Source organism: Streptomyces sp. JN8, assembly GCF_055808075.1.
In genome coordinates this window covers 5,962,416-6,018,687 of sequence record NZ_CM147852.1, presented here as the reverse complement: position 1 = coordinate 6,018,687, position 56,272 = coordinate 5,962,416, and the positions used below count along the sequence as shown (strand labels likewise).

The 56,272-nt window shown below is 71.9% G+C and carries 50 protein-coding genes and 1 riboswitch (2 of these 51 only partly in view); of the genes, 16 read left to right on the top strand and 34 right to left on the bottom strand.

From position 1 onward, the window contains the following. Positions 1-809, bottom strand: the 5' portion of a protein-coding gene (locus ACY0MR_RS26505) for a class II 3-deoxy-7-phosphoheptulonate synthase (protein WP_473555774.1). Its footprint begins 544 nt before the window's first position; the window shows 809 of its 1,353 coding nt (coding positions 1-809); its start codon is at positions 807-809; its stop codon lies off the left edge, out of view. A gap of 165 nt (positions 810-974) precedes the next feature. Here ACY0MR_RS26505 and ACY0MR_RS26500 point away from each other — a divergent pair, with 165 nt between their 5' ends. From ACY0MR_RS26500 to ACY0MR_RS26490, 3 genes are all read left to right on the top strand, one after another. Beyond that, positions 975-3,761, top strand: coding sequence for an N-acetylmuramoyl-L-alanine amidase (locus ACY0MR_RS26500; protein WP_473555771.1), 2,787 nt, complete (start codon positions 975-977; stop codon positions 3,759-3,761). A 90-nt stretch (positions 3,762-3,851) separates the two neighbouring features. Next, positions 3,852-3,908 (top strand): trp operon leader peptide, encoded by a 57-nt coding sequence (locus ACY0MR_RS26495; protein ID WP_073917353.1) that lies wholly within the window; start codon positions 3,852-3,854, stop codon positions 3,906-3,908. A 100-nt stretch (positions 3,909-4,008) separates the two neighbouring features. Then, a complete protein-coding gene (locus ACY0MR_RS26490) occupies positions 4,009-5,898 on the top strand; it encodes an anthranilate synthase family protein (protein WP_473555769.1) in 1,890 nt (629 codons plus the stop codon). 19 nt (positions 5,899-5,917) lie between these two features. On the opposite strand, the gene ACY0MR_RS26485 is transcribed toward ACY0MR_RS26490, so the two are convergent. The 4 genes from ACY0MR_RS26485 to ACY0MR_RS26470 all read right to left on the bottom strand — a co-directional run bounded on the left by ACY0MR_RS26485 (position 5,918) and on the right by ACY0MR_RS26470 (position 9,693). Then, positions 5,918-6,916, bottom strand: a complete 999-nt coding sequence (locus tag ACY0MR_RS26485; protein ID WP_473555767.1) for a 2-hydroxyacid dehydrogenase — start codon at positions 6,914-6,916, stop codon at positions 5,918-5,920. A 114-nt stretch (positions 6,917-7,030) separates the two neighbouring features. Then, positions 7,031-7,705, bottom strand: coding sequence for a response regulator (locus ACY0MR_RS26480; protein WP_388802175.1), 675 nt, complete (start codon positions 7,703-7,705; stop codon positions 7,031-7,033). After that, positions 7,702-8,913 (bottom strand): MacS family sensor histidine kinase, encoded by a 1,212-nt coding sequence (macS, locus tag ACY0MR_RS26475; protein ID WP_392042389.1) that lies wholly within the window; start codon positions 8,911-8,913, stop codon positions 7,702-7,704. Before macS ends, ACY0MR_RS26480 begins: the two co-directional genes overlap by 4 nt. 48 nt (positions 8,914-8,961) lie before the next feature. Next, positions 8,962-9,693, bottom strand: coding sequence for a lysophospholipid acyltransferase family protein (locus ACY0MR_RS26470; RefSeq protein ID WP_148004468.1), 732 nt, complete (start codon positions 9,691-9,693; stop codon positions 8,962-8,964). Positions 9,694-9,895: 202 nt separating this feature from the next. Between ACY0MR_RS26470 and ACY0MR_RS26465 the strand changes: the two genes are divergently transcribed. Next, positions 9,896-10,678 carry an alpha/beta hydrolase gene (locus ACY0MR_RS26465; RefSeq protein ID WP_404079987.1) on the top strand — a complete coding sequence of 261 codons (783 nt, stop codon included), beginning with the start codon at positions 9,896-9,898 and terminating at the stop codon, positions 10,676-10,678. Then, positions 10,671-11,345, top strand: a complete 675-nt coding sequence (locus tag ACY0MR_RS26460) for a hypothetical protein (protein ID WP_388802166.1) — start codon at positions 10,671-10,673, stop codon at positions 11,343-11,345. The genes ACY0MR_RS26465 and ACY0MR_RS26460 overlap by 8 nt, the downstream gene beginning before the upstream one ends. Positions 11,346-11,411: 66 nt before the next feature. On the opposite strand, the gene ACY0MR_RS26455 is transcribed toward ACY0MR_RS26460, so the two are convergent. The 6 genes from ACY0MR_RS26455 to ACY0MR_RS26430 all read right to left on the bottom strand — a co-directional run bounded on the left by ACY0MR_RS26455 (position 11,412) and on the right by ACY0MR_RS26430 (position 16,413). Then, positions 11,412-12,158 carry an endonuclease/exonuclease/phosphatase family protein gene (locus tag ACY0MR_RS26455; RefSeq protein WP_473555762.1) on the bottom strand — a complete coding sequence of 249 codons (747 nt, stop codon included), beginning with the start codon at positions 12,156-12,158 and terminating at the stop codon, positions 11,412-11,414. A 72-nt stretch (positions 12,159-12,230) separates the two neighbouring features. Further along, complete coding sequence (locus ACY0MR_RS26450; protein ID WP_388802160.1) at positions 12,231-13,172, bottom strand: ROK family glucokinase; 942 nt, start codon at positions 13,170-13,172, stop codon at positions 12,231-12,233. A 66-nt stretch (positions 13,173-13,238) separates the two neighbouring features. Further along, positions 13,239-13,748: a DUF5304 domain-containing protein gene (locus ACY0MR_RS26445; RefSeq protein WP_361847877.1), complete on the bottom strand. Its 510-nt coding sequence runs from the start codon at positions 13,746-13,748 to the stop codon at positions 13,239-13,241. Between the two features lie 43 nt (positions 13,749-13,791). Beyond that, entirely contained in the window at positions 13,792-14,925 is a 1,134-nt protein-coding gene (locus ACY0MR_RS26440) for an ArsA family ATPase (protein ID WP_473555759.1), read from the bottom strand. Between the two features lie 186 nt (positions 14,926-15,111). Continuing rightward, positions 15,112-15,555, bottom strand: coding sequence for an SRPBCC family protein (locus tag ACY0MR_RS26435; RefSeq protein WP_473555757.1), 444 nt, complete (start codon positions 15,553-15,555; stop codon positions 15,112-15,114). Positions 15,556-15,645: 90 nt separating this feature from the next. Further along, on the bottom strand, positions 15,646-16,413 hold the full coding sequence (locus tag ACY0MR_RS26430) for a metallophosphoesterase family protein (RefSeq protein ID WP_473555755.1): 768 nt from the start codon (positions 16,411-16,413) through the stop codon (positions 15,646-15,648). Between the two features lie 255 nt (positions 16,414-16,668). Here ACY0MR_RS26430 and ACY0MR_RS26425 point away from each other — a divergent pair, with 255 nt between their 5' ends. Further along, positions 16,669-18,465: an AMP-dependent synthetase/ligase gene (locus ACY0MR_RS26425; RefSeq protein ID WP_361847889.1), complete on the top strand. Its 1,797-nt coding sequence runs from the start codon at positions 16,669-16,671 to the stop codon at positions 18,463-18,465. 236 nt (positions 18,466-18,701) lie between these two features. Here ACY0MR_RS26425 and ACY0MR_RS26420 read toward each other — a convergent pair whose 3' ends face one another. Beyond that, positions 18,702-19,844: a glycosyltransferase family 4 protein gene (locus tag ACY0MR_RS26420; RefSeq protein WP_404079995.1), complete on the bottom strand. Its 1,143-nt coding sequence runs from the start codon at positions 19,842-19,844 to the stop codon at positions 18,702-18,704. A gap of 89 nt (positions 19,845-19,933) precedes the next feature. Between ACY0MR_RS26420 and ACY0MR_RS26415 the strand changes: the two genes are divergently transcribed. Together ACY0MR_RS26415 and ACY0MR_RS26410 are read left to right on the top strand one after the other, a co-directional pair. Continuing rightward, positions 19,934-21,199: a glycosyltransferase 87 family protein gene (locus ACY0MR_RS26415; protein WP_388802145.1), complete on the top strand. Its 1,266-nt coding sequence runs from the start codon at positions 19,934-19,936 to the stop codon at positions 21,197-21,199. Between the two features lie 238 nt (positions 21,200-21,437). Continuing rightward, positions 21,438-22,745, top strand: a complete 1,308-nt coding sequence (locus tag ACY0MR_RS26410) for a DUF2079 domain-containing protein (RefSeq protein WP_473555751.1) — start codon at positions 21,438-21,440, stop codon at positions 22,743-22,745. Positions 22,746-22,772: 27 nt separating this feature from the next. On the opposite strand, the gene ACY0MR_RS26405 is transcribed toward ACY0MR_RS26410, so the two are convergent. The 5 genes from ACY0MR_RS26405 to ACY0MR_RS26385 all read right to left on the bottom strand — a co-directional run bounded on the left by ACY0MR_RS26405 (position 22,773) and on the right by ACY0MR_RS26385 (position 28,250). After that, positions 22,773-24,002, bottom strand: coding sequence for a hypothetical protein (locus ACY0MR_RS26405; RefSeq protein ID WP_473555749.1), 1,230 nt, complete (start codon positions 24,000-24,002; stop codon positions 22,773-22,775). Positions 24,003-24,081: 79 nt separating this feature from the next. After that, complete coding sequence (locus ACY0MR_RS26400; RefSeq protein WP_388802135.1) at positions 24,082-25,092, bottom strand: C40 family peptidase; 1,011 nt, start codon at positions 25,090-25,092, stop codon at positions 24,082-24,084. Between the two features lie 200 nt (positions 25,093-25,292). Beyond that, entirely contained in the window at positions 25,293-26,342 is a 1,050-nt protein-coding gene (locus ACY0MR_RS26395; RefSeq protein ID WP_361847906.1) for a C40 family peptidase, read from the bottom strand. A 267-nt stretch (positions 26,343-26,609) separates the two neighbouring features. After that, positions 26,610-27,974 carry an NYN domain-containing protein gene (locus ACY0MR_RS26390; RefSeq protein WP_361847909.1) on the bottom strand — a complete coding sequence of 455 codons (1,365 nt, stop codon included), beginning with the start codon at positions 27,972-27,974 and terminating at the stop codon, positions 26,610-26,612. A 33-nt stretch (positions 27,975-28,007) separates the two neighbouring features. After that, positions 28,008-28,250, bottom strand: coding sequence for a hypothetical protein (locus ACY0MR_RS26385; RefSeq protein WP_309049699.1), 243 nt, complete (start codon positions 28,248-28,250; stop codon positions 28,008-28,010). 158 nt (positions 28,251-28,408) lie between these two features. Between ACY0MR_RS26385 and ACY0MR_RS26380 the strand changes: the two genes are divergently transcribed. After that, positions 28,409-29,152, top strand: coding sequence for a rhomboid family intramembrane serine protease (locus tag ACY0MR_RS26380; protein ID WP_361847912.1), 744 nt, complete (start codon positions 28,409-28,411; stop codon positions 29,150-29,152). Beyond that, positions 29,149-29,430 carry an Lrp/AsnC family transcriptional regulator gene (locus ACY0MR_RS26375; RefSeq protein ID WP_148004451.1) on the top strand — a complete coding sequence of 94 codons (282 nt, stop codon included), beginning with the start codon at positions 29,149-29,151 and terminating at the stop codon, positions 29,428-29,430. The genes ACY0MR_RS26380 and ACY0MR_RS26375 overlap by 4 nt, the downstream gene beginning before the upstream one ends. Positions 29,431-29,500: 70 nt before the next feature. On the opposite strand, the gene ACY0MR_RS26370 is transcribed toward ACY0MR_RS26375, so the two are convergent. The 6 genes from ACY0MR_RS26370 to ctaE all read right to left on the bottom strand — a co-directional run bounded on the left by ACY0MR_RS26370 (position 29,501) and on the right by ctaE (position 36,723). Further along, positions 29,501-30,916: an aminotransferase class V-fold PLP-dependent enzyme gene (locus tag ACY0MR_RS26370; protein ID WP_473555743.1), complete on the bottom strand. Its 1,416-nt coding sequence runs from the start codon at positions 30,914-30,916 to the stop codon at positions 29,501-29,503. Positions 30,917-31,160: 244 nt separating this feature from the next. Then, positions 31,161-31,277: riboswitch (SAM riboswitch) on the bottom strand. A gap of 78 nt (positions 31,278-31,355) precedes the next feature. Next, the gene (gene trpD, locus ACY0MR_RS26365; protein ID WP_361847919.1) at positions 31,356-32,420 is read right to left on the bottom strand and encodes an anthranilate phosphoribosyltransferase; all 1,065 of its coding nucleotides are present in this window, start codon (positions 32,418-32,420) and stop codon (positions 31,356-31,358) included. Positions 32,421-32,550: 130 nt separating this feature from the next. Beyond that, a complete protein-coding gene (gene qcrB / locus ACY0MR_RS26360) occupies positions 32,551-34,173 on the bottom strand; it encodes a cytochrome bc1 complex cytochrome b subunit (RefSeq protein WP_361847922.1) in 1,623 nt (540 codons plus the stop codon). Then, the gene (qcrA, locus tag ACY0MR_RS26355) at positions 34,170-35,222 is read right to left on the bottom strand and encodes a cytochrome bc1 complex Rieske iron-sulfur subunit (protein WP_361847925.1); all 1,053 of its coding nucleotides are present in this window, start codon (positions 35,220-35,222) and stop codon (positions 34,170-34,172) included. The genes qcrB and qcrA overlap by 4 nt, the downstream gene beginning before the upstream one ends. Beyond that, positions 35,219-36,028, bottom strand: coding sequence for a cytochrome bc1 complex diheme cytochrome c subunit (gene qcrC, locus ACY0MR_RS26350; RefSeq protein ID WP_388802124.1), 810 nt, complete (start codon positions 36,026-36,028; stop codon positions 35,219-35,221). The genes qcrA and qcrC overlap by 4 nt, the downstream gene beginning before the upstream one ends. Before the next feature lie 74 nt (positions 36,029-36,102). Next, positions 36,103-36,723, bottom strand: a complete 621-nt coding sequence (gene ctaE / locus ACY0MR_RS26345; protein ID WP_030314378.1) for an aa3-type cytochrome oxidase subunit III — start codon at positions 36,721-36,723, stop codon at positions 36,103-36,105. Between the two features lie 202 nt (positions 36,724-36,925). Between ctaE and ACY0MR_RS26340 the strand changes: the two genes are divergently transcribed. Then, entirely contained in the window at positions 36,926-37,327 is a 402-nt protein-coding gene (locus ACY0MR_RS26340; RefSeq protein ID WP_392207136.1) for a DNA-binding transcriptional response regulator, read from the top strand. A 45-nt stretch (positions 37,328-37,372) separates the two neighbouring features. Here ACY0MR_RS26340 and ACY0MR_RS26335 read toward each other — a convergent pair whose 3' ends face one another. The 4 genes from ACY0MR_RS26335 to ctaC form a co-directional block, all read right to left on the bottom strand. Then, positions 37,373-38,629, bottom strand: a complete 1,257-nt coding sequence (locus tag ACY0MR_RS26335; RefSeq protein WP_388802120.1) for a L,D-transpeptidase — start codon at positions 38,627-38,629, stop codon at positions 37,373-37,375. 120 nt (positions 38,630-38,749) lie between these two features. Beyond that, entirely contained in the window at positions 38,750-39,148 is a 399-nt protein-coding gene (locus ACY0MR_RS26330; protein ID WP_017238857.1) for a cytochrome c oxidase subunit 4, read from the bottom strand. Then, complete coding sequence (gene ctaD / locus ACY0MR_RS26325; protein ID WP_148004443.1) at positions 39,145-40,881, bottom strand: aa3-type cytochrome oxidase subunit I; 1,737 nt, start codon at positions 40,879-40,881, stop codon at positions 39,145-39,147. The genes ACY0MR_RS26330 and ctaD overlap by 4 nt, the downstream gene beginning before the upstream one ends. Further along, positions 40,878-41,843, bottom strand: coding sequence for an aa3-type cytochrome oxidase subunit II (gene ctaC, locus ACY0MR_RS26320; protein WP_361847939.1), 966 nt, complete (start codon positions 41,841-41,843; stop codon positions 40,878-40,880). The genes ctaD and ctaC overlap by 4 nt, the downstream gene beginning before the upstream one ends. Positions 41,844-42,411: 568 nt before the next feature. On the opposite strand from ctaC, the gene ACY0MR_RS26315 reads away from it, so the two are divergent. Beyond that, a complete protein-coding gene (locus tag ACY0MR_RS26315; protein ID WP_392863122.1) occupies positions 42,412-43,815 on the top strand; it encodes a cysteine desulfurase/sulfurtransferase TusA family protein in 1,404 nt (467 codons plus the stop codon). A gap of 156 nt (positions 43,816-43,971) precedes the next feature. Here ACY0MR_RS26315 and ACY0MR_RS26310 read toward each other — a convergent pair whose 3' ends face one another. Beyond that, complete coding sequence (locus tag ACY0MR_RS26310) at positions 43,972-44,946, bottom strand: carbohydrate kinase family protein (RefSeq protein WP_361862404.1); 975 nt, start codon at positions 44,944-44,946, stop codon at positions 43,972-43,974. Between the two features lie 133 nt (positions 44,947-45,079). On the opposite strand from ACY0MR_RS26310, the gene ACY0MR_RS26305 reads away from it, so the two are divergent. Continuing rightward, positions 45,080-45,286 carry a hypothetical protein gene (locus tag ACY0MR_RS26305; RefSeq protein ID WP_361862401.1) on the top strand — a complete coding sequence of 69 codons (207 nt, stop codon included), beginning with the start codon at positions 45,080-45,082 and terminating at the stop codon, positions 45,284-45,286. 66 nt (positions 45,287-45,352) lie between these two features. Beyond that, positions 45,353-46,942: a hypothetical protein gene (locus ACY0MR_RS26300; protein WP_473555737.1), complete on the top strand. Its 1,590-nt coding sequence runs from the start codon at positions 45,353-45,355 to the stop codon at positions 46,940-46,942. 99 nt (positions 46,943-47,041) lie between these two features. Here the strand turns inward: ACY0MR_RS26300 and ACY0MR_RS26295 are convergent, their stop codons facing one another. Further along, complete coding sequence (locus ACY0MR_RS26295) at positions 47,042-47,398, bottom strand: HesB/IscA family protein (protein WP_015033024.1); 357 nt, start codon at positions 47,396-47,398, stop codon at positions 47,042-47,044. Positions 47,399-47,648: 250 nt separating this feature from the next. Between ACY0MR_RS26295 and nadA the strand changes: the two genes are divergently transcribed. Beyond that, entirely contained in the window at positions 47,649-48,845 is a 1,197-nt protein-coding gene (gene nadA, locus ACY0MR_RS26290; protein WP_361853805.1) for a quinolinate synthase NadA, read from the top strand. A gap of 102 nt (positions 48,846-48,947) precedes the next feature. Here nadA and ACY0MR_RS26285 read toward each other — a convergent pair whose 3' ends face one another. The 5 genes from ACY0MR_RS26285 to ACY0MR_RS26265 all read right to left on the bottom strand — a co-directional run bounded on the left by ACY0MR_RS26285 (position 48,948) and on the right by ACY0MR_RS26265 (position 55,689). Next, positions 48,948-52,094 carry an efflux RND transporter permease subunit gene (locus ACY0MR_RS26285; protein WP_473555733.1) on the bottom strand — a complete coding sequence of 1,049 codons (3,147 nt, stop codon included), beginning with the start codon at positions 52,092-52,094 and terminating at the stop codon, positions 48,948-48,950. 187 nt (positions 52,095-52,281) lie between these two features. Then, positions 52,282-52,971: a response regulator gene (locus ACY0MR_RS26280; protein ID WP_388799653.1), complete on the bottom strand. Its 690-nt coding sequence runs from the start codon at positions 52,969-52,971 to the stop codon at positions 52,282-52,284. After that, positions 52,968-54,209 carry a sensor histidine kinase gene (locus tag ACY0MR_RS26275; RefSeq protein ID WP_388799650.1) on the bottom strand — a complete coding sequence of 414 codons (1,242 nt, stop codon included), beginning with the start codon at positions 54,207-54,209 and terminating at the stop codon, positions 52,968-52,970. The genes ACY0MR_RS26280 and ACY0MR_RS26275 overlap by 4 nt, the downstream gene beginning before the upstream one ends. Positions 54,210-54,534: 325 nt before the next feature. Continuing rightward, entirely contained in the window at positions 54,535-54,813 is a 279-nt protein-coding gene (pspAA, locus tag ACY0MR_RS26270; protein ID WP_388799647.1) for a PspA-associated protein PspAA, read from the bottom strand. 75 nt (positions 54,814-54,888) lie between these two features. Further along, positions 54,889-55,689, bottom strand: a complete 801-nt coding sequence (locus tag ACY0MR_RS26265; RefSeq protein ID WP_361853818.1) for a PspA/IM30 family protein — start codon at positions 55,687-55,689, stop codon at positions 54,889-54,891. A 272-nt stretch (positions 55,690-55,961) separates the two neighbouring features. On the opposite strand from ACY0MR_RS26265, the gene ACY0MR_RS26260 reads away from it, so the two are divergent. Beyond that, positions 55,962-56,272 carry the 5' portion of a DUF3043 domain-containing protein gene (locus ACY0MR_RS26260; RefSeq protein WP_361853821.1) on the top strand. The gene runs 292 nt beyond the window's last position, so the window shows 311 of its 603 coding nt (coding positions 1-311); it begins with the start codon at positions 55,962-55,964; the stop codon falls past the right edge of the window.

Genomic DNA, 56,272 nt, shown 5'->3' with positions numbered 1-56,272 from the left:
TCACCGATCCAGACCATGTGGCCGGAGGTGTCGTACAGCTTGCCGGTGCGCGAGTCCGTACGGGTCAGCGCACCCTCGTAGTCGAGCAGCAGCGCCTCGTGCGAGGCGTAGAACTCGACGGCCTTGAACTCGGCCGGGTCGGTGCCGCAGGCCTTCATGAAGTTCAGCGCGTTGTCGATCTCCCGCGCCAGCTGCTCGTAGCGCTGGCCGGAGGGGGACGACTTCACGAAGTCCTGGTTCCAGGCGTGCACCTGGCGCAGGTCGGCGTAGCCGCCGGTGGTGAAGGCGCGCACCAGGTTGAGCGTGGAGGCGGAGGCGTTGTACATCCGCTTCAGGCGCTCGGGGTCCGGGACGCGGGACTTCTCGTCGAAGTCGAAGCCGTTGACCGAGTCGCCGCGGTAGGTCGGCAGGGTCACGCCGTCGCGGGTCTCGGTGCCCTTGGAGCGGGGCTTCGAGTACTGGCCGGCGATGCGGCCGACCTTCACGACGGGCACGGAGGCCGCGTAGGTGAGGACGGCGCTCATCTGGAGCAGCGTCTTGAGCTTGGCCCTGATGTGGTCGGCGGACACGGCGTCGAAGGCCTCGGCGCAGTCGCCGCCCTGGAGCAGGAACGCCTCGCCACGGGCGACGGCTCCCATCCGGGCACGCAGCTGGTCGCACTCGCCGGCGAAGACGAGCGGAGGATACGACTCGAGGTCCGCGATCACATCGCGCAGAGCCTCGGCATCGGGGTACTCGGGCTGCTGCGCCGCGGGCAGGTCTCGCCAGGTCGCCTCGGCGACGGCGTGGGAATCAGCGTTCACGGTCACGGGGACCACATTACGGGGTTCTTCGTCCGGTCCTGTCCCCCTGCCCAGTGACTGAGACACCTGCCCGAAATGTCACTCGCTGACATTCATGCCATCGAGTGGTGTTACCCTCTGGCCCGTTTCACTTTGAACATTCGTTTGAACAGTCGAACACCAGGGGTGGGTGTGACCCAGAGGCACCGCAGGGACCGTAAGAAGAAACGACTCTTGTACGGCGCGGCGGCGGCCGTCGTGGCGACCGCCACGCTCGGCACCCTCGCGGTCGCCTCTCCGGGCCTGCTCGGCGCGGCGGGCGACGGCACGGCTGCCGGTGAGGTTTCCCTCCAGTCGCAGTTCGCAAACGCGGCGCGCGAGTTCGACGTGCCGCAGAACGTGCTGATGGCGGTGTCGTACCAGCAGACGCGCTGGGAGTCGCACGACGGCGAGCCGAGCACGACCGGCGCCTACAACGTCATGGGTCTGACGAAGGTCGACCCGGGGGACGTGCCGCAGAAGGTCACCGACGAGCAGATCGACCACTTCAACGGCTCCGGCCGGCCGGAGATCGAGAAGACCTTCGACCGGGCGAAGGTCCGGCAGATCCTGGAGAAGGCGCTCGTCGACACCGACGACCCCCGGCTCCACACCCTGGACAAGGCCGCCGAGCTGATCGACAGCTCCACCGAGGCCGTCCAGAACGACACCGCCGCCTCCATCCGGGCCGGCGCGGCACTGCTGGCCGAGTACCAGAAGCAGGCCGGCGCGGACCTGTCCGACGAGGCGGGCGACTGGTACCCGGCCGTGGCCCGCTACAGCCAGTCCCCCGAGAAGAAGGGCGCCGACCTCTTCGCGAAGCGCGTCTTCGAGTCGATCCAGGAGGGCGAGCGGGCGGTCACCCTCGACGGCGAGCAGGTCGCCCTGCCGGCCGACCCCTCGGTCGAGCCGGTCAAGCCGTCGAACGTGCCGCTCGCGGCGACCTTCGCGAGCACCGCGGCGGCCGCCGCGGTCCCCGAGTGCCCCGCGGGCCTGACCTGCGACGTCAAGCTGACGGTCCCGTCCTCCACGGGCAAGAAGAACTACACCGCGGCCGACCGCCCCGACCAGGGCCTGGACATCCGCCAGATCGTCATCCACGACACCGAGGGCGGCTACGACGGCTCCCTCAAGGTGCTGACCGACCCGAACGGCGGCGGCAGCGCGCACTACCTGATCCGGGCCGCTGACGGCCTGGTCACCCAGATGCTCGAGAACAAGAACCTCGCGTGGCACGCGGGCAACTGGACCCACAACATGCACGCCATCGGCGTGGAGCACGAGGGCTACGCCATCAAGGAGGGGAGCTGGTACACCGAGCAGCAGTACCGCTCCTCCGCCGAACTGGTGAAGTTCCTGGCGAACAAGTACGGCGTGCCGATCGACCGCGAGCACATCATCGGCCACGACGAGGTGGCGCTCCAGACCGACGCCGGCCTGGCCAACCTCCACTGGGACGCCGGCCCGTACTGGGACTGGAACTACTACATGTCCCTGCTGGGCGCCCCGCAGGGCGACAGGGGCGCGGGCGGCCTGCTCCGGGCCGGCCAGGTGGTCCGCGTGGTGCCGCCGTTCACCACGGCCAACCAGCCGAAGCTGACCGTCGGCGGCACGGCCGTCTCGGCGCGCCCGGCCAACTTCGGCTACCTGTACCTGACGCCGTCGACCGCCGGGACGCCGCTCAAGGACCCGTACTTCACCTCGGGCGCCACCGAGGGCTCGAACTACGGCAACAAGGTCCGCGCCGGCGGCACGTACGTGGTGGCCGAGGTCAGGACCGACTGGACGGCGATCTGGTACGCCGGGCAGAAGGCCTGGTTCTACAACCCCGGCGGGCAGTACACCGCTCCGGTCAGCGGCGCGACGACCGTGAAGGTCGCCTCGGGCCTCACCGCGGCCAAGGTCTTCGGCCGCTCCTTCCCGGAGACCGCCGCCTACACCGCGGCCGGTCTGGCCGCCCCGGGTGACGAGAACGCCTCCCTGACGAAGTTCTCGTTCGCCGCGGGCCAGTCCTACGTGAAGGCCGGCCCGGCGGTGAAGGGCGACGACTGGTTCGGCTCCGCCCAGAAGAACGTCGTCGGCACCACGCTGTTCGTGCCGATCCGCTTCCACCACAAGATCGTCTGGGTGAAGCAGAGCGAGATCGCGGAGGCCCCCGGCGCCGCCCCCGTCTCCACGACCGACCGCTACAACCTCATCGCCCGCGACGCCTCGGGCGTCCTCTGGCAGTACCAGGGCACCGGCAGCGGCACCGCGCCGTTCCTCACGCGCTACCGGGTGGGCCCGGGGTGGCAGGAGTACGACGCCGTCACGCCCATGACCGCGCTCCGCGCGGACGGCACCGGGGACATGGTCGCCCGCGGCAAGGACGGGGTCCTCTGGTACTACAAGGGCACCGGCAAGCCCTCCGCCCCCTTCGCCGGACGGCTCCGGGTCGGCGCAGGCTGGAACGTCTACGACAAGCTCCTCGGCGCGCGCGACATGAACGCCGACGGGCGGCCCGACCTGATCGCCCGCGACAAGACCGGCGTCCTGTGGCTGTACACGAACACCGGCGCCAGCCCCAACCCCTTCGCCACCCGCGTCCGGGTCGGCGGCGGCTGGAACGTCTACAACGAGCTGATCAGCACCGGTGACATGACCGGTGACGGCAGGCCGGACCTGATCGCCCGCGACAAGACCGGCGTGCTGTGGCTGTACAAGAACACGGGCGGCTCGCCGAACCCGTACGCCACCCGCGCGAAGGTCGGCGGCGGCTGGAACGCCTACGACGTCATGGTCGGCCCGAGCGACCTCGACCGTGACGGCAGGCCGGACCTGATCGCCCGGGACACCACCGGCGTCCTGTGGTTCTACAAGAACACGAACGGCTACCCGAACCCGTACGCCCCGCGCGTCTCGGTCGGCGGCGGCTGGAAGACCTACAACCTGATCGTCTGATCGGAGGGTCTCGCCCACGGGGCCCGGTCCGCGCCGTCCACGGTGCGGACCGGGCCCCGTTCCCGTGTCCGGCTGGGTTACAGTGCTCGCATGTACGCCTCCCAGATCCAGAACTGGTGGTGGACCGCTCATCCGGCGGCCCACTGACTGCGCGTACACCGAAAGACACGCGAAGGCCGCCCGAGGGGCGGCCTTTCTCGTACCCGGGGCCGTTCCTCTCCGCACTCCCTCCGGAAGGAACCCGCCCATGGACCTCTCCCGTCTCCTCGACCCCGCCGGTCCGCCCTTCGCCCTGCTGCGCCGCCGCACCCCCGGCCGCGACCACGACACCGTCGAGGTGCTGACCGGCCGGGTCCACGAGGCCGAGCGCCTCGCGGAGCTGCCGGTCGGTCCGCTGCCCGCCCTCGCCCTGGTGCCGTTCCGGCAGATCCGCGAGCGCGGCTTCGACGTCCGCGACGACGGCACCCCGCTCTCCGTCCTGGTCGCCGACGAGGTGCACGAGCTGCCGCTCGCCGAGGCCCTGCACCTGCTGCCCGCGCACGACGTGGCCGTCGAGGGCGGCGCGTTCGACGTCTCCGACGAGGAGTACGCGGAGATCGTGCGGCGGGTGATCGACGACGAGATCGGCTCGGGCGAGGGCGCGAACTTCGTCATCAGGCGGACGTATACCGGGGAGATCCCGAGTTTCGGGCGGGCCGACGCGCTCGCCCTGTTCCGGCGGCTGCTGACGGGCGAGCGGGGCGCGTACTGGACCTTCGTCGTGCACACCGGCGACCGGACGCTGGTCGGCGCGAGCCCCGAGGTGCACGTGCGGATGTCGGGGGGCACGGTCGTCATGAACCCGATCAGCGGCACGTACCGCTACCCGGCGGGGGCCGCCCCCACCGCCGAGGGCCTGCTCGCCTTCCTCGCCGACCGCAAGGAGACCGAGGAGCTGTCGATGGTGGTCGACGAGGAGCTCAAGATGATGTGCACGGTCGGGGACATGGGCGGGGTGGTGATCGGACCCCGGCTGAAGGAGATGGCCCATCTCGCGCACACGGAGTACGAACTGCGGGGACGCTCCAGCCTGGACGTGCGGGAGGTGCTGCGGGAGACGATGTTCGCGGCGACCGTGACGGGCTCGCCGGTGCAGAACGCGTGCCGGGTGATCGAGCGGTACGAGCCCGCTGGGCGGGACGGGGTCGGCCGCGGCTACTACGCGGGCGCGCTCGCCCTGCTCGGTACGGACGCGAGCGGGGCGCAGACGCTGGACTCGCCCATCCTCATCCGCACCGCCGACATCGACGCGGACGGCGGGCTGCGGGTGCCCGTCGGGGCGACCCTGGTCCGGCACTCGGACCCGGCCGGCGAGGTGGCCGAGACGCACGCCAAGGCGGCCGGGGTGCTGACCGCGCTCGGTGTGCGGGAGGGCAGGCCCGGCGGCGGCGCGGCGGACCGGGCGCCCGCGCGGCTCGCCGACGACCCCCGGGTCCGGGCCGCCCTGGACGCGCGCCGGGCGGACCTCGCGCCGTTCTGGCTGAAGATGCAGGCGCGGTCCGCGGAGCTCTCGGGCCACGCGCTGGTGATCGACGCCGAGGACACGTTCACGGCGATGCTGGCGCACGTCCTGCGCTCCTCGGGCCTCGACGTGTCGGTGCTGCGCTACGACGAGCCGGGGCTGCGGGAGCTGGCGCTGGCCCACGAGGGTCCGGTGGTCCTCGGCCCCGGTCCCGGGAACCCCGCGGACGCCGCCGACCCCAAGATGCGGTTCCTCCGGGCGCTGACGGCCGAGCTGGTGCGGGAGCACCGGCACGGTCTGCTGGGCGTCTGCCTCGGGCACGAGCTGATCGCGGCCGAGCTGGGTCTGGAGATCGTCCGCAAGCGGACCCCGTTCCAGGGGGCGCAGCTGCGGATCGACCTGTTCGGGCAGCGGCGGACCGTCGGCTTCTACAACAGCTTCACCGCCCGCTGCGACGACCGGACGGCGACCGAGCTGGCCCTGCACCGGATCGAGGTGAGCCGGGACGCGGTGACGGGCGAGGTGCACGCGCTGCGCGGCCCGGGTTTCGCGGGGGTGCAGTTCCATCCGGAGTCGGTGCTGACGACGGAGGGCGCGGCGCTCACCGCCTCCCTGCTCGCCGGGGTACTGGTCTGAGGGGGCGGGTGGCGACCGCCTAGGCGGTCCTCGGGACCAGGACGTTCTCGCCGCGCTGGCCGGCGGTGTAGTCGAGGACGTTCTGGACCGTGGTGTCGATGATCTGCCCGACGGCGTCCTCGGTGTAGTAGGCCTGGTGCGAGGTGACCACCACGTTCGGGAAGGTGACCAGGCGGGCCAGGGTGTCGTCCTCGACGATCTCCAGGGACTTGTCGAGGAAGAAGAGCCCGGCCTCCGCCTCGTAGACGTCGAGGCCCACGCCCGCGAAGCGGCCGGCCCGCAGCTCGGTGACGAGCGCGTCGGTGTCGACGAGTCCGCCGCGGCTGGAGTTCACCAGGATCGCGTCGTCCTTCATGGTCCTGAGCGCGGCCGCGTCGATGATGCGGCGGGTGGTCGGCAGCAGTGGGACGTGCAGGCTGACCAGGTCGGCCTCGGCCAGGAGCCGGTCCTTCTCGACGTACTTCATGCCGAGGGCGACGCACGCGGGGTTCTCGGCGACGTCCCAGCCGAGCAGGTTCATGCCGAAGCCGTGGGCGATGCGGGTGAAGGCCTCGCCGATCTTGCCGGTGCCGAGGACGCCGACCGTGCGGCCCCGCAGGTCGCGGCCCATGAGTCCGTCGAGGCGGAAGTCGAAGTCGCGGGTCCGGTTGGAGGCGCGGACGATCCGGCGGTTGACGGCCATGGCGAGGGTCCAGGCGAACTCGGCGACGGAGTACGGCGAGTAGTACGAGACCCGGGCGACGGTGAGGCCGAGGCGTTCGGCTACCTCCAGGTCGATGTTGTTGAAGCCCGTGGAGCGCTGGGCGATCATCTGCGTGCCGCCGGCGGCGAGGGTCTGCAGGACGCGGTGGTCCAGGCTGGCGTTGACGCTGGTGGAGATGATCTCGTAGCCGGCCGCGATGGGGGCGGTGTCCTCGCTGAGGAAGACGCTCAGGCAGCGGACGTCGTGGTGGCCCTCGAAGGCCTTCTCGATGAGGGGCTTCTCGTCCGCCTGCACACCGAATGCCAGGATTTCCACGGTATTCCCCTCATCGACGGTGATGGGCCGGATACGCGCACTCCTCGCGAATATACGGCCCGCCCCGCCGCCCTGCCCGGCGTCCCCGGGACGCCGGGCGGGCCGTCCGCCGGCTCAGGCGTCGTCGAGGCCGCGCTCGATGGCGTACCGGACGAGTTCCACCCGGTTGTGCAGCTGGAGCTTGCCGAGGGTGTTCTGGACGTGGTTCTGCACCGTGCGGTGCGAGATCACCAGGCGCTCGGCGATCTGCTTGTAGCTGAGGCCCTTGGCGACGAGCCGGAGGACCTCCGTCTCGCGCTCCGTGAGCTGCGGGGCCTTCGGCTCGTCGGTTCCGGCGGTGGGGGCGGGCTCGGTGGCGAGCCTGCGGTACTCGCCGAGGACCAGTCCGGCGAGGCCGGGGGTGAAGACGGGGTCGCCGGCGGCCGTCCGCCGGACGGCGTCGATCAGCTCCTCGGTGCTCGCCGACTTGAGCAGGTAGCCGGTGGCGCCGGACTTCACCGCCTCCAGGACGTCCGCGTGCTCGCCGCTGGCCGAGAGGACCAGGACCCGCAGGCCGGGGCGGCCGCCGACGAGTTCCTTGCAGACCTGGACGCCCGGCTTCACCGGGAGGTTCAGGTCCAGGACGAGGACGTCGGGCGCGGCCGCGAGGGCGCGGCGCACCGCCTGCTCGCCGTCGCCGGCCGTGGCGACCACGTCGAGGCCGGCCTCGGCCAGGTCGCGGGCGACCGCGTCCCGCCACATCGGGTGGTCGTCGACGACCATCACCTTGATCCGCTGCTGCTCGCTCATCTTCCTTGTCCTGCCTTCCCCCGGGGAACCTTCAACTCGACTTCCGTGCCCTGTCCGGGGACCGAGATCAGCTCGGCCGTGCCGCCCAGATCCCGCAGTCTCCCCCGGATGGAGAGGGCGACGCCCATCCGGCCCTCCCCCTCCGCCTGGGCGAGGCGGCCCTCCGGGATGCCGGGGCCGTCGTCCCGGACGGTGACGATCACCTCGTCGGGCCAGTCCTCAACGAGGATCCAGGCCCGGGCCCCGCTCCCGGCGTGCACCCGCACATTGTCCAGGGCGGCGCCGACGGCGGCGGCCAGCTCGCGGGCGGCGGGCGGCGCCAGCAGCACGGGCGCCCCGGGCTCGGAGAGGGTGACCTTCGCCCCGGCGCGGGGGGCGAGCAGCAGCCGCAGGTCGACGGGACCGTCGTCGTGCTCCTCGTCCTCGTCGACGACCCGGACGACGGCTCCCTCGGACTCGTCCTCGGAGACCAGGCTGGGCCGGTTGAGGCCGCCGGCCACGAGGGTCCGCAGGGCCACCTCCTGCTCCCCGGCCATCCGGCCGAGGTCGGCGGCCTCCCCGCCGAGGGCGGTGCCGCGGCGCTGCACCATCGCGAGGACCTGGAGGACGCCGTCGTGGATGTCCCGGGCGAGCCGCTCCCGTTCGCGGGTGGCGGCCTCGATCTCCAGGGCGCGGGCGAGGGTCCGCTCGGAGGCGCGGGCGACCTCGACGACGTAGCCGATGGCGATGGAGGCCACCCAGACGAGGAGGACGTTGTGGAGGGTGTCCCGGCTGGGGTGGCCGCGCTCGACGAGGTTGGCGACGGCGACCAGCGACGAGGCGACTCCGGCCCACCGCCAGCCGCCCTTGATGGCGTACGCGAGGACCGATCCGGCGGTCCATATCGTCGGCAGCGTGGAGTGGTCGACGGACTGGGCCTGGGCGTCGGCGAGCGGGGTGAGGAGGATGCCGACGAGGGCGACGGTCAGGTCGGCGACGAGGAAGCGCTTGGTGCAGCTGGCCGCGTTCGCCACCTTGGGGAGGGTCGCGAGCGTCCAGACGCACAGGAACGCCAGATAGAGGAGGGCCACCCAGGGCCGCTCGTACCGCTCGCGCCCGAAGGCGAACAGCAGGACCGCGTAGACCATGGTCAGGACGCGGTAGCCGGTCAGCGCCCGCCACAGCGGCTGCTCGACCGACATGCGCACGACACGCTCGCGCTTGGCCATCTCCCCCACCCCCGGACGTCCCCGAGGGGACGCCTTCCCGCCGGACGCCTACGCGCCGGACTCTTCCCGAGCGGCGATCTCGGCCTTCACGGCCTCCTTGGCCGCCTTCTCCGCGTCCGCGATCTGCCGCTTGGCGGCGGTCGCGTAGATGTCGACGTACTCCTGGCCGGACAGCTTCATGATCTCGTACATGACCTCGTCGGTCACCGAGCGGAGGATGAAGCGGTCCCCCTCCATGCCCTGGTACCGGGTGAAGTCCAGCGGCTTGCCGATCCGGATGCCCGGGCGCATCAGCTTGGGGACGACCTTGCCGGGCGGCTGGATCTTCTCGGTGTCGATCATGGCGACCGGGATCACCGGCGCGCCGGTGGCCAGGGCCACGCGCGCGAGGCCGCCGGGCTTGCCCCGGTAGAGGCGGCCGTCGGGCGAGCGGGTGCCCTCCGGGTAGATCCCGAAGAGGCCGCCGTTCTCGATGACCTCGATGCCGGCCTTGATCGCCGCCTCGCCCGCGCCGCGCGCGCCCGAGCGGTCCACCGGGAGCTGGCCGACGCCCTTGAAGAAGGCGGCGGTGAGCTTGCCCTTCACGCCCGGCGAGGTGAAGTACTCCGCCTTGGCGATGAAGGTGACCTTCCGGTCGAGCACCGCGGGCAGGAAGAAGGAGTCGGAGAACGACAGGTGGTTGCTCGCCAGGATCGCGGGCCCGTCGGCGGGGATGTTCTCCAGACCCTCCACCCAGGGCCGGAAGGCGAGCTTCAGGGACCCTCCGAGGGAGAACTTCATTGCGCCGTAGATCAACTCGCCATGCCTTCCGTGTGCCGTGGCGACGACTTTATCCCGTACCGGCGTACGGCCCCCGCTACGGCCCTGGTCGGTGTCGGTCCGGTCGCGTACCGTGAAGGTCCTTCCCCATCTTTCCGTCGCCTCGGCGCACCCAGGGCGCACCCGAAGGCGGACGCGAAGCCGAGCGAACAGGAGACCCCCGGTGCCGGTCCTTCCCGGAGCCGAGCCGTACCGCCATGAAGGCGGAGAGGTCGGCGTCCTTCTCTGTCACGGATTCACCGGTTCCCCGCAGTCGCTGCGCCCGTGGGCCGAGTTCCTGGCCGCACGCGGTCTGACGGTGTCCCTTCCGCTGCTGCCCGGCCACGGCACCCGCTGGCAGGACATGCAGCTCACCACCTGGCACGACTGGTACGCCGAGGTCGACCGGGCGCTGGGCGAGCTCCTGGAGCGGTGCGCGACGGTCTTCGTGTTCGGCCTCTCCATGGGCGGGGCGCTGACCCTGCGGCTCGCCGCGCGGCACGGGGACGCCGTGAAGGGCATCGTCCTGGTGAACCCGGGCAACAAGGTGCACGGCCTGGCGGCGTACGCCCTGCCGGTCGCCCGCCATCTGGTCCCGTCGACCAGGGGCATCGCGAGCGACATCGCCAAGGAGGGCGTCACCGAGCTGGGCTACGACCGGGTGCCGCTGCACGCGGCGCACTCCCTGCGGCGCTTCTTCCAGACCGTGGACGCGGAGCTTCCGCAGGTCACGCAGCCGGTGCTGCTGCTCCACAGCCCGCAGGACCACGTCGTGCCGCCCGTCGACTCGGCCCGGATCCTGTCCCGGATCTCCTCGACGGACGTCCGGGAGGTCCTGCTGGAACAGAGCTACCACGTGGCGACGTTGGACCATGACGCGGAGCGCGTCTTCGACGAGAGCCTGGCCTTCGTCGAGCGGCTCGCGCCGGGTCTCGTGGACGAGAAGGGGAGCAGGAGCGGTGGCTGAGGAGCAGGACGGCGCCGGGCGGGAGCCGCAGCCCGTCGACGAGGAGGCGGCGTGGGCCGCGATCGTCGCGGGGTACGGCGAGGAGCCCGCCGACCCGCCCGGGGCGAAGCCGTTCCGGACCGTCGAGAACCTGTCGCTCCCCGAGCCGGAGGGCGACGGCGAGGGTGACGGCGAGGTCCGGCCGGTGCGTCCGGCGCCGGCGGCCGGGAAGGGCACGCCGTGGAAGCCGAGGCCGGCGCCCGGCGGCGCGGCGCCCGAGGGCTCCGAGGAGCCCGGGGCGGAGGAGGAGCCGGAGGCGGGGCCCGAGCGGCCCGCGCTCGGCAGCTCCGTGGTCTTCGCGCCCGGCGTGCGCCCCGCGGGCCCGCGCGACTACTCCCCCGCCGAGCCGGACGAGGCGTCCGGCGACTCCGACGAGGGCCACTTCGTGCCGCCGGAGCCGCCTCCGCTGCCCGAGACGGACGCGACGACCAGGTTCGCCTGGCTGGCCGTGGTCGGCGGCCCGGTGCTGATGCTGGTCGCGGTCCTGCTGGGCTGGGACATGACGTGGTGGCTGACCACGCTGTGCATCGGCGGCTTCCTCGGCGGCTTCGCGACGCTGGTGGGCCGGATGAAGCACGACGACGAGGACGACGGTTTCGACGACCCGGGCCGCGGCGCGGTCGTCTGACCGTCCCGGCACCGGACCCGTGCGCCGGCCGGTGGCCTGCGGCCCCGGCCGGAGTCGGTGCCGCCCTCAGGGGCCCGCGGGCACCCGCACCGCCGCCAGGACGGGCAGGTGGTCGGTGGCGGCCCGCAGGTCCGCGGGGTCGAGGTCGGTCGGCACCCCGCAGCCGAGGAACTCGACGCCGGGGGTGGCGAGGATCGCGTCGATCCGCTGGTGCGGATCGGCGGGGGTCGAGGTGTACGCGCCTCCCCAGGGACTGGTCTCCCAGCCGTCCCGGAGCTCGTTCGCCAGCCGCCGGAAGGCGGGGCCTTCGGGCCGTTCGTTCAGGTCGCCGCCGACCAGGGTGTGCGGGGTGCCCAGGGCGGCGACCCGGTCGAGGACCATGCCCGCCTGGGCGTACCGCTCGTCCTTGCGCAGGCTGAGATGGCAGCTGATGAGGCCGACCCGGGCCCGGGCGAAGCGGACGACGGCGGTCGCCAGGCCGCGCCGGTGCAGGCCCGGTGTGAGCGGCAGCAGGACGTCCTCGGTGCGTTCCACGGTGGCCCGCAGGGAGCAGAGCAGCATCGGCCCGGCCGCGGTGGCGCCGCCGCTCAGCATCACGAGCTCGCTCTTGGCGGCGAGCCGGGCCGCGTGTTTGCGCCAGCGGAAGAAGCGCGGCGCCTCCTGGACGAAGACGAGGTCGGGATCGCAGGCCCGGATGACCCGGGCGAGAGCGTCCTCGTCGTCGCGCATCGAGCGCACGTTGTAGCTGAGGACCCGGAGGACGGCCGAACCGTCCTCCTCGGTGCGGGAGTTGGGCAGCTCACTGATCGCCATGACAGGTAACGTACGACAACCGCCCGCCGTGTCCACGGGGACGCGACGGGCGGTTGTCGGACGAGTGACGGCTCAGCCCTGGCGGGCGAGGTCCGCCGCGCCGACCAGACCGGCCTTGTTGCCGAGCTGGGCCGCGAGGACCTGGGCGTGCGGACGCCACTGGCCGCCGATCAGCCAGCGCCGGAAGGACTTGCGGATCGGGTCGAGGACGAGGTCGCCCTCGTCCGAGACGCCGCCGCCGACGATGAACGCCGAGGGGTCGAACAGCGAGGCGAGGTCCGCGAGGCCGGCGCCGGCCCAGCGGGCCAGTTCGCGGAAGGAGTCGACGGCGACCGGGTCGCCGGCGCGGGCGGCCTGGCTGACGTGCCGGCCCTCGATGCCCTCGGGGGTGCCGTCGCCGAGGCCGAGGAGGACCTGGGCCCGCTCGGGGGTGGCGTTGGCGCGCTGCTTGGCGTAGCGGACGAGCGCGCGCCCGGAGGCGTACTGCTCCCAGCAGCCCTGGCTGCCGCAGCCGCACAGCAGGCCGTCCGGGACGACCCGGATGTGGCCGAACTCGGCGGCCACGCCGAAGCGTCCGCGGCGCAGCTTGTTGCCGATGATGATGCCGCCGCCGAGGCCGGTGCCGAGGGTGATGCAGATGACGTCCTCGTGGCCCTGGCCGGCGCCGAAGCGGTACTCGCCCCAGGCCGCCGCGTTGGCGTCGTTCTCGACGACGACGGGCAGGCCGACCCGCTGCTCGACCTTGTCCTTGAGCGGCTCGTGCCGCCAGTCGATGTTCGGCGCGAAGAGGACGGTGGCGCGCTTGTCGTCGACGTAGCCCGCGGCGCCGATGCCGACGGCGTCGATCGTGTGGCCCTTGCCGGCCTCGGACACCGCGGCGCAGATCGCGTCGACGATGCCTTCGGGGGTCGGCGGGGTGGGCACCTTGTGCGTGTCGAGGATGTTGCCCTCCTCGTCGACCACGCCGGCCGCGATCTTCGTGCCGCCGATGTCGACGCCGATGGTGAGTCCCATGTGTCCCTCAGTTTTCGGTCGAGCCCCGCTAAGGCCCACCGTACCCGAGGGGGACGGCCGTCCCGATCAGTCCAGGTCGATGTGCTGGCCGGTTCCCGGCCCCTCGTCGTCCTTGCGGTCGCCGTCGGGCGCCTCCCCGGCGGCGGCCCGGCCGGTGTCCGCGCCGCCGTCCTCGGCCGTCCCGTCGGCGTCCCGGCGCGGGTCGCGCGGGTCGTCGGGGGTCACCTTCCCGTCGCGGGTCCAGCGGGTCTCGTGGGACTCGACGGCGGAGCGGTAGGCGGCGAGCAGTTCGCTGCCCGCGGCGGCGAGGTGGTCGAAGACCTGCGGGTTGCGCTCGATCACGGGCTCGACGGCGGCCTTCGCCTGGTTGACGAGCTGCTGCACGGTCTGCGCGGCCTGGCCCGCGAGCAGCGGGTTCCCCAGTCCTCCGGAGACCTTCTCCGCGACGGCCTCGAAGAGCTTGCGGAACTCGTCGGCGGCGGAGCCGGTGTCCGCGCCGCGCTCCGCCCGGCGTCGGGCCTTCTCCGCCTCCAGGTCCTCGGCGCACGCCCTGGCCCAGGCATCCGAATCGCTCATGGCGCACTCCTCACTGGCTGGTACTTCGACGGTACACGCCCCCTCAGGGGGTACGGGGCCAGAGCCCGGGGTCCGGGGTGAAGCGGACCCGGAGGTCCCCGTCGACGAGTGCCGCGCCGGTGACGGTGCAGCGGCGCAGGGCGGCCGGCAGGGGCACGTTGCGGCGGAAGGCCCCCGCGGTCAGGAGCAGTTCGTCACCCCTGCGGACGAGGGACAGCTCCTGCTTGACCGCCTCGGGGAGGCCGATGTGCCACACCAGGACGCCGTCCTCCTCGCGCCGGTCCTCGACGGACCAGGCCGGTACGGGGTCGGGGAGGTCCGCCGGGCGGCGGGCGGGCGCCAGGAGCACGAGGTCCTCGGGGCCGCGGGGGTCCCGGCCGAGGTGCGGCAGCTCGTCGACCGCGCCGGCGCAGGCGCGCAGTTCCGCGAGGTGCCGGTGCTGCTCGGCGGTGAGTCCGGCGAGCCAGGGGTCCTCGGAGTCGGCGGGCAGCAGCCGGTTGGCGACGACGGAGTCGAGGGGGAGACGCTGCAGCGCGAGTCCGAGCCGGGCGGCGCGCAGGGCTCGGACGGCGGCGGGGCCGGGTTCGAGGACCAGCCGGACGCTGGTGCCGGGCGCCTCGACGACGGCCTGGACGGCGGCCAGCTCGGCCTCCCAGCGGGCGGTGGTCTCGTACAGCCACTGGGCGGGCATCGGGACCCCGGCGAGCTGGGCCAGCATGGGGCGCAGGGCGCGGGCGGCCTGGCGCTCGGCGGGCAGGAGGCGGCGCAGATAGCGGCGGAGCTGCTCGGGGAGGGCGAGCAGGGCGAGGGCCTCGGTGAGCGGCGGGAGGTCGACGACGGCGAGGTCGTGGCCGCCCTCGGCGGCGTCGCGCAGGGCGCGGAGCAGGGCGAAGGGGCGGCTGCCGGGGAGCTCGGTGAGTTCGGCGTCCTCGAAGGGCGCGGCGCCCAGCAGGTCGAGGGCGGCGGAGGAGCGGTCCTGGAGGGTGAGGAACTCGCGGCGGAAGTCGTCGGCCGACCGGGGCCGCAGGAGGCGGAGCCCGTCGTGGTCCGGCAGCGGAGCGGCGTCCTCGGAGACGAGCAGGACGCGGCGGCCGGCGCGCGCCTCGGCGAGGGCGGTGGCGGCGGCGACGGTGGTCCGGCCGGCGCCGCCGAGGCCGGTGACAAGGATGATCCGCATGCGGAGGACGTTACCGGCGCCCCGCGCCACCCCGGGCGCGGGCGTCCGTTCCGCCGGAACGGCTCCCGCCCGGGGCGGCGCGGGGCGCGGGGCGTCCTGCCGATCCGGCCTGACCGGCGCGTCCCGGGACGGCCTGGGCCGTCTCTTTCGGATCTTGCCGGTCAGGCAAGATCAGGAAGAGACGGCCTAGGCGCCCGACTCGACGCGCTTCTTCAGGCCCGCGAGCGCGCGGTCGATGATGACCTTCTCGGCCTTGCGCTTGATCATGCCGAGCATGGGGATCTTGACGTCGACGGTCAGCTGGTAGGTGACCTCGGTGCGGTCGCCGCCGCCGACCGGGGCGAGCTGGTAGGAGCCGTCGAGGGCGCGGAGCATCTGGGACTTGACCAGCGTCCAGCTGACCTCGTTGCCCCCGGTCCAGGTGTACGCCAGGGTGTGGTCGTCCTTGATGGCGCCGGCGTCGAGGAGCAGCCGCACCTTCTCGGCGCGGCCGGAGCCGTCGGTCTCCAGGACCTCGGCCTCCTTCACCTCGCCCGTCCACTCCGGGTAGCGGGCGAAGTCGGCGATCACACCCATGACGTCGGCCGGTGCCGCCTCGATGGTGATGCTCGAGCTGGTGTGTTCGGCCATCGCGGTGGCTCCTCCACTGTGCGGTCCGGCGGAAGTAAAAGGGGCACAGACGTGCCGACGGAAGGCTATCGCGCTGCGCGGCGGGGCCCGTCACCACTCCAGGGCGAAGGGCCTGCCCGTCGACGCGAAGTGTCCGACGTTCACGCACTCGGTGGAGCCGATCCGCATCCGCTGCGCCAGCGGCTGGTGAACGTGGCCGAAGAGGGCGTAGCGGGGCCGGGTGCGCCGGAGGGCGTCGAGCAGGGCCCGGCTGCCGCGCTCGAAACGGCGGGCGACGGTGTCGTACGTCAGCTCCGGCACCTCCGGCGGGATGTGGGAGCAGAGGACGTCGACCTCGCCGAGGGCCTCGACCTTCGCCGCGTACTCCTCGTCCGAGATCTCGTACGGGGTGCGCATCGGGGTGCGCAGTCCGCCGCCGACGAAGCCGAAGACGAGGCCGCCGAGCTCGACCCGCTCGCCGTCGAGGACGGTGGTCCCGGGCCGGGCGAACTCGGGCCAGAAGCGGGGGATGTCGACGTTGCCGTAGGTGGCGTAGGTGGGGGTGGGCAAGGCGGCGAAGAGTTCGGCGTACTGCCGGCGGACCGCGGCCTCGATCGCGGTCTCGCGGTCGACGTCGAGCTCGGCCCAGAGGCGGCGCCCCAGGTCGCGGGCCTCGTCGAAGCGGCGGGCGGTGCGCAGCTCGACCAGCCGGTCGGCGTTCTCGACGCCGAAGAGGTCGGGGAAGATCCCCCGGCTGTGGTCGGCGTAGTCGAGGAAGAGGACCAGGTCCCCGAGGCATATCAGGGCGTCGGCGCCGTCCCCCGCTCTGGCGAGGTCTCCGGCGTTGCCGTGCACATCACTGACCACATGGACTCGCATGGGCCCACCTTAGGGGGTGTCACCTGCGGTTACTTCCGAGTCCGGAAACCTGTGGATTACTGTGCGGAGAGCACCGCCACACAGGTGTGACGCACGGAACATCTGGCCGGAACCCCCTATCCGGAACCGTGTACTGATGGGTAACGTCCGGGCAGTCCAGTCGTGCTCTCCCCCACGGAGCACCCGCCAGTTCTTGGACTACACCGGTGCATCACACAGAGCCGTGGCGCCGGCGCCCGATGAGGAGCAGCAGTCTTGCGCGAGTTCAGCCTTCCGGCCCTGTACGAGGTCCCCGCGGACGGCAACCTGACGGATCTCATCCGCCGCAACGCCTCCCAGCACCCAGACGTCGCCGTCATGGGACGCAAGGTCGACGGCGTGTGGACGGACGTGACCGCGACGCAGTTCCTCGCGGAGGTCCGCGGGGCGGCCAAGGGTCTGATCGCCGCCGGCGTCGAGCCGGGCGACCGGGTCGCGCTGCTCTCCCGCACGCGCTACGAGTGGGTCCTCCTCGACTTCGCGATCTGGAGCGCGGGCGGTGTGACCGTACCGGTGTACGAGACCAGCTCGCCGGAGCAGATCCAGTGGATCCTCGGTGACTCGGGCGCGACCCTGGTGCTCGTCGAGAGCGCGGCCCACCAGGAGTCGGTGGTGTCGGTCCAGGAGAACCTGCCCGACCTCAAGGGCATCTGGCAGATCGAGGACGACGCGGTCGCGCAGCTGACCGCGACCGGCCTCGACGTGTCCGACGCGCTGCTCGACGCGCGCATGTCGGCGGCGAACGCGGACGACCCGGCGACGATCGTCTACACCTCGGGCACGACGGGCCGCCCCAAGGGCTGCGTCCTCACCCACCGGGCGTTCTTCGCGGAGTGCGGCAACGTGGTGGAGCGGCTGAAGCCGCTCTTCCGCACCGGCGAGTGCTCGGTGCTGCTGTTCCTGCCCGCCGCGCACGTCTTCGGGCGGCTCGTCGAGGTCGCGTCCGTGATGGCGCCGATCCGCCTCGGCTGCGTCCCCGACATCAAGAACCTCACGGACGAGCTGGCCTCGTTCCGGCCGACGCTGATCCTGGGCGTGCCCCGGGTCTTCGAGAAGGTGTACAACTCGGCGCGGGCCAAGGCGCAGGCCGACGGCAAGGGCAAGATCTTCGACAAGGCCGCGCACACGGCCATCGCGTACAGCCGGGCGCTGAGCACCCCGCAGGGCCCGTCCTTCGGCCTCCGGCTGAAGCACAAGGTCTTCGACAAGCTGGTCTTCAGCAAGCTGCGGGCGGTGCTCGGCGGCCGCGGCGAGTACGCGATCTCGGGCGGCGCGCCGCTGGGCGAGCGGCTCGGCCACTTCTTCCGGGGCATCGGCTTCACGGTCCTGGAGGGCTACGGCCTGACGGAGTCGTGCGCGGCGACGGCCTTCAACCCCTGGGACCGGCAGAAGATCGGCACGGTCGGTCAGCCGCTGCCGGGCTCGGTGGTGCGGATCGCCGACGACGGCGAGGTGCTGCTGCACGGCGAGCACGTCTTCTCGCGGTACTGGAACAACGAGTCGGCGACGGCCGAGGCGCTCGCGGACGGCTGGTTCCACACGGGCGACATCGGCACGCTCGACGAGGACGGCTACCTCGCGATCACCGGCCGGAAGAAGGAGATCCTGGTGACGGCGGGCGGCAAGAACGTCGCCCCGGCGGTCATCGAGGACCGGATCCGGGCGCACGCGCTGGTCGCGGAATGCATGGTGGTCGGCGACGGGCGTCCGTTCGTGGGCGCGCTGGTCACGATCGACGAGGAGTTCCTGGGGCGCTGGGCCTCGGAGAACGGCAAGCCGGCCGGCTCGACGGCGGCGACGCTCCGCGACGACGCGGACCTGGTGGCGGAGGTCCAGCGGGCGATCGACGACGGCAACGCGGCGGTCTCCAAGGCGGAGTCGGTCCGCCGGTTCCGCATCCTCCCGGCCCAGTTCACCGAGGAGGCGGGCCACATCACGCCGTCCCTGAAGCTCAAGCGGAACGTGGTGGCGAAGGACTTCGCGGACGAGATCGAGGCGATCTACCGGGCCTGACGGTCCGGTGCGGGGACGGGCGGGAGGCCCGGGGCGACCACCGCCCCGGGCCTCCCGCCCGTTTCCGCAGCCTCGCGGGGCTGGTGACGCCCAGGCGCGGGTCCGGGGGGCTCAGCCCTTGGTCCCAGCCCAGCGGCCGGCCTTCCGCGGGCCCGTGCGCCCGCGGGCCTCGCGACGCCCGTCGGCGGGCCGGAGCCCGCCCTGGGGCCCTGACAGCCCTCCGTGGGCGCCGGGCGCTACAGGAGTTCCTTGAGCCGTTCCGCGAGGAGGTCCCAGCGCCACTTCTCCTCGACCCAGGCCCGGCCCCGCTCGCCCATGCGGGCGCGGAGCTCGGGGTCGAGGAGGAGGGTGGTGACGCGGTCGGCGGTGTCCTCGGCGGAACCGCCCCGGACGACCCAGCCCGTCTCCCCGTCGAGGACCGCGTCGGGGGCGCCGCCCGAGTCGCCCGCGACGACCGGGAGTCCGGTCGCGGAGGCCTCCAGGTAGACGATGCCGAGGCCTTCGACGTCGAGGCCGCCGCGCCGGGTGCGGCAGGGCATGGCGAAGACGTCGCCGGCCCCGTAGTGGGCGGGCAGCTCCGACCACGGGACGGCGCCGGTGAAGCGTACGGATCCGGCCACGCCGGTCTCGGCGGCGAGCCGGTGCAGGTCCTTCTCGTACGGGCCGCCGCCGACGATCAGGAGGACCGCGTCCGGCACCCGGCGGAGGATCAGCGGCATGGCCCGGATCAGGGTGTCCTGGCCCTTGCGGGGCACGAGCCGGGAGACGCAGACGACGACGGGGCGGTCGCTCAGTCCGAGGCGGGCGCGGACCCCGGCGCCGCCCGAGTCGGGGTGGAAGGTCTTCTCGTCGACCCCCGGCGGCAGTTGCCTCATGCGGTCGGCGGCGGCGGGCGTGAGGGCCGTCGCGATCCGGGAGCGGGTGTACTCGCCGAGGTACGTGAGGGTGTCCGTGCCCTCGCCGATGCGCCGCAGCAACCGGCGGGAGGCGGGCAGCTGCGCCCAGCCGGCCTCGTGGCCGTGTGTGGTGGCGACCAGCCGCCGTGCGCCGGCCCGGCGCAGCGCGGGGGCCATCAGCCCGAGCGGCGCGGCCGCGCCGAACCACACGGACGTGCAGCCGTGCTCGCGCAGGAGCGCGGTGGCGCGGGCCGTGACCCGAGGTGTGGGCAACAGCATGGTGGTGCGATCCCGGACGACCGTGAAAGGCTGCTCGGCGTCGAACGCGGCCGTCGCCTCGATCCCTTCGCGGCTGCGCTTCCAGGTGGAGGCGTACACCACGATCTGCTCGGGATCCAGACGGAGGGCCATGTTGTGCAGGAAGGCCTGGATTCCGCCCGGTCGCGGCGGGAAGTCGTTGGTTACGATCAGGGTCTTGTGCATCGGGGCCGACAGTACCGCGAGCGCACCCACCGCCCAGCACCACCACTCCCCCGCGGCAGCGGGCCGACAGGACGAGGAACGGGACGGGTATGACGGGGGCAGTGGGAACGGGATCACGCGCGCGTCTCCGCCTCCCGCTCGGCCTCTGGGGCCTGACCCGGATCGTCCTCCTGCTGTGCGCGTTCAGGATCGTCGTGGTCCCCGGCCCGGACGCGACGCTGGAGGTCGAGCAGATCTACCAGGGCTGGTACGACGTCCTGCGGACCGGTGTGTACCCCCGGGACGACGTGACCTGGCAGTACCCGCCGGCCGCCGCGCTCGCGGTGCTCTCCCCCGCGCTGCTGCCCTTCCTCGGCTACAAGACGGCGTTCTTCGTGCTCGCGCTCCTCTGCGACGCCGTCGTCATGGGCCTCCTGCTGCACACCGGCCGCCGGGCGGGCCGGTCGATGCGGGGGGCGTGGCTCTGGCTGGCCGCGGTGCCCCTGCTCGGCCCGACCGCGTACGCCCGCTACGACATCATGGTGACGGCCGTCGCCATGGCCGCCCTGCTGGCCGTCCGCCGCGACCCGCGGGTCCTCGGGGTCCTCGCCGGCTTCGGCGCCGTCCTCAAGGTGTGGCCGGCGCTGCTGCTGGCCGGCACCCCGAAGGGCGGGGCGACCCGGCGCTCCTGGCCGGTGGCGGCGGGCACGGCGGCCGGGGTGCTGCTGCTGTGCGCGGCCTGGATGCCGGGGTCGCTGGCCTTCCTCTCGTACCAGAGCGAGCGGGGCACGGAGGTCGAGTCGCTGGGGGCGATGGTCTTCCACGTCGCCCGGCACGTCGGCTGGGAGGGCGAGGCCCGGATGAACTACGGGTCGATGGAGTTCCTCGGCCCCTACGTGTCCTGGGTGTCGACCGGGGCGATGGTGCTGACGGCGGCCGCGTTCGGCTGGCTCGCGCTGTGGCGGTACCGGGCGCGCCGGTTCGACTCGTCGACGACGGCGGACGCGGCGTTCGTCGCGGTCCTGCTCTTCACGGTGACGAGCCGGGTGATCTCACCGCAGTACATGATCTGGCTGTTCGGCCTCGCCGCGGTCTGCCTCGCCTACCGCTCGTCGCGGATGCGGCGCCCCGCCCATCTGGTGCTGTGGGCGACGGCCGTGACGCAGTTCGAGTTCCCCGTCTGGTTCTCGCACGTGACGCAGAGCGATCCCCTGGGCATCGCGGTGCTGTTCCTGCGCAACGGCCTCCTGGTGTGGGCCGCCCTCTCCGCCTGCCGCACCCTGTGGCGGCACACGGTGACCGACGCCGGTGTCGTGCGGATCCCCGGACAGGCACGGCAGCCCGAGCGCGAAAAGGTCCTGGCAGGTTCGGCCTGAACGGTAGCGGCCCGAACACCGATACGCACGGGTGCTACCCTGGTGCACCTTTGCCCGCCTGTGAGGTTCTCCTGCTGACATGAACAACCCGATTCTCTCGGTCGACACGCTTCAGCGGCACGGGAAAGGCGGCGAAGGGGCCGCCGCGGAGGCTGTACCGAAAGCCCCTGCGGGAATATCCTGGAAATCTCTGACCCTGGTTTCCGGCGCTTTCTTCCTGTTGTATCTCCTACTGTCCGTGCGCCGTCACGCGGCGAACCTGACGACGGGTTACGACCTGGGCATCTTCACCCAGATCGTACGGTCCTACGCCGAGCTGTCCGCCCCGTACTCGAATCTCAAGGGGCCCGACTACAACACGCTCGGGGACCATTTCCACCCGATTCTCGCCCTGCTCGCCCCGGTCTACCGGGTATTCCCGTCCAGCTATACGCTGCTGGTCTGCCAGGCCGCCCTCGTCGCATTCTCCGTCGTCCCCCTGATGAAATGGGCGAACGAGGTCCGGGGACGGAATTTCGCCTATTGGGCCGGCATCTCGTACGGCGTCTCCTGGGGAATAGCGGCACTCATCTTCTTCGACTTCCACGAAGTCGCCTTCGCGGTCCCGCTGCTGTCCCTCTCGCTCTGCGCGGCGGGCCGGGGGAACTGGCACGCCGCCGCCCTCTGGTCGCTGCCGCTGGTGCTGGTCAAGGAGGACCTGGGGCTCACCGTCGCGGCGATCGGCCTCTATGTGGCGTGGAAGGGGCCGCGGGTGGCGGGGCTCGCCGTCGCCGCCTTCGGGGCCGGTGCGACGGCGCTGGAGATGGCGGTGATCCTCCCGTACTTCAACCCGCTCGGGCAGTTCGCCTATCTGCCGCCCGAGACCGCGGAGGAGGTCGGGTTGCTGGCGGAGACCGCCGGAGCCCTCTGGCCCCCGATCAAGTGGCTGACCCTCCTCATGATCGTCGCCCCGACCGGCTTCCTGGCCCTGCGGTCGCCGATCCTGCTGGTGGCACTGCCGACGCTGGCCTGGCGCTTCACCGGCTCGAACCCGTTCTACTGGGGGATGGAGTTCCACTACAGCGCGGTCCTCATGCCCGTCGCCTTCGCCGCCGCCGTCCACGCGGTCGCCGGCGGCGTGACCGCGCGCCGGGTCGTGCCCGCCTGCGTCGTGGGCGCGGTGGCCACGGCCGTCACCTTCTTCACCCACCCCCTGCACGAGGTCGTCCTGCCGCGGACGTGGAGCGACTCCGCCTACGTCAGGGCCTCGGACGCGCTCCTGGAGCGGATCCCCGACGGCGCGACGGTGGCGGCGTCGAACCGGCTGGCCGCCCAGCTCGCCGACCGGGCGGCCGTGAGCGAGGTGTGCCTCTTCCCCCGCTCCTTCCCGCCGAGGGAGCGCCCCGAATGGCTGATCTACGACGCCGCCGACACCTCCGACCCGGAGTGCGCGACCGGCCGGGAGCTGGAGACGGCCGACCCGCACGTCCCCGGCTACCGGGTCGTGGAGACCCGGGACGGGATCACCCTGCTCCGGCTGGCCCCGGACGGGAAGCCCACCCGGTAGGCCGGTCGGGGCCGCCCGCGGCGGCCCTCAGCCCAGCCGCTCCGCGAGGTAACGCCGCCACTCCGCGGTGAACTCCTCGGGAGTGGTGTCCAGCACGTCCCGGAGGGCCTTCTCCACCGCGCCCTCCCGGCCGGGGCGCGCGCCCACGGCGCGGTAGAAGTCCCGCAGCTCCGCTGCGCCCCAGCGGTCGGCGATCAGCGCGCAGGCCAGCCAGCCGCCCTCGTACGCCCTGGCCAGCGCCTCCGCGTCCGCGCCGAAGGCGAAGTCGGGGTCCTCCGGGAGCCGGGCGGGCAGCTCGCCGGCCCGGACCGCGCGCAGCAGCTCGGGGGCGGCCTGCGCGGCCGTGCGGCCGGCGTCCCGGTAGGCGACCCAGTCGGCGAAGCCCTCGGAGAGCCAGACCGGGGTGGACGGGGTGGTGGCCGAGCGGGTGGCGACGTGGACGGTCTCGTGGGTGAGGACCAGCTGCCGGCCGAACTCCCCCAGCACCCCGTACGCCTCCGGGTTCACGATCACCCGGTCCGCGGGCGCGTCCGCGCCGCCCCGGGTCTCCCCCGTGGTGACGGCGGCGATGCCCCGGTAGGAGCTCCCCGGCGCCCCCAGGAGCTCCCCCATCCCGGTCAGCGACCCGGGGACCAGGACCACCACGTCGCGGGCCCACTCCGCGGGCCAGGCGGCGGAGACGGCGGGGACGGCCCGGTCCGCCGCGGCGGCGATCTCGCGGAGCCGCTCGGGCTTCTGGCCGACGCCGAGGACGAGCGAGCGGGCGCCCCGGACGGTCGTCACGTCGCCCTGCTCCCAGAGCTGCCGCGGGGCGCCGGGGGCCGGACGGTCGCCGGTCACGTACCAGCGTCCGGCCCGCTCGGTCAGGTCGAGGACCCGGGCGCCGGCCAGGGGCCGCCGGTCGTGGCCGGCCAGCCGGTGGCCGAGCTCGGCGCGCACGGTGGCACGGCCGGCCGCCGTGCGGTCGACCCCGGTGACCCGGTAGCTCCAGCCGTCGACGGGGACCGTCGCGAGCCGCCGGAAGACGGCGAGGGCCGTCGGGGCGTACGAGGCGTCGACGTCGGCCAGGTATCCGGGCTGGTCGCGGTCGAGGAGCGCCCTGGCGTGCCGGTCGAGGAGCGCCTGGAACTCGCGTTCGGCGGTGTCGGCGGGCCGGCCGGGGCTCGCGCCGCAGCCGACGAGCCCCGCGAGCAGGAGGAGCAGGACCGCCAGGCAGGCCGTCGCCGGCCTGCGCGCTCCACACCCCTGACCCGACACGCCTCCGATCGTACGGTCGGATCGGCGCGGATCGCTCCCGGTCCCGGCCGGACCGTGGCCCGGCCCGTCCCCGGCCGGCTCAGACCCGGGTCACCGTCACGTGGGACATCATGTTCACCGGGTCGTAGCGGACCGCGGCGCCCGGGTAGGGGGCGTGGATGACCTGGCCGTTCCCGGCGTAGATACCCACGTGGCTGGCGTCGCCGCGGTACGTGACGAGGTCGCCGGGCTGCGCCTGCGAGAGCGGCACCTGTCGGCCCGCGTACCGCTGCGCCGAGGAGGTCCGCGGCAGGCTGATCCCGGCCTTCCCGTACGACCAGACCATCAGACCGGAGCAGTCGAAGGCGGAGGGGCCGGTCGCACCCCACACGTACGGCTTGCCGACCGCGCTGCGGGCGGCGAGCACCGCCGCGGCGGCCCGCGAGGAGCCGGGCGCCGCCTCGGCCGTCGGGGGCAGCTCCTCCGCGCGCCCGCCGGAGCGGGAGGCCCGGTCGAAGTCGGCACGCTCCTCGGCGGTGAGGCTCGCGAGGACCCGGCGGGCCTCGGCGAGCTTCCCCTCGACGACGCGCTTGTGGCGGGCGACCTCGGCCCGGCTGCGCTCCAGCTCGGCCAGGGTCGTCCGGGCCTCGGACCGCTTCTGGTCGAGCCGGCGCTGCTCCCGCCGGAGCTCGCCGAGCGCGGCGCCCTGCCGGGCCGTGATCCGGTCGAGCGCGGAGGCCCGGTCGAGGTAGGTGTCCGGGTCGGAGGAGAGCAGCAGCGCGAGGGCGGGATCGATGCCGCCGGAGCGGTACTGGGCGCCGGCGACCGATCCGAGCGCGCCCCGCATGCGGTTGATGCGCTCCTGGCCCCGGGCGAGGCCGTCCTGGGCCTGGGAGACCGTGCGGCGCAGCGCGTCCGTCTTCTCGTCCGCCCGGTTGTAGCCCTCGGTGGCCTTCTCGGCCTCCTCGAAGAGGCGGTCCACCGTGGCACGGGTGGCCGCGGATCCGGCCCCCGGGTCGGCGCTCGCGGGGACGGCCCCGAGGGTCGCCGCCGCGGTGGCCGCGGCGGCGGTGAGGACGGTGACCCTGGCGGGTCGGCGGTGGGACACCACGACTCGCGCTCCGTTCGGCTCGACGCAGACTGGCGCGGCAGACAGTAGCCGTTGATCAGTCCCCGTCCAACGAAGGCGCCGGGCACACAAAATGACGCCCCGCCGGAGATCACAAGGTCACCGGCGGGGCGTCAGGTCAGCTCGCGTCGCGGCGAACCACCCGATTGGGCGGTACTGCTGCGCGGGTCGCGTCGGGCGGATCAGCCGCCGATGCGGACGCCGAACTGGAACGTGCCCATGTAGTTCATGGACTCGTAGCGGACGCTGGCACCCGGCTTGGGCGCGTGGAGGATCGTGTTGTTGCCCGCGTACAGACCCACGTGCGACAGGCCGTTGAAGAAGACCAGGTCGCCCGGCTTGAGCTGGCTGCGGCCGATCTTCACGCCGTCGTTCTGCTGGGTGTACGTGGTGCGGGTGAGACCGACGCCGGCCTTGCCGTAGGCCCACTGGGTCAGACCGGAGCAGTCGTAGGCGTTGGGGCCCTCGGCGCCGGAGACGTACGGCTTGCCGACCTGGGTGGCGGCGGCGCTGAGCGCTGCGGCGCCGAGACCGCTCGCGGGGACCTCGTTGCCGAGGTCGAGGCGCTCGCCGGCGGCGCGGCTGGCGCGCTGCTCCTTCTGCCGCTCCTCCTCGGCCAGCTTGGCCTTCTCGGCGGCGGTCAGGGTGTTGAGGAGCTTCTGCGCCTCGGCCAGCTTGCCCTGGTACTTCTTCTTCTTCTCGCCGAGCGTCTTGCGGACGTCGTCGAGGTCGGCCAGCTTCGTGGTGGCCTCGGCCCGCTGCTGGGCGAGCGTGCGCTGCTTGGCCTGGATCGAGGTGAGCACGTCGGCCTGCTGGGCGCTCAGCTGGTCGATCGCGGACGCCTTGTCGAGGTAGGTGTCCGGGTCGGCGGAGAGGAAGAGCTGGAGCGCCGGGTCGATGCCGCCGGAGCGGTACTGGGCGCTGGCGACCGAACCGATCTGGTCGCGCAGGGTGTTGAGCTCCTGCTGGCCGCGGGCCACCTTGTCCTGGAGGTTGCCGATCTCGTCCTGCAGCTTGCCGCGGCGCTCCTCGGCGAGGTTGTACTGCTCCGTGGCCTCCTCGGCCTCGTGGTGCAGCTTGTCGACCTTCGACTTGACCTCGTCGATCTTGGGCTTGGCGGGGGCCGCCTGGGCACCGGTCTGGGCGGTGAGCGCTACGGCGGCGGCCGCGGTCGCGGTGAGAACGGTCACGCGCATGCGGCTCGGCTGCTTGGGTCGACGGTGGGACGCCACGAAGGCGAGCTCCTTCTTCCTCAGAGCCGCCCAACCGGTAAGGGGCAGGCGGTTCCTCCGCCGCCACCCCGGATGGGTGATCAACCGCGCGAAGGTTCGAGCCCCGACCCTAGTGACCAACTTGTGATCAGTTCAAATCCCACCGGCAAAAATATCCCTCACCGGCCACTTAATTTACACAGACCGCACAGGCAGTGATGGGCACTTGACGGTGCGCCCTCCAGAATTCGGGCATAGCACCCAAGAGTTGCCAACTGTGGCGACGCGTCAGGAGAGCCGCGAAAGCCGCTTCAGCAACAAGGCGGACGCCACGGGCCGGGCACCGGCCTTCGCCACCCCGTCGGCCACCTCACGGTCGGTGGAGACCACCACGACCGGCCGGCCCGGCGGTTCCGCACGCACCAGCTGACGGATCAACTCGTCGGCGGTCACACCGGGCTTGGAGAAGAGCACCCGCACCCCGCGCGGCGGCGCGAGGAGCACCGGGGCCGCCAGTTCCGCCCCGTCGAAGACGCAGGTGACCTCGGCGCCCGAACGGGCCGCGAGGGCCGACAGGCTGCCGAGCAGCCGCAGCCGCTGCTTCTCCAACGGCATGGTGGGATAACCGGTCTTGGTGACGTTGTAGCCGTCGACGACCAGATGCGCCTGCGGCAGCGCGAGGAGCTGGTCGAGCAGCGCCGGGTCGGTCTCGGAGAGCGCACGGGCCGCGATGTCCTTCGGCGACATCCGGCCCGGCTCCACCGCGTCCACGGTGTCCGCCGGGTGCACCGAGACGGGAGGCAGGGCGAGTTCGCGGCGCAGCCCCTGGGCTGCGTCGAGCACGGTGTCGAGCAGCAGCCGCAGCCGCATGTCCTCGACCGAGCGCCCCTCGCGGGCCGACCTGCGGCTGGCCTCCAGGGCGGCCTCGACCTCGCCCAGCCGGGCCTTGAGCCGCCGGGTCTCGCTCTCCGCGGCGGACACCTGGGCCGCCGACTCCGCCTTCGCCGCGTCGATCTCGCCCTGGACGCGCCGCAGCGCCGCCTCACCGCGCTTCACGTCGCTCTGGGCGCTGCGCAGCTTGCGGTGAAGCGATTCCGCTTCCTTCCGGGCCGCCTCCAGGTCGTGGCGCAGCTGCTCGGTCTCGCCGCGCGCCCGGTCCCGGGCGGCGTCGAGCTCCTCGCGGAGCCGCTCCAGTTCCCGGCGGCCCGCCTCGTCGGCACGCTCGGCGTCGACGCGCTGGGCCTCCTCGCCCGCGGCCGCCACCAGCTTGACCCAACCGGGCGGACGCAGGACGTAGGCCGCGGCCGCCACGTCGACGGGGTCGGCGGCGGCGGGCGGGGTGCCGGTCTCGACCGCTCCGGCCAGTTCGGGCTGACCCTGCCGGAAGCGCTCGCCGATCCGCTGCCGGAACAGCGGATCGCTCTCCAGGGCGGCCGCCATGGCGTTCCCGGCGAACTTGGCGCGCCGGCTCGCGGTGAACCGGGCGTACTGCCTCAGGGGGGCGGGCAGCTCGGCGACGGTCAGGCCGCCGAAGGCGTCGGCGACCAGCGCGACGACCCGCCGCCGTACGCCTTCCGGCAGTGGGTGGTCGAGCGTCTCGGCAGCGTCACCTGCCGCGCCGGCCGGCTCTCCACCGTGCGCGGGCTGCTCCACGATCCGTCACCCCTATGTCGTCCGCGCCGTCCCTCAGGAGGCGGCGCCCGGCCTGTCCACCAGTTCGATCTGGTCCACCGCGTTGCACCAGCGGCAGCGGACCGACTCGATGGTCTCACTGACCACCTGCCGCTCCTCGACCGTCGGCTCTCCCGCGAGGTCCAGATGGACGTACTCGACGACCTTGGAGGATCGCGTCACGTCGAAGCGGGTCAGGTTGCCGCAGAGAGTGCAGCGCCAGCGGGTCTCGTCGGTCGGCAGGGGAACCGTCGTCATCGTGCCGTCCTTCTTCCTGTTGCGGGGTACCAGGTGCGGGAGCCGCGGTGCGCCGTCGAACTGCGGTCGTACTGCCCGTTACCCTACGGCCTCGCCGGTACGCGGGGGCACGGCGAGGCACTCTGTCCAGTTCGGCCCCGGTACGCCATGATCTGTCCATGATCGACTGGCGAGGTGCGGTCCGCGGTGTCCAGGGGTCCTGGCGGGGCCTCCGCAGCGGGCCCACGGTGACGTACGGACTGATCGCCGCCTGCTGCCTGCTCTTCGTGATCGGCCCGGTCTCCGGGCTCGATCCGGTGTACGGCACGGGGGACGAGCTCCTCGCGGCGCAGGGCGAGTACTTCCGGCGCTGGGGCGTCGTCCCCGCCGAGCTGATGAGCGGCGAGCCCCGCGCCCTGCTCACCCCGCTCACCGCGCTGTTCGTCCACGGCAGCTGGCTCCACCTGCTGGGAAACATGCTGTTCCTGTACGTCTTCGGGGCGATGGCCGAGGAGCGCATGGGTCCCGTCGAGTTCGCCCTGTTCTACCTGGGCACGGGCTACCTCGCCCTCGTCGGGTACGCGGTGGCGCACGCGAGCAGCGAGCAGACCCTGGTCGGGGCCTCCGGGGCGATCTCCGGGGTGCTCGGGGCCTTTCTCTTCCTCTTCCCGCGCTCCCGGGTCACCAGTCTCTTCCCCTTCCTCTTCTTCCTGCCGCTGCGCTTCCCCGCCTGGATCGTGCTGATCTTCTGGTTCGTGCTCCAGTGGCTGGCCGCGCGGGCCGCCGGATCCGGTCCCGGCGTCGCCTATCTGGCCCATGTGGTGGGCTTCTCCGTCGGCTTCCTGTACGCCTGGGGGCGCTACCGGGGTGGGGATAGAGTGAAAGCCCCAACCGCGGCGACCGAGGGAGAAAGCCAGCCGTGATCACCGCGATCGTGCTCATCAAGACCAGCGTGGACCGCATCCCCGAGATCGCCGAGTCGATCGCCGCGCTCGACAGCGTCAGCGAGGTCTTCTCGGTGACCGGCACCTACGACCTGATCGCCATGGTCCGCGTCCCGCGCCACGACGACCTCGCCGACGTGATCCCCGGCAACATCAGCAAGATCCCGGGCGTCGAGGCCACCGACACGCACGTCGCCTTCCGCACCTACTCCCAGCACGACCTGGAGGCGGCCTTCGCCATCGGTCTGGAGTCCTGAGACAGGTCCGGGGCACGGGTGAAGGGGGCCTCCCGCCGGGGAGGCCCCCTTCACCCGTACGAGTGAGTGCTCAGCCGCGGTCCGGGACGCAGCGGCCGTCCTCGGTGCGGTACTTCCACTGCGCGCCGTCGCGGACGAGCTCCTTCACGGCGCCGACGAACCGCTCCACGTGCTCGTCCGGGGTGCCGGCTCCGAAGCTCACCCGGATGGCGTTGAGGGACCTCTCCCCCGGTGCGGCCTCGGGGGCGCCGCACTCGCCCGGGTCCTGCGGGTCGCTGCCGAGCAGCGTGCGGACCAGCGGGTGGGCGCAGAAGAGGCCGTCGCGGACGCCGATGCCGTACTCGGCGGAGAGCGCGGCGGCGAAGTGCGAGCTGTTCCAGCCCTCCACGACGAAGGAGATGACGCCGACGCGCGGGGCGTCGTCGCCGAACAGCGAGAGCACCCTGACCTCGGGCACCTCGGCCAGGCCCGCCCGGACCTTCGCGATCAGGTGGCGCTCGCGGGCGACGAGCTGGTCGAAGCCGGCCTCGGTGAGGGCCTTGCAGGCGGAGGCGATGGAGTAGACGCCGATGACGTTCGGGGAGCCCGCCTCGTGCCGGGCCGCGGTGGTGTGCCACTCCACGTCCACACCGCCGTCGGCCCGGCGGGCCACCTTGCGGGAGGCGCCGCCGCCCGCGAGGTAGGGCTCGGAGTCCTGGAGCCAGTCGGCGCGGCCCGCGAGGACGCCGGAGCCGAAGGGCGCGTACAGCTTGTGCCCGGAGAAGGCGATCCAGTCCACGTCGAGGTCCTGGACGGAGACCGGGTGGTGCGGGGCCAGCTGGGCGGCGTCGAGCACGATCCGGGCGCCGTGGGCGTGCGCGGCGGCGGCGAGCTCCTTCACCGGCCACAGCTCGCCGGTGACGTTGGAGGCGCCGGTCACGCAGACCAGGGCGGGGCCGTAGGGGTCGCGGTCGGCGAGCGCCCGCTCCAGGGTGGCGACGGCCTGCCCGGGGGTGCGCGGCGCGTTGAGGTAGGTGACGCGGGCGTCCCTCCAGGGCAGCAGCGAGGCGTGGTGCTCGGTCTCGAAGACGAAGACCTGGCAGTCGGCCGGGAGGGTGGCGGCCAGCAGGTTCAGCGAGTCGGTGGTGGAACGGGTGAAGACGACCTGGTCGCCGGGGCGGCAGTCGAGGAACTCGGCGACGGTGGCGCGGCTGTTCTCGAAGAGGTCGGTGGAGAGCTGGGAGAGGTAGCCCGCGCCGCGGTGGACGCTGCCGTAGTAGGGGGCGTAGGCCGCGACGTCGTCCCAGACCCGCTGGAGGGCGGGCGCGCTGGCCGCGTAGTCGAGCGCCGCGTAGGTCACCTCGCCGCCGGTGACGAGGGGGACGGTGACGTCCCGGCCGAGCACGGGCAGCGGGGCGGCGCAGCAGGGGTCGGCGGCCTCGGCGGCGGTCACGGCGGGCGCGGTCTCGACGAGGGTGGCGGCGGTGGCGTCAGGGCGTGCGGACATGGCGGTATCTCCCGGCGGGCGGTGCGGAATGGCTTCGGTGGACCCGTACGCGGCCGGACACGGCGGGGTACGGGGTGTTGCCTCGGAGGACACGGGTGCACGGGGGAAGCCCGCGGTGCACGGGGTACGGAGAAGTGACCCTGATCCGACGATCCGAGGGTGAAGAAGGGGCGTACTCGCCCTATCGCATTCGCTTGCTCACGGAAAAAGCTCCTCGAGAGACCAGGACCCCTGGTGTTCGAGGGGTCCGCGCTTGCCGTAGACCTCGCTGCCTACGGCCTGGTCATCACCCGGGGCACCCCGCCACGGACGGAGGGTTGCCGGACAGCAAGCCGGGGCCAAAACGCTGTCACTCGTGACCTGTAGAGCATCCTGCCACATGATCGCCGAAGCGCAAGACCCCGGTCCGCATGGTGGACCGGGGTCAGGGGGAACGCCGTCAGGCGTTGCTGGCGGCGACCCAGCGCTCCAGGGACCGGAGGGCCGCGCCGGAGTCGATGGACGCGGCCGCCCGCGCGATGCCCGCGGCCAGCCGCTCCGCCAGCGTTCCGGCGCCGGGCTCCAGGGCGGTGAGCGCCGCCGCCGCGTTGAGCAGCACGGCGTCCCGCACCGGACCGGTCTCGCCGGCGAGCAGGCGGCGGGCCACGTCGGCGTTGTACGAGGCGTCGGCGCCGCGCAGCGCCTCCAGGGGCACCAGGTCGATGCCGACGTCCCGCGGGTCGAAGCGCTCCTCGGCGACCGCGCCGTCGCGGACCACCCAGACCCGGGAGGTGGAGGTGGTGGTCAGCTCGTCGAGTCCGTCGTCGCCGCGGAAGACCAGGGCGGAGTTGCCGCGCTCGGCGAGGACCCCGGCCACGATGGGCGCCATCCGCGGGTCGGCGACCCCGACGGCCTGGGCCCGCACCCGGGCCGGGTTGGTCAGCGGGCCGAGGACGTTGAACGTGGTCCGGATGCCCAGCTGACCGCGCGCGGCGGCGACGTGCCGCAGCGACGGGTGGAACTTCACGGCGAAGCAGATGGTGATGCCGGCCTCCTCGGCGACCTCGGCGACCCGCTGCGGGGTCAGGTTGAGGTTGATGCCGAGCTTCTCCAGGACGTCGGAGGAGCCGGAGGCGGAGGACGCGGCGCGGTTGCCGTGCTTGACGACCTTCGTCCCCGTGCCGGCGACCACGATCGAGGCCATCGTGGAGATGTTCACCGTCTTGGCGCCGTCGCCGCCGGTGCCGACGATGTCGACGGCGGGCCCCGGCACCTCGATCACGTTGGCGTGCGCGTACATGGTCCGTACGAGACCGGCGATCTCCTGCACGGTCTCGCCCTTGGCGCGCAGCGCCACCATGAAGCCGGCGATCTGCGCGTCGGTGGCCTCGCCGCTCATGATCAGGTCCATCGCCCAGGCGGTGTCGTCGGCGGACAGGTCCCTGCCGTCGAGGAGTCCGTTCAGCAGGACGGGCCAGGAGCGGCCCGCCGACGTAGGTCCTCCAGCGGGGGTCGCAGCGCTCATGGCAGCTCCTGGTCAGTACGTGACGGCTAGGGCTCCACCCTATCGACCCGCGGGGACGGCGAAGAGCCCCGTCCATCGAATGGACGGGGCTCTCACCGTGGCGACTTGTCGGAAGTCGGGAGTTCCGGGATCAGTGGTGGCCGTGGCCGCTCTGGATCTCCTTGTACTCCTCGACCGTGGGCTTGGCGACCTGGCTGTCGCCGCCGTAGTAGCCCTTGTTGAGCTTGATCCGGAGCTTCTCCACGCGCCCGATCTTGCGCTCCACGCCGTTCTCGTCGACGCCCGCCGGAAGCTCCGCGGCGTCGTACTGCTCGTGCGCGGTGAGGCGGTGCAGCTCGCCCTGGCTGAGCGGCTCGTGGATCTCGACGAACTCACCGTGCGGCAGGCGCTTGATGATGCCGGACTCGCGTCCGTGCAGCACCTTGTCCTTGTCGCGGCGCTGGAGGCCGAGGCAGATCCGCTTGGTGGCGATGAACGCGATGACCGGGCCGACGAAGAAGAAGATCCGCACGAACCAGGTGATCGAGTTGATCGACAGGTGGAAGTGGGTCGCCCAGAGGTCGTTTCCACCACCCACGAGCATGATCATGTACGCGGTGATCCAGGCGACACCGAAGGCGGTGCGCGTCGGAGCGTTGCGCGGGCGCTGCGCGATGTGGTGCTCGCGCTTGTCGCCGGTGATCCACGACTCGATGAACGGGTAGACCGCGATGGCCGCGAGGACCGCCGGGAAGATCGCCAGCGGGATCATCACGCCCAGGACGAGCGTGTGGCCCCAGAGGTTGATCTCCCAGCCCGGCATGACACGGATCAGACCCTCGGCGAAGCCCATGTACCAGTCGGGCTGGGCGCCGGTGGACACCTGGTCCGGCCGGTACGGGCCGATGGCCCAGATCGGGTTGATCGAGGCGACCGCCGCGATGATCGCGATGACGCCGAAGACCAGGAAGAAGAAGCCTCCGGCCTTGGCCATGTAGACCGGCAGCAGCGGCATGCCCACGACGTTGTTGTTCGTGCGGCCGGGGCCGGCGAACTGCGTGTGCTTGTGGAAGAACACCAGGATGAGGTGGGCGACCACGAGGCCGAGCATGATGCCGGGCAGCAGCAGGACGTGGGCCGAGTAGAACCGGGCCACGAAGTCGCCGCCGGGGAACTCCCCGCCGAACAGGAACATCGACAGGTAGGTGCCGATGACCGGGACGGACAGGATCGCGCCCTGCATGAAGCGGACACCGGTGCCGGAGAGCAGGTCGTCCGGGAGCGAGTAACCGGTGAAGCCGGTGAACATGCCCAGGAAGAACAGCAGGAAGCCGAACAGCCAGTTGATCTCACGCGGCTTGCGGAACGCGCCCGTGAAGAACACGCGCATCATGTGCACGAACATGCCGGCGAGGAAGATCAGCGCCGCCCAGTGGTGGATCTGCCGGATGAGCAGACCACCGCGGACCTCGAACGAGATGTGCATCGTCGAGTTGAACGCCTCGGACATCAGCTGTCCCTGGAGCGGGACGTACGGTCCGACGTACTCCACCTCGTTCATCGACGGGTGGAAGAACATCGTCAGATAGACGCCCGTCAGGATGATGATGAGGAAGCTGTAGAGGCAGATCTCGCCGAGCATGAAGGACCAGTGGTCCGGGAAGATCTTCCGCATGTTGGCCTTGGCCAGCGTGTAGATCCCCAGGCGTCCGTCGGCCCAGTCGGCCACCCGCTCACCTGCGGGTGCTTTCTTCGTATCGGTCACGGTGCTCATCCGCGCTCCCAGAAGGCAGGGCCGACGGGCTCGTCGAAGTCGCCGAGCGCCTCCAGGAAGCCCTTGTCGTTCACGCCGATCCGCAGCTGCGGGAGGGCGTGACCGGCCGGGCCGAAGATGACGCGGGCGCCGTCGGAGAGGTCGAAGGTGGACTGGTGGCACGGGCAGAGGACGTGGTGCGTCTGCTGCTCGTACAGGGAGATCGGGCAGCCCACGTGGGTGCAGATCTTCGAGAACGCGACGATGCCCTCGTGCGACCACTCGAGCTCGCGCTTGTCCTTGATGTCCTCCGGCTGGATCCGGACGATCATCAGGGCGGCCTTGGCGATCTCGGTCTGGAAGTGGTGGTCGTGCTCCGAGAGGCCCTCGGGCATCGCGAAGGTCAGCGAACCGACCGCGACGTCCTCGGGACGCAGCGGCTCGTGCGTGTTCATGTTGATGAGCTGAAGCCCCTTGGCCCACATGGTGGACCGGAGCTTCTTCTCGGGCAGCGGGCCCATGTCACGCAGCAGGACGATGCCGGAGAGCGGAACGAGCGACAGCGCGCCGAACATCGTGTTGCGGATGAGCTTGCGGCGGCCCATGCCCGACTCGGCGGCACCGGCCGCGAAGTCCGACATGACCTTGGCCTTGGTCTCGGCGTCGGCCGCGATCGGGTGACGCTCGTCCGCGATCTCGACGTCGGACATCAGGGTGCGGGCCCAGTGGACCGCGCCCGCGCCGATGAAGAAGAGGGCGAGGCCCAGGGTCCAGCCCAGCGCGAAGTTGAGCGCGGACACCCGGCCGAAGGGCCAGATGTACACGATCTTGTCGACCGGGAAGATCACGTACGAGGCGATGAAGCCGATCGTGGCCAGCATCGACAGCGTGAACATGAACGCCACGGCACGCTCGGACCGGCGTGCGGCCCGCTCGTCGATGTCCTGGATGCGGGGCTTGTGGGGCGGGAGGCCCGGGTCGGCGAACGGGTCGTCGGCGACCTTCACCGCGCCGTGCGCGGTGTCCTGCCCTGCCGGCAGGTTCTCTTCTGGAATCTCTTGGCTACTCATGACTTCTTGGCCTTAGCGGTGTGGGCCGCGACCCAGATGGCAACTGCGATCAGCGCACCCAGGCCGAAGACCCAGGCGAACAGGCCCTCGGAGACGGGGCCGAGGCCACCGAGCGAGAGACCGCCCGGGCTGTCGGCCTTCTCGCCGTTGACGGCCTGGACGTACGCGATGATGTCCTTCTTCTCCTTCTCGGGCATCGTCGTGTCCGGGAAGGAAGGCATGTTCTGCGGGCCGGTCTGCATGGCCTCGTAGAGGTGCTTCGGGCTCACGCCTTCGAGGTTCGGGGCGTACTTGCCGTAGGTCAGCGCGCCACCCTCACCGGTGAAGTTGTGGCACTGGGCACAGTTGGTGCGGAACAGCTCGCCACCCTTGGCGACGTCCGCACCGTCAGGGCTGTACTGGCTCTCGGTCGGCGTGATCGGGCCGGCACCGAGAGAAGCGACGTACGCCGCGAGCTGGTCGATCTCAGCCTGCGAGTAGATGTTCTTCTTCTTCGGGACCTGGGCGCCCGGCTGCTGGGCCGGCATACGGCCCGTGCCGACCTGGAAGTCGACGGAGGCCGAGCCGACGCCGACGAGGGAGGGGCCGTCAGAGGTGCCCTGACCGCCGGTTCCGTGGCAGCTGGCGCAGCCGACGGTGTAGAGCTTCTTGCCCTCCTCGATGGCGAGGGACTGGGCGGTTTCATCGGCCTTCGCCGTGCCCGCGGGCGCGAACGCGGCGTACAGCCCCCCAGTGGCCGCCAGCGCGAGAAGTAGGACGACGACCGCCGCCAGCGGATGGCGTCGTCGTGCGGAGAGCTTTTTCACGGATTACCCCGGTGTCAGGATCTTCTGCGTCGATGCTTGCTGGATGTGTCGGTCCGCCGTGTCGGCGGCGCCGACTACTTGATCATGTAGATCGTGGCGAAGAGGCCGATCCAGACGACATCGACGAAGTGCCAGTAGTAGGACACGACGATGGCGGCGGTTGCCTGCTCGTGAGTGAACCTCTTGGCGGCGTACGTCCGGCCGAGGACCAGCAGGAAGGCGATGAGACCGCCCGTCACGTGCAGGCCGTGGAAGCCGGTGGTCAGGTAGAACACGGAACCGTACGGGTCCGACGAGAGCGAGAGGCCCTCGTGCTTCACCAGCTCCGTGTACTCGAAGACCTGTCCGCCGATGAAGATCGAACCCATCACGAACGTGATGATGAACCACGACCGGAGCTTCTTCACGTCGCCCCGCTCGGCGGCGAAGACGCCGAGCTGGCAGGTGAGCGAGGAGAGCACCAGGATCGTGGTGTTCGTCGCCGAGAACGGGAAGTTCAAGGCGTCTGCCTTTTCCGTCCAGTACTCGGCGCCCATCACGGATCGCAGGGTGAAGTACATCGCGAAGAGGGCCGCGAAGAACATCAGCTCGGAGCTCAACCAGATGATGGTTCCGACGCTGGTGAGGTTCGGTCGATTGACCGACGGGTGCGCGTGCCCTGTTTCTACTGTCGTTACTGTCGCCACGACCGACATTATGTCGGTCGCTTATCCCGCCCTCACTCCGGGGGGTGCCGTTCGGAGTGTCAGAGGGGTGTGTCCAGCCCGAACGGCCCAGTGCGAGGCCCCCCTGCCACCCTTCGAACAGGTGTTGAACGGGTGTTGACGGGGTGTGGACCGGAGTAGCATCCGCGCATCGGTCGACGACGACCCACCCGCCTTCCCAGCCGGAGGAACGATGCAGTCGAGTGCCACGGTCCTGGTCTACAGCGACGACGCGAACACCCGCGAGCAGGTACGGCTGGCGGCCGGGCGCAGGCCCGCGTCGGACGTCCCCCCGGTGGAGTTCGTGGAGTGCGCGACCCTGCCGGCGGTGCTGAAGCGCCTGGACGAGGGCGGCATCGACGTGTGCGTCCTGGACGGCGAGGCGGTGCCGGCGGGCGGCATGGGCGTCTGCCGGCAGATCAAGGACGAGGTCTTCCACTGCCCGCCCGTGCTGCTGCTCATCGGGCGCCCCCAGGACGCCTGGCTGGCCACCTGGAGCCGTGCGGACGCCGCGGTCACCCTTCCGGTGGACCCGGTCGAGTTCGCGGCGTCCCTGGCCGCCCTGCTGCGCTCGCGCCTGTCGATCGACGCGTAGGGCCCCGGGGGCGGGCGGCGGCCCCGCGGGGGCCCGGGCCCGGCCTCAGAGCGGCAGCGGCCGCAGGCGGGACTTCTCCGTGGCGGCCACCGGGCTCCCGGTGGCCTCCACCAGGGCGCTGCCCTCCCGCCACTTCTCCCACGGCAGGTTCCAGTCGCCGAAGCCGTTCCCGAAGGTGTCCATCGTGTCGCCGTAGCTGTTGACGACGCGGACGATGTCGCCGGCGCGGACGGTCTCGTAGAACCAGGCCGCGTTCCCGGTCGACATGCCGACGCAGCCGTGGCTGACGTTCGCCACGCCCTGCGAGCCGACCGACCAGGGCGCGGCGTGGACGTACTCGCCGCTCCAGGTCACCCGGGTCGCGTAGTAGACCGGCAGGTCGTACGACTCGGAGCTGCCCTCCGCGATGCCGATGCTGGTGCCCCGCATCCGGACGTAGTACTCCTTGCCGAGGATCACTTTGATGCCGTTTCGGGTGGAGAAGCCCGGCTTTCCGGTGGTCACCGGAATGGTATTGATCACTTCTCCGTTGCGCCGCACGGTCATGTAGTGCGACCCGGCGTCCGCGACGGCCTCGATCCGGTCGCCGATGGTGAGCTTCAGCGGCTTGGACTCGCCGCCGTAGAGCTTGTCGCCGACCTTGAGGCCGTCCAGGTTCCCGGTGACCGTGATGCGCGCCCCCGCCGGCCAGTACTCCTTCGGGCGGAAGTGCAGCTTCTTGTCGTCCACCCAGTACCAGGAGCCCTCGACGGACGGCGTGGAGCGGACCTTGAGCGCGCGTTCGACGACGGCACGGGCCTTGCGGTCCTTGACGGCGAGGCTGAGCTCGGCCGTGATGGGCTGCCCGACGCCGTACGTGCCCGTCTCCGGGCCGAAGGCCGCGGTCAGCGCCCGCTTGGCCGGGGCCGTCTCGAAGGTGAACGTGCGGGCGCCCGGAGCGCCGTCCTCGTCCTCGGTGGCGACGCGGACCGTGTAGCGGGCGCCTGCGGCCAGGGCGGCCGTGGAGCGCCAGCGCCGCCCGTCCGCGGTGAGTTCGCCCGCCAGGTGGCGCCCTGCGGCGTCGACGGCGGTGACGTCGGTGATCCGGCCGTCGTCGCCCTTGGCCGTGACCTCCAGCGGCTTCTCGGGGTCGGCCTTGGCGCCGTCCCCGGGAGCGCTGACCGCGAGCTGGTCCGCCGCGTCGTACGCCCTGGCCGACAGCGGGTGGTCGTCGGAGCCCGCACACGCCGTGGCGCCTGCGGTGACGGTGACGGCCAGAAGAGTGCAGCTCAAAACAGTCCGAATGCGCGGCGTGTCGTTCATGACTTCACGCTAAGGACAATCCTGCCGACCAGCGCGTCGAGTACTGCAAAAGAGGGGCCCGGACACTTCTGTGACGAAGTGTCCGGGCCCCTCTGGGGTGCTCCGGTGGAGCGGGTGCCGCTACTGGTTCTGGTTCTCGCCGCGGTAGAACTCGAAGACCCAGCCGAAGAGGCCGACCAGGATCAGCGGGGCGGAGAAGTACAGGATCCACCAGCCCATGGCGATGGCCAGGAAGGCCAGCGCGCCACCGACGGCCAGCGACAGCGGCTGCCAGCTGTGCGGGGCGAAGAAGCCGACCTCACCGGCCTCGTCCGCGACGTCCGCCTCCTTGTCGTCCTGCGCCATCGCGTCGACACGCTTGGCCGTGAAGGCCAGGTAGTAGCCGATCATGATGGACAGGCCGAAGGCCAGGAAGAGGGCCGTGGTGCCGACCGGCTCCTTCGACCAGACGCCGTACAGGACGGCCATGGCAAGGATGAAGACGCTCAGCCAGATGAACATCTTGCCCTGGATCTTCACTTGCCGGCCTCCTTGCCGCCCGTGAGGGCCTCGGCCGCGTGCCCCTTGTTCTCGAGCTGGTCGAGAGCCGCGATCTCGGGGTGGTGCAGATCGAACGCCGGGGATTCCGAACGGATCCGCGGCAGGGTGAGGAAGTTGTGCCGCGGCGGCGGGCAGGACGTCGCCCATTCGAGCGAACGGCCGTAGCCCCACGGGTCGTCGACCTCGATCTTCTTGCCGTACTTGGCGGTCTTCCAGACGTTGTAGAGGAACGGCAGGATCGACAGGCCGAGCAGGAAGGAGGAGATCGTCGAGATCGTGTTCAGGGCCGTGAAGCCGTCGGCGTCGAGGTAGTCCGCGTAACGACGCGGCATGCCCTCGGCACCGAGCCAGTGCTGCACGAGGAAGGTGCCGTGGAAGCCGATGAACAGCGTCCAGAAGGTCATCTTGCCGAGCCGCTCGTCCAGCATCTTGCCCGTGAACTTCGGCCACCAGAAGTGGAAGCCGGCGAACATCGCGAAGACCACGGTGCCGAAGACGACGTAGTGGAAGTGCGCGACGACGAAGTACGAGTCGGAGACGTGGAAGTCCATCGGCGGCGAGGCCAGGATGACACCGGTCAGACCACCGAAGGTGAAGGTGATCAGGAAGCCGATCGTCCAGAGCATCGGTGTCTCGAAGGACAGTGAGCCCTTCCACATCGTTCCGATCCAGTTGAAGAACTTCACACCTGTGGGTACGGCGATGAGGAACGTCATGAAGGAGAAGAACGGGAGGAGCACGCCTCCGGTGACGTACATGTGGTGGGCCCACACCGTCACGGAGAGACCGGCGATCGCGATGGTCGCGGCCACCAGGCCGATGTAGCCGAACATCGGCTTGCGGCTGAAGACCGGGATGACCTCGGAGATGATGCCGAAGAACGGCAGCGCGATGATGTACACCTCTGGGTGGCCGAAGAACCAGAAGAGGTGTTGCCAGAGCAACGCTCCGCCGTTGGCCGCGTCGAAGACGTGCGCACCGAACTTGCGGTCCGCCTCCAGGGCGAACAGCGCGGCCGCGAGGACCGGGAAGGCGAGCAGGACCAGGACACCGGTCAGCAGCACGTTCCAGGTGAAGATCGGCATGCGGAACATCGTCATGCCGGGAGCCCGCATGCAGATGATCGTGGTGATGAAGTTGACCGAGCCGAGGATCGTGCCGAAGCCGGAGAAGGCCAGACCCATGATCCACATGTCGGCGCCGACACCCGGCGAGCGGACGGCGTCCGACAGCGGGGAGTAGGCGAACCAGCCGAAGTCGGCCGCACCCTGCGGGGTGAGGAAGCCGGCCACCGCGATGATCGAGCCGAAGAGGTACAGCCAGTACGCGAACATGTTCAGCCGCGGGAACGCCACGTCGGGCGCGCCGATCTGCAGCGGCATGATCCAGTTCGCGAATCCGGCGAACAGCGGCGTCGCGAACATCAGCAGCATGATCGTGCCGTGCATCGTGAACGCCTGGTTGAACTGCTCGTTCGACATGATCTGCGTACCCGGACGGGCCAGCTCGGCGCGCATGAAGAGCGCCATGAGTCCGCCGATGCAGAAGAAGACGAACGACGTGACCAGGTAGAGCGTGCCGATCGTCTTGTGGTCGGTGGTGGTCAGCCACTTGATCACGACATTGCCGGGCTGCTTGCGCCGTACGGGCAGCTCGTTCTCGTACGAGTCCTCAGCTGCGGCGGCACCCTGGGTTTCGTTGTGGATGCTCACAGTTGGTTCTTCTCCGCATTCCTGGCCGGGTCCGTCTGCTCGATGCCAGACGGGATGTAGCCGGTCTGCCCCTTCTCGGCCAGCTCCTTCAGGTGCTGCTGGTAGCGCTCCGGGGAGACCACCTTGACGTTGAAGAGCATCCGGGAGTGGTCGACGCCGCAGAGCTCGGCGCACTTCCCGAGGAAGGTGCCTTCCTGCGTCGGGGTGACCTCGAAGGAGTTGGTGTGACCCGGGATGACGTCCTGCTTCATGAGGAAGGGGACCACCCAGAACGAGTGGATGACGTCACGGGAGGTCAGGATGAACCGGACCTTCTCGCCCTTCGGCAGCCACAGGGTCGGACCCGGGTTGCCGGTCTGCGGGTTGCGGTCACCGGGGATGCCGGCGTCGTAGACGCCGCCGGCGTTGTCCGGGAACTGGTCCTGGAACTTGTCCGGAATGGCCGCGAGGTTCTTGTCCGTCTTCGCGTCGCCCTTCACACCGGGCACGTCCTCGACGTAGTTGAAGGCCCAGCTCCACTGGTAGCCGACCACGTTGACCGTGTGGGCCGGCTTCGGGGAGAGCTCGAGGAGCTTCGACTCGTCGCGCGCGGTGAAGTAGAAGAGCACCGAGACGATGATGAGGGGGGTGACCGTGTACAGCGCCTCGATGGGCATGTTGTAACGGGTCTGCGGAGGTACCTCGACCTTGGTCCTGCTTCGCCGGTGGAAGATGACGGACCAGATGATCAGGCCCCACACCAGGATTCCGGTGATGAGCGCAGCCGCCCACGAGCCCTGCCACAGGGAGAGGATCCGGGGAGCCTCTTCCGTGACGGGGGTGGGCATACCAAGGCGGGGGAAGTCTTCCCAGTTGTACGAGCAGCCGGTGGCTGTCGCCAGGATCAGGCCCGCAGTCAGCACCTGCGGCAGCTTCCGCCGCATCGGGCGCCGCGACGAGCGGTCGGAGCCGTTGGGACTCACGTAGCGCCTTCCCGAGAGTCTCGGCCCGCAGTGGTCGGCCACGGCCGTCCGTCTCGCTGGTCGGTCGCCGCCCCGGCCGCGGGCAGGGGTTTGGATGTTTATGCGGACCAAACCCTACTGGACGCTATTTGGGGTCGCGCGGGGAGGGTGCCCAACGCGCCGTCCGAGTCCCCGAAGGGGTGGACTCCGGGGTTCCGGAGGGGGGTCGGACACGCCCGTTCGGCCGTCTGCCGGTCTACGGCGACGCGCTTCTGACGAGGGCTCACGGAGGGGCAGGAAGTCGGACGGGGCGGGGGGCGGGCGGGGAGCCGGGGGTGCCGGCGGCCGGGGTGCGGCGGTGGGCGGCGCCGGGCGCGCAGGCGGGGGCGGCGGACGGGTGGGGCAGCCACGGCTCGGGCGTGGCGAGGCTCCGGCCCGGGCGGGGCGGGGATCCGGCCCGGTGGGGCGGGGGCCGGGCTCCTGTAGGACGGGGGCGGGGCCCGGTGGGGCGGCACTCGGTCCGGGTGGGGGTGCGGGTCCCGCCCGGGTGGGGCCGGGCCCGTGTGCGGGCAGGCCCTACCGTGGGCGGATGCCGTACTTCGACGCCGCGTCCGCCGCCCCGCTGCATCCCGTCGCCCGCCAGGCGCTGCTCGCCTCCCTCGACGAGGGCTGGGCCGATCCCGCCCGGCTGTACCGGGAGGGGCGGCGCGCCAGGCTGCTGCTCGACGCCGCGCGGGAGGCCGCGGCGGAGGCCGTGGGCTGCCGTCCGGACGAGCTCGTATTCACTCCTTCGGGGACGCGCGCGGTTCACGCGGGAATCTCGGGATCCCTCGCGGGGCGTCGGCGTGTCGGAAACCGGCTCGTGGTCTCCGCGGTCGAGCACTCCTCCGTACTGCACGCCGCCGAGGCGCACGCGGCGGCCGGGGCCACGGTGACGGAGGTGCCGGTGGGGCGGACGGGAGCGGTGGCCGCCGGCGCCTTCGCGGCGGCGCTCGACCCGGGCGACGCGGGAGCGGTCGCCCTGGCGTGTCTCCAGTCGGCCAATCACGAGGTGGGCACCGAGCAGCCGGTGGCGGAGGTCGCCGAGGCCTGCCGGGCGGCGGGCGTGCCGCTGCTGGTGGACGCGGCCCAGTCACTGGGCTGGGGCCCGGTGGAGGGCGCCTGGTCGCTGCTCGCGGCGAGCGCGCACAAGTGGGGAGGGCCGGCGGGGGTGGGGCTGCTCGCGGTGCGCAAGGGTGTGCGGTTCAGCCCGCAAGGCCCGTCGGACGAGCGGGAGTCGGGCCGGGCGCCCGGCTTCGAGAACCTCCCGGCGATCGTGGCGGCGGCGGCCTCGCTGCGGGCGGTACGGGCGGAGGCGGCGGCCGAGGAGGCGCGGCTGCGGGCCCTGGTGGACCGGATCCGGGCGCGGGTCCCGGAGCTGGTCCCGGACGTGGAGGTGGTGGGCGACCCGGTGCGGCGCCTCCCGCATCTGGTCACCTTCTCCTGTCTGTACGTCGACGGGGAGACGTTGCTGCACGAGCTGGACCGGGAGGGTTTCTCCGTTTCGTCCGGTTCGTCGTGCACGAGTTCGACGCTGACCCCCAGCCATGTGCTGCGTGCGATGGGGGTGCTGAGCGAGGGGAACGTACGCGTGTCCCTGCCGGCCGGCACGGCGGAGGAGGACGTGGCCCGCTTCCTGGAGGTGCTGCCGGGGGTGGTCGCGGGGGTGCGGGAACGGCTGGGCGCGCCGGCCACGGCGCCGTCGGCGGTGGCCGCGCCGGGGGCGGGCTCCCTGGTGGTGGACGCGCTGGGCCGGCGCTGCCCGATCCCGGTGATCGAACTGGCGAAGGTCATCGGGGACGTGCCGGTGGGCGGGACGGTGACGGTCCTGGCGGACGACGCGGCGGCGCGGCTGGACATTCCGGCGTGGTGCGAGATGCGGGGGCAGGAGTATGTGGGCGAGTCGCCTGCGGCGGGGGGAGGGGTGGCGTACGTGATCCGACGCGCGACCTGACGCCCCGGGCCTGCGGCTTCCGCGCCGGAACCCGCACCCGTGGTGCGCCGCGCTGTGGGTGCGGGTTCGGGAACGAGGGGTGCGGGGGTCGGCGCGGGCCCGTGGGAGCTTCGGCTCGGCTCGGTCCGACCCCGCTCCCGACGGGGCCGCCTGGTGTCAGGACAGGTAGGACTGGACCTCCGACGCCGCCTCGTCGCCGTACGCCTTCGTGAAGCGCTCCATGAAGTTGGCCCGGCGCAGCGTGTACTCCTGCGTGCCCAGCGTCTCGATGACCAGCGTCGCCAGCATGCAGCCGACCTGCGCGGCCCGCTCCAGGCCCACGCCCCAGGACAGGCCCGTCAGGAAGCCCGCGCGGAACGCGTCGCCGACGCCCGTCGGGTCGACCTTCGCCGTCTCCTCCGCGCACCCGACCTCGATCGGCGTGTCGCCGACGCGCTCGATGCGGACGCCCCGCGAGCCCAGCGTGGTGACGCGGTGGCCGACGCGGGAGAGGATCTCGGCGTCGGTCCAGCCCGTCTTGGACTCGATGAGGCCCTTCTCGTACTCGTTGGAGAAGAGGTACGTGGCGCCGTCCAGGAGCGTGCGGATCTCGTCGCCGTCCATCCGCGCGATCTGCTGCGAGAAGTCGGCGGCGAACGGGATGCCCCGCGTCCGGCACTCCTCCGTGTGGCGGAGCATCGCCTCGGGGTCGTCGGCTCCGATGAGGACCAGGTCGAGCCCGCCCACCCGGTCGGCGACGGCCTTGAGCTCGATCAGCCGGGCCTCGCTCATCGCGCCGGTGTAGAAGGAGCCGATCTGGTTGTGGTCCTTGTCCGTGGTGCAGACGAAGCGGGCCGTGTGGAGGACCTCGGAGATCCGGACCGAACCGGTGTCGACGCCGTGGCGGTCGAGCCAGGCGCGGTACTCGTCGAAGTCGTAGCCCGCCGCGCCCACGAGGATCGGGGTGCCGCCGAGCTGGCCCATGCCGAAGCAGATGTTGGGGCCGACGCCGCCGCGCCGGACGTCGAGGTTGTCGACGAGGAAGGAGAGGGACACCGTGTGCAGCTGGTCGGCCACCAGCTGGTCGGCGAACCGGCCGGGGAAGGTCATGAGGTGGTCGGTGGCGATGGAGCCGGTGACTGCGATACGCACGGCGGGGTGCTCCTGCGGGAAGGCGGCAATGACGGACATTCACGCTACCGGCTGGAGGCCTCACTGCCGAACAGTGGAAACTACCCCAGAGTAGGCCTTTTCCCCGGGGGCGTGCGGTGCATACGGTGCGCCCATGACCATCTACCCCGCTTCACGTGAGCGATACGAGTCCGAGCCGAGCCTCGCCGACCTGCGGGGCGACGGCGCACGGATGGCTCCGCACTGGGTGACCCCGGCCGCCCCCGCGCCCGATCCGGTCTCCCCCGCGCTGATCCACGGGGTCGTCGTCCCGGCGGCCTCGGCGCGGCTGATCGACGCGACGGCCGAGTACGGGGGCTGACGGAGGGAACCGTCCGCCCGCCCGCTCCGTCCCATCGGCGTCCGTTCGAGACGAGGGAGCGTTGCGGTGAGCGGTACGGAGAACGTACGGAGGCGGCGGAGCACCATCGCGGCCTCGGTGGCGGCGGGTGTGCTGCTCGCCGGGGGCGGTGGCGTCTACCTGGCCACCTCGGCATCCGGTGACGGCACCGGCGTGGGCGCGGCCGCGAAGGCCGCGGACGCCGGCCCGCCGCCCACGCTGCGCCTGGAGGACGGCGGCAGCGGCGACGCCACCCCCGGTGGCGACTCGGGGGGCGGCCCGGGCATCGCGCCCGGCGAGCCCGACCCCGGGGGCGGCCCGAACGGGACCGTCTACACAGCCAAGGGCCCACTCCCCCAAGGGCCCTCCTCGGCCGCGGTCCACCGGCCCGAGGGCCTGGTCACCTCGGCGGAGGTGACCAGGCTGGCCGAAGCGCTGGGCATCTCCGGCAGTCCCTCGCTCGTGGGCGAGGTCTGGACGATCCGGCCGGAGAAGGACGGTTCGGGGGCCCGTCTCGACGTGGCGCGGAAGGCGCCGGGGAACTGGACCTACTCCTGGTACGACGGCGGCCCGGCGGGCGACGCCTGCCTGAAGGGCCGGGCCTGCCCGCCGCCGGGCGAGTCGAAGCCGGCGCCGGGCGGTACGCCGCTGAGCGAGGCGGCGGCGAAGGCGGCGGCCGCGCCGGTCCTCAAGGCGCTCGGCCAGGACGACGCCAAGGTCACCGCGACGGGTGTGGTGAACGGTTCGGTCCGCGTGGTCAACGCCGATCCGGTGGTGGGCGGGCTGCCGACGTACGGCTGGTCGACGGGTCTGCAGATCGCACGGGACGGCCGGGCGGTCGCGGGCAGCGGGATGCTCAAGGAGCCGGCCGAGGGGGCCGCGTACCCGGTGATCGGGGCGGCGAAGGCGCTCGCCGCGCTGAACGAGGACGCGAAGGGCACCGGCCCGATCGGGGTGGGGCGCTGCCCCACGGACCCGCCGGGCGCCGGCGCGGCCGGTACGGACGGGAAGCCGGCGCCCGGCGGCGTGGAGCCGGCCGCGCCCGGTGTGGACGGGAACGGGAGGCCGGAGGACGCCCGGACCGGCGGGACGCCGGCGCCCGGGCACGTCGAACCGGTCCCGCCCTGCCAGACGATCGTGCAGCGGGCCGCCCCCGACCGGGTGCCGGTGACGGCCGCGGTGTTCGGGCTGGCCGCGCGCGACGTGGACGGCGAGCGGCTGCTCGTACCGTCGTGGCTGTTCACCGCGGATCCGGCGGAGGGTGCGCCGTACACGGTGGCGCGGACGGCGGTGGCCCCGGAGTACCTGGCGCCGCCGGCCACGCCCTCGCCGGTGCCGACGCCCACGCGGCCCCCCGGGGACGACGGCGGGGTGCCCCGGGCCGTGGAGTCGGTCCGGGTCCAGGAGGACGGCAGGGAGCTCGCCGTCACGTTCTGGGGCGGGGTGTGCAGCACGTACACCGTGCGGGCGGACGAGCAGCCGGACCGGGTGACCGTGCGGATCGTCGAGAAGTCCGACCCGGAGCGGGTCTGCATCATGCTCGCCAAGGACTTCACGCAGACGGTGACGCTGCGGAGCCCGCTGGGCGACCGTCCGGTGGTGGACGAGGCGAGCGGGGAGGCGGTGCCGCGCCGCTGAGCGGCGCGCCCTGGCACACGACCGAGGGCGGTGGCCCGGGAGGATTCCTCCCGGGCCACCGCCCTCCGGCGTGCGAGGCCGCGCGCGGCCCGGCGGGGCCTAGCTGAACGAGTCGCCGCAGGCGCAGGAGCCCGTGGCGTTCGGGTTGTCGATGGTGAAGCCCTGCTTCTCGATGGTGTCGACGAAGTCGATCGAGGCGCCGCCCAGGTACGGGGCGCTCATGCGGTCGGTGACGACCTTGACGCCGTCGAAGTCCTTCACGACGTCGCCGTCGAGCGAGCGCTCGTCGAAGAACAGCTGGTAACGCAGGCCGGAGCAGCCGCCGGGCTGAACGGCGACGCGCAGGGCCAGGTCCTCGCGGCCTTCCTGGTCGAGGAGGGCCTTGACCTTGGCCGCGGCGGCGTCGGACAGGAGGATGCCGTCGCTGACAGTGGTCTTCTCGTCCGATACGGACATCTGCTTCTCTCCCGGTGTGTACGGAGACTGCTTGCCGACGGTTGCAACCGACGGTGCCCCGGATTCATTCCGGGCCGTGTGGGGTCTTTCTCTCTTCATGCTCGCACACCCTGTCCAGCGGCGGGGACGAGGAAGTCCCGCGGCGGCGGCAGCGAATTCGTCACATCGACACTATGGACATCGTCAACGTGACGTGAAGCGGTTATGATAGATAGCGTCATTTCGACGAAAAGGTTTCCCCGAAGAAAGGGTGCGTGACGTGACCACGGCCCAAGCCCGTCATGACCTCGACGTACAGCCGTCGCCGCTCGCCCTGCTCCTGCTCGGTCGCGAGGCCGACCCGAAGAGCGAGCGCGGCGTGGAGTGCCCCGGCGACCTCCCCTCGCCCTCCGACCCGGACCTGGTGGAGCGCGCCCGCGCCGCCAAGGAGAAGCTCGGGGACAAGGTCTTCGTCCTGGGACACCACTACCAGCGCGACGAGGTCATCCAGTTCGCCGACGTCACCGGCGACTCGTTCAAGCTCGCGCGCGACGCCGCGGCCCGGCCCGAGGCCGAGTACATCGTCTTCTGCGGCGTGCACTTCATGGCGGAGTCGGCCGACATCCTGACCGGCGACGAGCAGAAGGTCGTCCTGCCCGACCTCGCGGCCGGCTGCTCGATGGCCGACATGGCCACCGCCGAGCAGGTCGCCGAGTGCTGGGACGTGCTGACCGAGGCCGGCGTCGCCGACCAGGTCGTGCCCGTCTCGTACATGAACTCCTCGGCCGACATCAAGGCCTTCACCGGCAAGCACGGGGGCACGATCTGCACCTCGTCCAACGCCGAGCGCGCCCTGGACTGGGCGTTCGAGCAGGGAGAGAAGGTGCTGTTCCTGCCGGACCAGCACCTGGGCCGCAACACGGCCGTCCGCGACATGGGCATGTCGCTCGACGACTGCGTCCTGTACAACCCGCACAAGCCGAACGGCGGGCTGACCGTCGAGGAGCTGCGCGCCGCCAAGATGATCCTGTGGCGGGGCCACTGCTCGGTGCACGGCCGCTTCTCGCTGGACTCGGTGAACGACGTTCGCGAGCGCGTCCCCGGCGTGAACGTGCTCGTCCACCCCGAGTGCCGGCACGAGGTCGTCGCCGCCGCCGACTACGTGGGCTCCACCGAGTACATCATCAACACCCTGGAGGCGGCCCCGGCCGGTTCCAAGTGGGCGATCGGCACGGAGCTGAACCTGGTCCGCCGGCTCGCGAACCGGTTCGCCGACCAGGACAAGGAGATCGTCTTCCTCGACAAGACGGTCTGCTTCTGCTCGACGATGAACCGCATCGACCTGCCCCACCTGGTGTGGACCCTGGAGTCCCTCGCCGAGGGCAACCTCGTCAACCAGATCCGGGTCGACAAGGAGACGGAGAGCTTCGCGAAGCTCGCGCTGGAGCGGATGCTCGCTCTGCCGTAACGGTTCTCCCCCGATACGCCCGAAGGGCGCCCCGCGCGGTGCGGGGCGCCCTTCGGCGTTCTGCGCTTCTGCGGGACGTCCAGCGGCGTCCGGCGGCGTCTCCTAGGCGTCCAGCGCGTCGAGCAGCGACGTGTCCGTGTCGGTGTTCGCCTCGGTGGGCTGCTCGGGGACCTCCGCCCCCTTCTTCGCCGCCTTCTTCTTCGCGCGGCGCTCCTTGCGGAGCTCCACCATCGCGTAGAGCGTGGGGACGAGGAGCAGCGTCAGCAGCGTCGACGTGATCAGACCGCCGATCACCACGACGGCCAGCGGCTGGGCGATGAAGCCGCCCTCGCCGGTGATGCCGAGCGCCATCGGCAGCAGCGCGAAGATCGTCGCCAGGGCGGTCATCAGGATCGGGCGGAGCCGGTGCCGGCCGCCCTCGATCACCGCCTCGACGACGCCCAGGCCCTGCGCCCGGTACTGGTTGATCAGGTCGATCAGGACGATCGCGTTGGTGACGACGATGCCGATGAGCATCAGCATGCCGATCATCGCCGGGACGCCCATCGCGGTGTCGGTGGCCACGAGCAGGCCGATCGCGCCGGTCGCCGCGAACGGGATCGAGACCAGCAGGATCAGCGGCTGGACCAGCGACCGGAAGGTCGCGACGAGCAGCATGAAGACGATCGCGATGGCGGCCAGCATGGCCAGGAACAGGTTGAGGAAGGCCTCGGACTGGTCCTCGGAGACACCGCCGATGCTGGCGGTGGCGCCCTCGGGCAGGTCGAGCGCGTCGATCTTCTGCTGGAGGGTGGCGCTGACGGCGCCGGTGTTGTCGCCGACCGGCTTGGCCGTGATCGTCGCGGCGCGGGCGCCGTCGATCCGGGTCATGGAGACCGGGCCGGGGACGAGCTCGACGGTGGCGATGTCGCCCAGCTTCACCGGGCCGAGGGGCAGCGCCCTGAGCCCGGCCAGGGTGGTGACCGGCTTCGCCGAGGTGATGAGGACGTCGCGCTCGCTGTCGTCGAGGGTCGCCTTGGCGGCCGGGGTGCCCCGGACGGCCTGGCCGACGATCATGCCGAGCGAGGCGGAGTCGAAGCCGGCGTCGGCCGCCGCGGGCTTCGCCCGGACCGAGATGCGCGGGACGGACTGCGAGAGGTCGCTCTGGACGTCGGTGACGTCCTTCATGCCGGCGATCGCGGCCCTGACCTGCTCGGAGGCCTTCTCGAGGACCTCGGCGTCGGCGGCCTTCACGACCACGCTCAGGTCCTGGCTGCCGAAGCCGTCACCCGCGGCGATCTTGGTGTCGCCGATGCCGTCGAGGGAGCCGAGGCCCTTCTCGATGGCGTCCCGGGTCTTCTCGAAGTCGGCGGACTCCTCCAGGCTGACCTGGTAGGTGGCCTGGTTGGTGCCGGTGCCGCCGCCGAAGGCCGCCATGAAGCCGGACGAGCCGACGTTGACCTGGTAGTCCTTGACGCCGTCGGTGTCCGCGAGGAGCTTCTCGACCTTCTTCGCGGCCGCGTCGGAGGCGTCGAGGGCGGTGCCGGGGGCCAGCTCCTGCTGGATGCTGAGCACCTCCTGCTCGCCCTGGTCGAAGAAGTTCGTCTTCAGGAGCGGGGCCATGCCGAAGGTGACGATCAGGACCACGAACGCGATGGCGAGGCTGGTGAGCCGGCGCCGGGTCGCGAACCGCAGGACCGGCACGTAGAGGCGCTGGAGACGGCTCTTCTCCTCCTTCTCCTCGGCCAGCCTGCGGGCCTCGGCCAGGTCCTCGGGGGTGCCCTTGGGGGCGCGCAGGAACCAGTACGAGAGGACCGGGACGACCGTCAGGGAGACGAGCAGCGAGGCCAGCAGGGCCGCGGTGACCGTCAGCGAGAAGGAGCCGAACAGCTCGCCGATCATGCCGCCAGTCAGGCCGATCGGCAGGAAGACGGCGACGGTCGTGAGCGTCGAGGAGGTGACGGCGCCCGCCACCTCGCGGACCGCGGTGAGGATCGCGGCCTGCCGCTCCTCGCCGTAACCGAGGTGCCGCTTGATGTTCTCCAGGACCACGATCGAGTCGTCGACGACCCGGCCGATGGCGATGGTGAGCGCACCGAGCGTCAGCATGTTGAGCGAGAGGTCGCGGGTCCACAGCACGATGAGCGCGAGGACGACGGAGAGCGGGATGGAGACCGCCGTGACCAGGGTGGAGCGGATCGACGCGAGGAAGACCAGGATCACCAGGACGGCCATGACGAGGCCGAGGGCGCCCTCGGTGGTGAGGCCGGAGACGGCCTTGGCGACGGCCGGGCCCTGGTCGGAGACCACGGTCAGCTCGGCGCCCGCGCCGAGGTCGGCGCGGAGCTCGGGCAGCTTCTCCTCGACGGCGTCGGAGATCGCGACGGCGCTGCCGTCCTTGTCCATGGTGGCCATGACGGCGAGGCTGGGCTTGCCGTTGGTCCGGGTGAGGGAGACGCGCGGGGACTCCTCCTGGCGGACGGTGGCGACGTCGCCGAGGCGGACCGCCTTGCCCTTGCCGGGGGTGGCCGCCGGGATGCGGAGGTCCTCGATCTGGCGCAGCGAGGTGAAGCCGCCGCCGACCTGGATGGTGCGGCTCTTGCCGGTCTCGGAGAAGGAGCCGGCCGGGAGGGTGCCGCCGCCGGAGCGGAGGGCCTCGCCGAGCTTCATCGTGGTGAGGCCGGCCGCGGCGAGCTTGCGGTCGTCGGGGGTCACGGAGACCTGGAGGTCCTGGACGCCGGTCACGGAGACCTGGCCGACTCCCTCGATGCCTTCGAGGGCGGGCACGACGGTGCGGTCCAGCAGGTCGGCGAGGGCCTGCGGGTCCTGGTCGGAGGCGGCGGCGAGGACGACGGTCGGGATGTCGTCCGTGGAGCCGGCCACGACCTGCGGGTCGACCGTGTCGGGCAGTTCGGCGCGGGCCCGGTTGACCGCCTGCTGGACGTCGGCGACGAGCTGCTTCGTCGACTCGTCGCCGTAGTCGAAGGAGGCCATGACGAGCGCCATGCCCTCGGAGGCCGTGGAGGTGACCGACTTCAGGCCGTCGACGGCCTTCAGGTTGCTCTCCAGCGGCTCGACGACCTGCTTCTCGACCACGTCGGGAGAGGCGCCCTGGTAGGGCGCGAGGACCGAGACCATGGGCAGCTCGATCGAGGGGAACAGCTGCTGCTTCAGCTGCGGTATCGCGATCGCCCCGAACACCAGGGCGACGATGGAGATCAGCCCGATCAGGGCCCTTTGGGCGAGGCTGAATCTCGACAGCCAGGACATGGGGTCTCTCTTCTGTGGCGTACGCGTCGACGGGCGGGAGCAGCCAAGGCGCCGGCCCGGATCCGCGGGATCCGCCGGAGGTGCCCCCCGCCTATACGATCTGCCATCGCGGGCCGGAAGTCCTCGCCCCCCGGGTCCACATCCTTATCCCGCGCATACCGCGTCTGGAGTACGCGGGAGTCGCCGGTCACTCCACCCTCGGACGTACCAGTCCCGACTCGTAGGCGGTGACGACCAGCTGGGCGCGGTCGCGGGCGCCCAGCTTGGCCATGGCCCGGTTGACGTGGGTCTTCACGGTGAGCGGGCTGACGTCGAGCCGCTCGGCGATCTCGTCGTTGGAGAGGCCTCCGCCGACCAGGACGAGGACCTCGCGCTCCCGGGCGGTGAGCGCGGCGAGCCGCTCGGTGCGGGCCCGGCCGCCCTCGCCGACGGCGTCGGCGCCGGGTCCCTGGGCGAGGAACGTCGCGATGAGCCCCTTGGTGGCGGCCGGGGAGAGCAGTGCCTCGCCCGCGTGGGCGATCCGGATCGCGCCGAGCAGTTCGTCCGGTTCGGCGCCCTTGCCGAGGAACCCGGAGGCCCCGGCCCGGAGGGCCTGCACGACGTACTCGTCGACCTCGAAGGTGGTCAGCATGACGATCCGCACGTCGGAGAGCTCCGGGTCCGCGGTGATCATGCGGGTGGCGGCGAGGCCGTCGGTGCCGGGCATGCGGATGTCCATCAGGACCACGTCGGCCCGCTCCGAGCGGGCGAGGGCCACGGCCTCGGCGCCGTCGGCCGCCTCGCCGACGACCTCCATGTCGGCCTCGGAGTTCACCAGGACCTTGAAGGCGCTGCGGAGCAGGGCCTGGTCGTCGGCGAGCAGTACCCGGATCGTCATGTGTCCTCCCCCGTGCGGGACGTCACCGGCAGTATCGCCTGGACGCGGAAGCCGCCGCCGTACCGGGGGGCCGCGGTCAGGGTGCCGCCGAGCGCGCCGACCCGCTCGCGCATGCCGAGCAGCCCGTGCCCGCCGCGGGGGGCCGGGTCGGGGTCGGGCGTGGAGGTGCCGTTGTCGAGGACGGTGATCTCGACGGTGCGGCCCACCCGGACGACGCTGACCTCGGCCTCGGCGTCCGGTCCCGCGTGCTTGCGCACGTTGGTCAGCGCCTCCTGCACGATCCGGTACGCGGCCAGGTCGACGGTCGCGGGCAGCGGCCGCTCCCCGTCGGTACGGGCCAGGGCGACCGGCAGTCCGGCGTTGCGGAAGCTGTCGAGCAGCCCGTCGAGGACGGCGAGGCCGGGCGCGGGCTCGGTGGGGGCCTCCGGGTCGCCGGACTGGCGCAGCAGGCCGACCGTGGCGCGCAGTTCGTCGAGCGCGGAGCGGCTGGCGTCCCGGACGTGCGCGAGGGCCTCCTTGGCCTGGTCCGGGCGCTTGTCCATGACGTGCGCGGCGACCCCGGCCTGGACGTTGACCAGGGCGATGTGGTGGGCGACGACGTCGTGGAGGTCGCGGGCGATCCGCAGCCGCTCCTCCGCGACCCGTCGGCCCGCCTCCTCCTCGCGGGTGCGTTCGGCGCGTTCGGCGCGCTCCCTGATGGCGTCGACGAAGGCCCGGCGGCTGCGGACGGCGTCTCCGGCGGCTGCGGCCATGCCGGTCCAGGCGAAGATGCCGACGTTCTCCTGGGCGTACCAGGGCGTGGGGCCGAAGGCCATGGCCGCGGCCGTCATCACCGCCATGGTGGCCAGGCCGACCCGCCAGGTGGTGGGCCGGTCGGTGCGGGCGGCGACCGTGAAGAGCGCGACGACGGCGCTCATGGCGACGGTGGCGGGCCGGGTGTCGTTGACCAGTTCCAGGAGGCTGACCGCCACCGTGAAGCAGAGGACGTGGAAGGGCCGGCGCCGGCGCAGCACCAGGGCCGCCGCCCCGAGCACCATGAGCAGCACGCTCAGGACGCTGGGCACCCGATCGCCGAAGGTCGGCCCGGTCGGGCTGCCGTGGGGGTCGGTGAAGGACCCGGCGATCATCGAGACGAGCACGCCGAACGCGAGTGTGGCGTCGAAGGCGAGCGGATGCGCGCGGAACCCGTCGCGGAGACGGGCGAAGAGGCCGCCGGTGGCGGGTCCGGTGGGGGTCACGGGCACCAACGGTACGGGGCCGGGGGAACGGCGGTGCGCGGAAGGCACGAGGTCCCGCCGCCCGGGGCCCGTACGTCGGTCTCCCATGGTGGCGGGAAGGTCGGTGGGTCGGCCGGGAGGGGCGGACGTGAGTTCGACGGCTTCCCCTAAGGAGCGCGGAGGCCTTCGGCCGGGGATCTGGGGCGTCAGCCCGGGTTCGGGAACGTCGGCCGGAGTCTGCGGGCCGTCAGCGGGCTCCGGAACGTCGGCCGGAGTCCCGCGGGGCATCAGCCAGGCCTGGGGCCCCAGCCAAGGTTTCCGCGGCGTCAGCCCGGCTTCCGGGGCGTCAGCCCGGGATGAGGCCGTCGTCGGAGAGCATCTCCCGCACCTCGTCCAGACTCGCGTCCGGAGCGGGCAGGATCAGCTCCGAGGGTTCGAGCGCGTCGTCCGGGAGCGGCTCGCCGAGCCGCCGGACCGCGCCGAGGAGGGCGTTCAGGGTGCGCCGGAACCCGTCCTCGTCCCCCGACTCCATCTCCCCGAGCAGCTCGTCGTCGAGCCTGTTCAGCTCGACGAAGTGGCTGTCGGCCAGCTCCCGCTGGCCCTCCCCCATGATCCGTACGATCATGACGCGTCCTGTCTGTTCGCGGGCTGTCGCCTACGTCCGGCGCCCGCGCGGACCGCCGCCCGCGCGGGCCGGTGCCTACTTCTCGAAGCGCGGGTGGGACTGGTGCTGCTGCGGGGCGTCCTGGGGTGCGGCCGCGCCGCCGCCCTCGATCGCCTGCTTCTGCGCCGACGGGCCGCCAGCCAGCTCCGCCTTCATCCGCTGGAGCTCCAGCTCGACGTCCGTACCGCCCGAGAGCCGGTCGAGCTCCGCCTGGATGTCGTCCTTGGCGAGCCCGGACTGGTCGTCCAGGGCGCCCGAGGCGAGCAGCTCGTCGATCGCGCCCGCGCGCGCCTGGAGCTGGGCGGTCTTGTCCTCGGCCCGCTGGATCGCGAGGCCGACGTCGCTCATCTCCTCCGAGATGCCGGAGAAGGACTCGGCGATCCGGGTCTGCGCCTGGGCCGCCGTGTAGGTCGCCTTGATGGTCTCCTTCTTGGTGCGGAAGGCGTCCACCTTGGCCTGGAGACGCTGGGCGGCGAGAGTGAGCTTCTCCTCCTCGCCCTGCAGCGTCTGGTGCTGCACCTCCAGGTCGCTGACCTGCTGCTGCAGCGCGGCACGCCGCGACAGCGCCTCGCGCGCCAGGTCCTCGCGGCCGAGCGCCAGCGCCTTGCGGCCCTGGTCCTCCAGCTTCGAGGACTGACCCTGCAGCTGGTTCAGCTGGAGTTCGAGCCGCTTGCGGGAGGTGGCGACGTCGGCGACGCCCCGCCGCACCTTCTGCAGCAGCTCCAGTTGCTTCTGGTAGGAGTAGTCGAGCGTCTCGCGCGGATCCTCGGCCCGGTCAAGGGCCTTGTTCGCCTTCGCGCGGAAGATCATCCCCATACGCTTCATGACACCGCTCATGGGCTTCGCGCGCCCCCTTCTGACGGACTTCGGCTCCAGCTTTCGACAGGATCCACAGTACGGGCCCTGTCTCCATTACCGCACTGTTCGGAGCCGGATGCGCTCCTCCCCAAGGACGACTACGGCCGGCTTCCCCTCCCGCGCAGGGAGTAGATGGATCTAGGGGAAACCCGCGCCCGTCCCGCGTACGTACCGCCGTAGACGCACTCTGTTAGCGGATCGTTCCCGCCCGGCATGGGGTTCATGCCCGCCACCCCGTACCCTTGGGTTTTGTGTTCCGTAGCCGTTCGAAGGACGAGAAGGCCCCCACCGACAAGGTGACGGCGGACCTCTCCAAGCAGCCCCGCGACCCCGAGGCCCCCAAGGGCCGCCCGACCCCGAAGCGGAGTGAGGCGCAGACCCAGCGCCGTCGCGCCGCGACGGTGCCGACCGACCGCAAGGAGGCCGCCAAGCGCCAGCGCGAGGCACGCCGCTCGGACCTGGCGCGCCAGCGCGAGGCACTGGCCAGTGGCGACGAGCGTTACCTGCCGGCCCGGGACAAGGGTCCGGTCCGCCGCTTCGTGCGCGACTTCGTCGACTCGCG

Excerpts from the sequence above, each read along its gene's own strand:
- qcrA (WP_361847925.1), bottom strand. The coding sequence starts at position 35,222 with ATGAGTAGCCAAGAGATTCCAGAAGAGAACCTGCCGGCAGGGCAGGAC.
- ACY0MR_RS26285 (WP_473555733.1), bottom strand. The coding sequence starts at position 52,094 with ATGTCCTGGCTGTCGAGATTCAGCCTCGCCCAAAGGGCCCTGATCGGG.
- ACY0MR_RS26420 (WP_404079995.1), bottom strand. The coding sequence starts at position 19,844 with ATGCACAAGACCCTGATCGTAACCAACGACTTCCCGCCGCGACCGGGC.
- ACY0MR_RS26450 (WP_388802160.1), bottom strand. The coding sequence starts at position 13,172 with ATGGGACTCACCATCGGCGTCGACATCGGCGGCACGAAGATCGCGGCC.
- ACY0MR_RS26455 (WP_473555762.1), bottom strand. The coding sequence starts at position 12,158 with ATGGCGATCAGTGAGCTGCCCAACTCCCGCACCGAGGAGGACGGTTCG.
- trpD (WP_361847919.1), bottom strand. The coding sequence starts at position 32,420 with ATGAGCGCTGCGACCCCCGCTGGAGGACCTACGTCGGCGGGCCGCTCC.
- ACY0MR_RS26305 (WP_361862401.1), top strand. The coding sequence starts at position 45,080 with ATGACCATCTACCCCGCTTCACGTGAGCGATACGAGTCCGAGCCGAGC.
- ACY0MR_RS26335 (WP_388802120.1), bottom strand. The coding sequence starts at position 38,629 with ATGAACGACACGCCGCGCATTCGGACTGTTTTGAGCTGCACTCTTCTG.
- ACY0MR_RS26280 (WP_388799653.1), bottom strand. The coding sequence starts at position 52,971 with ATGACGATCCGGGTACTGCTCGCCGACGACCAGGCCCTGCTCCGCAGC.
- ACY0MR_RS26445 (WP_361847877.1), bottom strand. The coding sequence starts at position 13,748 with ATGAGCGATTCGGATGCCTGGGCCAGGGCGTGCGCCGAGGACCTGGAG.
- ACY0MR_RS26370 (WP_473555743.1), bottom strand. The coding sequence starts at position 30,916 with ATGTCCGCACGCCCTGACGCCACCGCCGCCACCCTCGTCGAGACCGCG.
- ACY0MR_RS26380 (WP_361847912.1), top strand. The coding sequence starts at position 28,409 with ATGATCGACTGGCGAGGTGCGGTCCGCGGTGTCCAGGGGTCCTGGCGG.
- ACY0MR_RS26265 (WP_361853818.1), bottom strand. The coding sequence starts at position 55,689 with ATGAGCGGTGTCATGAAGCGTATGGGGATGATCTTCCGCGCGAAGGCG.
- ctaE (WP_030314378.1), bottom strand. The coding sequence starts at position 36,723 with ATGTCGGTCGTGGCGACAGTAACGACAGTAGAAACAGGGCACGCGCAC.
- ACY0MR_RS26430 (WP_473555755.1), bottom strand. The coding sequence starts at position 16,413 with ATGCGAGTCCATGTGGTCAGTGATGTGCACGGCAACGCCGGAGACCTC.
- ACY0MR_RS26340 (WP_392207136.1), top strand. The coding sequence starts at position 36,926 with ATGCAGTCGAGTGCCACGGTCCTGGTCTACAGCGACGACGCGAACACC.
- ACY0MR_RS26315 (WP_392863122.1), top strand. The coding sequence starts at position 42,412 with ATGCCGTACTTCGACGCCGCGTCCGCCGCCCCGCTGCATCCCGTCGCC.
- qcrB (WP_361847922.1), bottom strand. The coding sequence starts at position 34,173 with ATGAGCACCGTGACCGATACGAAGAAAGCACCCGCAGGTGAGCGGGTG.
- ACY0MR_RS26480 (WP_388802175.1), bottom strand. The coding sequence starts at position 7,705 with ATGAGCGAGCAGCAGCGGATCAAGGTGATGGTCGTCGACGACCACCCG.
- ACY0MR_RS26435 (WP_473555757.1), bottom strand. The coding sequence starts at position 15,555 with ATGGCCGAACACACCAGCTCGAGCATCACCATCGAGGCGGCACCGGCC.
- ACY0MR_RS26415 (WP_388802145.1), top strand. The coding sequence starts at position 19,934 with ATGACGGGGGCAGTGGGAACGGGATCACGCGCGCGTCTCCGCCTCCCG.
- ACY0MR_RS26385 (WP_309049699.1), bottom strand. The coding sequence starts at position 28,250 with ATGACGACGGTTCCCCTGCCGACCGACGAGACCCGCTGGCGCTGCACT.
- ACY0MR_RS26440 (WP_473555759.1), bottom strand. The coding sequence starts at position 14,925 with ATGCGGATCATCCTTGTCACCGGCCTCGGCGGCGCCGGCCGGACCACC.
- pspAA (WP_388799647.1), bottom strand. The coding sequence starts at position 54,813 with ATGATCGTACGGATCATGGGGGAGGGCCAGCGGGAGCTGGCCGACAGC.
- ACY0MR_RS26490 (WP_473555769.1), top strand. The coding sequence starts at position 4,009 with ATGGACCTCTCCCGTCTCCTCGACCCCGCCGGTCCGCCCTTCGCCCTG.
- ACY0MR_RS26295 (WP_015033024.1), bottom strand. The coding sequence starts at position 47,398 with ATGTCCGTATCGGACGAGAAGACCACTGTCAGCGACGGCATCCTCCTG.
- ACY0MR_RS26470 (WP_148004468.1), bottom strand. The coding sequence starts at position 9,693 with ATGAAGTTCTCCCTCGGAGGGTCCCTGAAGCTCGCCTTCCGGCCCTGG.
- macS (WP_392042389.1), bottom strand. The coding sequence starts at position 8,913 with ATGGCCAAGCGCGAGCGTGTCGTGCGCATGTCGGTCGAGCAGCCGCTG.